The following is a 57,671-nucleotide window of genomic DNA, read 5'->3' as shown; positions in this document are numbered from 1 at the left end:
CATGATGGAGAACGGTAGCGACGTGGAGGTCGAGGCCAGAATGAGCACAAAATGCGTATTGAGCAGATGCAACGCCTGATACTGGGAATACAGCCCGATCACCAACGTGACGGTCGGAAACATTTGTGCGGACAGGAACAGCAGCGTCAGCAGGTTAGCCCCTTTGAATTTGAAGCGGGACAACGCATACCCGGCAAAAATCGAGACAAAGATACAGACAATCGTAGCGCCTGAAGCGACAATCAATGTATTTTTATAAAAGGTGAGAAACACCGATGATTTCAAAATCTCGAGGTAGCTTGCAAAATTCGGGTGCAGCGGGAACCATTTCGGCGGCAGCTGCAGCAGCTCCGCGTTCGTGTGAAGAGACGTGACGACGATCCAATATACCGGGAACATCAAGAAAAGGAGGATCGCCGCGAGAAATAAATAGCTGCCCAGCTCGCTGTTTCTGGATTTCTTCTTGCCAGCCGCGCGGGCGACCGGCACTGTTTTGGTTATAGCATTCAAGCTGCTTACCTCCTATCGATCGTCCCGATTGGTCAGGCGTGTGAAAATCATGGAAAAGGCGAACAAGAGCACGAGCCAGATGACGCCAATCGCCGAAGCTTTGCCCATCTCATATTTCGAGAACGCGGTAAAATACGTCATAATCGCGAGCGACGTAGTGCTGCCCGCAGGACCGCCGTTGGTCAGCGTGAAGAACAGCGTAAACATTTGAAAGTTATTAACGATCATGATCAACGTTACGCTGGAAATGACCGGTTTGAGCATCGGCAAGGTAATGTTCGTAAAAATGCGCCAGCTGCTCGCCCCGTCAATGCGCGCCGCTTCATACAAGCTGCCGGAAATGCCTTGCAGCCCCGCCAGCAGCATCACCGATACGAGCGGCGTTTGCCGGAATACGGCGACGACGATAATGCTCGGCAGCGCCACGCTCATCGTGCGAAGCCAATTGATATTGGCATCAATCATTCCCAGATGTACCAGCGTATAGTTGAGCACGCCGTAATCCCCTTGATAAATCCACATGAAAATGAGTGCGGTTACAATTGTCGGGATCGCCCACGGGATCATGATGATGCTGCGGAAGAAACCGCGGAACTTGATGTTCCGGTTTAACACGACCGCCAGCGCCATTCCTAGCATCAGATCGAGAATGACCGTGATGACGACGTAAACGAGCGTAACGCGCAAGGAATGATAAAACTCGGAAGAGCGCAGCAGCTCGGTGTAATTGGCAAAACCGTTCCAATGCTTATCCGGCGAGAGCAGCGAGTAATCGGTAAAGCTCATGAGCACAGACTTGATCAGCGGGCTGATAATCGTCAGCGCCAGCAGGGCGATTGACGGCAGCAGCAGCACCGTGGCGAAAATAATATTTTTATGATGCCGGGTTAACCTTACGTTCACTTTCTCTCCCTCCATCCTGTTCGGCTATGGCAAGCGAAAGGCGAAAGCGCAGTCACGCCTTCGCCTGATGCCGGTCTCTATTTTTTGTATAGTTCTTTAATTTTAGGAACAACGGTCGAGATCGCTTCGTCCGGGCTTTTTCCGCCTTCGGTTACGATGACGATCATATCTGTCGAATTTTTCATCGCATTATCGAACTTCGGATTCGTAGCCGGAAGCGGCGACGCCGATTTCATCTGTTCGTTAAACACTTTAGAATACGTATCCTCGTTCATTTCCGGCAGTGCCGCGATCGATTTGCGAGAAGACATGACGCCATTCAGCTTATGGTAAATGCCCATCGCTTCCTTGGAAACGAGGAACTTCACGAACTCCGCCGCTTCCGGCTTGTTCTTGCTGCCTGCCGACACGACGAGCTGATGTTCGGTGAAGAACGTTTCGCTTTTGCCGGTTTTGCCGACGGGAACCGTCGTGACTCCCCACTCTTTATCAAACTCTGCGCCCTTGCCGCTCATGTTGCGGAAATTCGTCCGGCCGAAGTCGCCATCCACAATCATGCCGAGTGCGCCAGTCGCAAACATCGGCCGAAGATCGGACATCATCGAGCCTTTCGGAGAAATTTTGCCGCCGATCATATCTTTCATATACGAAAGCGCGTCCTTCAGCGCCGTGCCTTGATCGTAAACAATGTTGCCTTGGTCATCGACGAACTTACCACCGTACGAATACGCAATCCGCAGCAGCATGTTGCCTGTGTACGAGTCGGAAGCGCCCGTCTCGCCGATACCGTAGATCGGCGTGCCTTTCTCGTCTTTGCCGAGGGCGGCAATTTTCTTTGCATCCTGAATCATCTCGTCCCACGTTGTCGGCGGTTTCTCCGGATCAAGCCCAGCTTTCTTGAACAGCGTCTTGTTCCAGAACAGCGCGCTCGGATGCGGCGCCCACGGCATTGCCATTACTTTGCCATCAAACGTGACCCCGGCTTTGCTGCCGTCCACGATGTCGCTCATCATCTCCCCGCCAAGCAGATCGTTTAGCGGGTCCGCAATTTTGGCGCCGACAAAAGCTGGCGTAAAATTCTGGTTAGACATCGTCACATCCGGCGGATTGCCGCCGGCCGAGCTAACGAGCACTTGATCCTTGAATTGGGCAAATGGAATGCCGATGGACTTCACTTTGATGTTGGGATGCGTCTTCTCAAACTCTGCGATTAGTTGGTTATACGCTTCTTTCGTCCCGTCTTCGACCGAGATCCAGTTTGCAAACGAGATTTCGACCTGCTTCCCCCCTTTCGCTCCTGCCGCACCGCCGCTTGGCGCAGCCGAGCCTGTCGTCTCCGTTGTTGAGCCCGTATCTGATCCGCAAGCTGTCAGCATCATCATGAAACTGAGCGTTGTCGCGCCTACTGCCATTTTCCCCCGTGCTTTCATGCGCTTCCCTGCCTTTTTGTTGTTTTATCGGCTTTCCTTGCTGCCGTACCCTAATTATAGGGGGGCTTTCCGCCGATTTTTGTTCTTTTCTTCGGCACCTTTTGTCATGATTTCGTACAAAAAGACCCTTCATTCTTGTTCGGAAGAAGAAGGATCTGAAACGGCTACCCCTTTTTTCGCTTAAATTCGAGGGGCGTCATGCCGGTCACTTTTTTAAAAACTTTCGATAAATAGCTGCCGTCCGGATAGCCGACCTTCTCGCAGAGCTGGCCGATCGGCGTCTTGCCTTCCACGATCAGCTCTTTCACTTTCTCGATGCGCACTTGGGTCAAAAAGTCATTGAAGGAAATGCCGGTTTCTTTCTTGAACAGCTCGCTCAAATAATTGCGATTGAGGTGCACGTAATCTGCCGCTTCCTGCAAGGAAACCCCGGCCGCATAGTTCGCCTTGACGTAGTCGCACACCTTGCGAATCGCTTCGCTGTACGGGTGCTGAAACGCATGCGCTTCCTCCATCGCTTGAACGGCGCGCGCCAACAGCCACTCGTTCACGTGCTCGAACGTCGGCAGGCTTGCGATCACTTCATGGGGGCGCTCAGCTTCCTGCTGCCGCACATCATCAAGCCCCGCCGCGGCCTTGAGTCGGCGCACCGTCCGCTGCAGCAAAAACACAGCTTCGATGCAGAACGCTTTCAGCTCTTTCTCTCTCCACGCCATAGTTTGGCCTACTTCCTCCATGACCAATCGGAGATAGGGAACGATGCGGTCAAACTCGTCGCGATCCAGCAGTTCGGACAGATGATCCAACTGGTGCTGTCGCCGCTCAGGGCCGCCACCCGCACCCTTGTCCTCATCCACGTACCAAGCGATGCTTCGCCGCGCGTAAAATTGTTTATGACTCAGCGCCAATCTCGCCTCTTCAAACTGCTCGGCCAGCGATGTCAATTTCATTGCAGGCAAGGAGATGCCGACGGAAACCGATAAACCGAGCAGTTCAAGCAGGTAGCCGGAAATCCGGTGCGCGTGGCGCAGTGTCGTCTCGCGGAGCGATTTCTCTCCCCAGTCTCCGTAATTGTACAGCGCCACATACGTATTCTCTTCCGCAACAAAACAGCATCCGCTATCCGTTTCAACCCGCAGCGTTTCATCAATGATGTTGATCACAGCGGATTCGAGCAGCTCGGGCTCGCTGATCTTGGCGCGCTCTTTTACTTCCCCGTGCTCGTCGCTTCGCAGCACCATCATCATGAGGTGCTTGCCGCGAAGCGGTATGCGGAACATCCGCATCTTCTCCTCAAATTCCGCGGCTTGGACAGCTGCCCCGCGCAGCAGGTCGCGGAAGAACAAAGAGCGCAGCGCATATTGATTGCCGTTGAGCTCGCTTTTTAAACTAAACACTTCGCGCTGGCGCATCCGCTCCTTGTCAATCGCTTCCTGTGCCTTGAGCAGCGCTTGGCGAAGATCGTCAGGCGTAATTTCCGCCTTTAGCAAATAATCGTAAGCCCCGGCCTTGATCGCCTCGGACGCATAATGAAACTCACTGTAGGAGCTTAGGATGAAGCTCACAATAGAGGGGCGCTCCGCCTTCAGGCTTCGGATCAGTGCGATGCCGTCCATGACCGGCATTTTAATATCCGTGATCACCACGTCGATTTCGCGGGTTCGGCACACCTCCAGCGCCTCTTTACCGTTGCTGCAATTCGCAATCAGTTGAACCCCCAGTCCCGTTTGATTCAGCAAAATTTCCAGCCAGCGACGAATTTGCGCTTCGTCATCCACCAGCACGATGTTCATTTCCGTTTCAACTCCTCTACCCGCATAAAGACCGGCCAATTTAACGCAATGCTGGTGCCCCGCTCATCCGCATGAAGCACCTGCAAGCCGAACTTCTCCCCAAAATGCGTGCGCATCCGGGTCTGCACATTGCGCAGCCCAACGCCTCCCGCCGAGGCTAGCACACGCTCTGTCAGGGAACCGCTTCCGATTTCCTCCGACATGGCAATGCCGACACCGTTATCCGTAATCCGCAGCCTGATTTCGCCCGCTTCCTCCCAGGCTTGAATCACGATTTCGCCTGGCCCTTCCTTCGGCTCGATCCCGTGGAAAATCGCATTTTCCACCAACGGCTGCAGAAGCAGCTTCAACGTCCGATACGAGCCGATATGCTCCTCAATCTCAAAATGCACCTGCAATTTGTCATACTGCCGCGCCATTTGAATATTGACATAGTTCTGGAGGTTGTCCAACTCTTCCCCAATCGTGATGTACTCGCTTTCGTCCGATAATGTCTTGCGAAGCAGCTTCACCAGCGAAACGATCACTTGATCCACCTTTTCTCTCGTTTCGGTCAGCAGTAAGGAACGAATCGACGCCAGCGTGTTATATAAAAAATGCGTATTAATTTGCGACTGCAAATTTTGCAGCTCGGATTTGCGCTTCAAATCCTGCTCGACAATGACCTGGTCGTGCAATTCCTCGATGCGTTCGACCATCTGATTGAATTTCCCGGCGAGCTCCCCAATCTCGTCATTGCTGTGAACCTTCGTCCGTTCGCTCAGATCGCCCATTTCAACCCGCTTCATACTGGCATACAGCCTGCGAATCGGCACCGAGAGGCGGCTCGCAATGACATAGGACAGGATGACCGAAAGCAGCATCAGACCGGCAAGTCCAATAAGCGTAATCCACTTGGATCGCGTCACATTCGCAAGCAGCGTGTTCAGCGGCGTATACGAGACGATCGTCCAATCCGTGGAGCTGACTTTATGGTATGTCACCAGCATCGGCTTGCGGTCGATGGTTACGTTAAACCGGCCTTCATCCCCGGTAAATTGTTTATAGTACGGGGCCTGTGTCATGCTTTCCGCAAGGCGGTGCTTGTCTGTAGCGGAAACGACGGTGCCCCCGCGATCGAAAATAAGAATCTGCTCGCCTTCGCTCGCCGCATCCCCATACTGCTTGTAGATAAAACTCTCGCCTACATTGATCATGAGCATGCCCACCGTCGTATTGCTCTCAAAATCTTTCAGCAAGCGAATCGCCGATACGTAGTAGTCGTCGTTAATGGTCGGCGTCAAGCTCGGCGACGGATTTGTGATCCAGACAATGCCCCCGTTCTCCTTCACCGCCTCTTGAAACCAGCTGTCGCCCCGAAATGTGTCAATCCCAATCTTCGGTCCGTTATAGAACGTATGCAGCTCCACATTATTAAACCCGAAAATCGAGGTGTAGTAATCGAGCCATGTGTAGGCATACCGGTACGAAACGATCAGCTTGGTCAAAAACTGCCGCTGCAGCCGCTCTTGGTACGCCTGGTCGCCCGCCGGGCTTTGCAGCAGGGAACGCAGCTCTTCGTTGGAAAAATAAATATTGGAAATCGCCGTCAAATCGGACGCCATGATGCCCAGCTTCTGCGAAATCAAGCCAAGCGACTTCAGCTTCGCTTCGCCGGCCTGCTTCTCGATCGTATTGCTGGAAATCGTCAGCGAGAAATAGCTGAAGATGCTTAACGGCACCACCACCAACGCGAGAAAAGCGAGCAGCATCCGATGCTGAACGCTGCTGCGCTTGATAAATATCCGCTTGAGCATGATGATAGCCCTCCTTCTCTTGCGATGATCATGGCCAGCTTAAAGGCCGGTCGCCTTGTCGTTCGTTTGCTCAGCTTTTCTTCGTTTCTCCACACCCCTGCCGAGCGTCAGGCAGCCAAACCCTGCAATGGCAGTGAAGAAGGGCATGATGTCCAGCCTGTAGCGCACTTGCACTTCAATCACGAGATGAAGCGCCGCATAGGCGAGCAGCAGAGCAAGAAGGAAGAGAACCGGTCCTTTCTCCGGGCTTTCTTGCGGCCTTCCGGCATTTCTTGCACGCTTAAACAACAACACATACAGCGCAGCAAATCCCATGACGGCCATCGCCATATACTGCGCCCGTTCCATAGCCAGAACATTTAACGGCAAATACGTGCGATCCGTGCCTTCCAGGCTCCACAGAATCGATTCGTCATTGCCGGCCCACATCACCGCCCATTTTGAAACGAATAAAGCAGGCATCGCTTTCACATCGTGCAGGCGCTCCATAAACCGCATCTTTTCCATATGATTCCGCTGCTCGCCGAGCGGGAATTGCGAAGCGTAGACCGCATCATCTTCGTTCCAGAAGCCGTAGGAGCTGCTGTTCATCCCCACCATAAACTTCCAATACGGCTCCTGGTTGGCGTATAGATTGACCTCCGTCACCCCTTGCGCAATCAGCGTGTAGGCTACGGCTTGCTGCATGATCAGGTACACGGCTGCGAATACTGCCGCTTTCTTCGCCAGTTCGCCGAGCTGGTAACGAAGCTTGCCTTCTCTCTGCCACGCCACCGCCAGCAGGAAGAGCAATAAGATCCCGGCGTAAAAAGCCCCCATCGGCCGAAACGTCGTCCCCGCCGCAAACAAAACTCCCACAGCCGCCATCCCCCACGGTGATTTCCGATGCCTAAGCGCAATCGCCGCCCAGCATCCTGCCGCGAAGAACAGCGTAGACAAGTGCTGATTGGACAGCACCGCGCTCATGAGCAGATTCGGCACATAAGTAGCATAGAGAAGGCCGGCCATTCTGCCGCTTGTCTCGCCAAACACGTTCGCAGCGATCCGATACACCAGCACCACAGTCAGCGTATCGAACAGTACGTTGAACAGTTTAAGCGGCAAGAGCCCTGGACCGAACCACGAGAGAATGAGCCCTTGATACAGCGTATACCCCAGCTGGTAGACCCAGCGTACATAATACTCCGAATGGCCAAATGAAAAATCCCCCGCAGCCGCCTTCTGCGCGTTCTCGTACAGCACCCGGAAGTCCGATCCGGGCTGCGTGTCCAAGTAGAATACGGCGGCAAGGCGCAAACTGACGGCGACAGCCAACAGGCCGAGAAGAAAGCTACCGCGGGAAGCCGGCCGCTTGTGCAGCCATAAGCCGACGCCTGTGTAGGCGGCCAGTACCGTTATAAGGAGCCCCAGTGTCACCGCCGGATGGCTCTCCAGCCCGATCCGCAGATCGGGGAAGCCGGCGAGGCCCAGCGTAATATCCCGATGGCCGGCTAAGCCGGTGCGAGCGACCAGACTGAACAAAAAGACGCAGGCAAAGAAAAGAAGGCCTGCCCATAAAATGACTTTTTCAAGTTTTCGAACGATCATGCGCCCCCGTAATTACCATGAAATCCTTGCTTCAATTATCTTCTAAGAGAGTACCACGCTTTGCGAGCGCAAAGCAAAAAAAACGTCCTGATGGCCGAGACCAAAAGAGACGCTTCATGCACATATTTCGTTAGCTACGTGTTACCCTTTTACCGCCGATCCGACAGTCAACGCTTTCTCCACCTGTTCGCTGAACAGCACATACACCAGCACGGTCGGCAAGGAAGCAATCGTCATCGCTGCCCCCATCGCGCCCCAATTCGTCGTGAACTGTCCTTGGAAGAAGAGTAGGCCGAGCGGCAATGTTTTGAGCGACTCCTTCGTAATGAGAATGAGCGCCATCGTGAATTCGTTCCACGCCGACAAGAAGACGAAAATCACCATCGTCGCAATCGCAGGCTTAATAATCGGCAAAATGATCGTGTAGAACGTCCGATAAATGCTCGCGCCGTCCATGCACGCCGACTCTTCCAGCTCGACCGGAATGCTCCGGAAGAAGCCGTAGAACACCATACTCGAAAAGGATAGGTTGAACGCGATGTACGGCACAATGAGTGCCCAGTACGTGTTCGCCAAATGGAAATCCCGAACGAGAATCGCCAGCGGGATCATGATGACCTGAACGGGAATGAACATCCCGATCACCACGTACACACGGGCTGCTTCCTTCAGCCGCCATTGCATACGCGCGACCGCATACGAGAACGTGACGGCTAGCACGATCGTACCGACGACCGTCGATGCCGCGACGAGCAAGGAATTGCAGAAATAGACCGGCACATTGAACCGCGACCAGGCGTCGAAATAATTTTCAAACCGCAAATGCAGCGGAATGCCGAACGGATTCGTCACGAAAATTTCGTTGTTATTTTTAAAAGAATAGAACACCATCCACACCAGCGGATAGACCGACAGCGCGGCATAGATCCAGAGGAAGGCGCCGAGCAATGGGTTCTTGGCCTTCAGTTTGCGCAAGGTCAGCATCATCGCCAGCCCTCCTTAATATGTGATCCGTTCTCGGGCAATGAGACGGTTGATCGCGAGTGTCACGATGAGACATTCGATGACGAGGAACGCCGCGGCTGCGGAGCCGTAGCCGAACTCCCCGACCCTGAACGCCGAGCGGTACATGAGATAGGTCAGCGTATACGTCGAGTTGCCCGGGCCGCCGCCCGTCATAATGAACATGTTGGCGAAGGCGTTAAGCCCTCCTGTGATGGCCAGCACGAGGCAAAATTTATACGTTTCCGCCAGCATTGGAATGGTAATTTTCCAGTGCGCTTTCCATTTGGACGCGCCGTCGATGCGAGCCGCCTCCAGGTACTGCTCCGGAACCGATTTGACAGCCGCGAGAATAAGCGCGAACTGGTAGCCCATATACTGCCACGCGTTGACGAAGGCGATGGCAAAAATCGCCGTTTTGCTGTTGCTGAGCCAATCTTGCCGGTAGGAGATGCCGAGTGCCTCAAATATTTTATTAAATAGTCCATATTCACTGTTATACATCGCCAACCACAGCTGACAGACGACCGTGATGGAAAGCACGACCGGAATGAAATAGGAAATGCGCAGAATTTTGCTGCCTTTAAACCCTTCCGCGACGGTAAAAGCCAGCACCGTCCCGATGCCGATCTGCACGACGGCCAGAATAGCGGCAAAGACGAGCCCATTGTACAGCGACGTGTAGAAAATACGGTCATGAAACAACTGCACATAGTTGTCTAGAAAAATAAATGTTCCTTGACTGAGACCGTCCCATTCAAACGTACTGCGATAAAACGTCTGCAAAATCGGATAAAACACGATGACCGAATACAGCAAAAGCGCCGGCAGCGTAAAAAGCGCAATGGCCGTTTTGTTGCCCATAAATTTGTTCATCCCATCACATCCTCCTGGTGTGAAAAACTCACACCGCCCGGCCTCGGCACAGTGTGAGTTTCTCCATCCCAACTGAATTATTTTGCTGCGGGCGCCGCTTTGCTGACATCCTTCACAAACTGATCGGCTGTATAGTTGCCGGTCATCAGGTTCTGAGCCGCATCTTCGAGCGCAGCTTTGAATTTGGCGTTGGAGAGACCCCAGGAGAACGCCGTCGTGCTGGTCGTTTTCGGAATATCCTTGGACAGCTGCTCCATCATCGGAGGGAAAGGCTTCACGACCGGTTTATCCACCTTCGTCGCCACAATCGGATTGCTTCTATTCGTATATTTATATTCGGCATATTTCAAGGAAAGGAACGCCGCGACTTTCGCCGCAGTGTCTTTATCCTTCGTATTCGCCGACACCGCATAGCCGCCAGGGCCGCCGCTGCCGCTGAATGCGGTTTTGCCCTTCTCGTACGCCGCAGCGTCCGATGCAGGGATGTACATATAACCGACTTTATCGCCAAGCTCCTTCGTCGCCGCTTCAATCTCCCATTGACCGTTGACGAACATCGCCGCTTTGCCTTCGTGGAACAGCGCTGCCGCTTGGTCATAGTTCAAGTTCGTCGCGCCTTTCGGCAGCATACCGGCCTTAACCAGATTCACAATTTGCTCCGCCGCATTCTTGTACGCTGGGTCCTCTACCTTCGCTTGGCCTTTGTCCAGCTTCAGAATGCCGCCTGGCTCTGCGCGTGTAACGAACATGTCGTAAAGCGCGACGCAAGGCCACTTCTCTTTCGCGAACAGCGACAGCGGCGTGATGCCTTTGCTGCTGAACGTTTTCACCGCCGTCATCAACTCATCGTATGTGGTCGGTACTTTGACGCCGTTCTGCTGGAACAACTCTTTGTTGTAGTACAGCAGCGCCATTTCATTGCCCGCGTAAGGGAACGCGTAGGTATGCCCGTCGTCCGTTACGAGCGTGTTCATTGCGCTTGGCTGCATTTTGTCTTTGAATCCGAGCTTCGTGACGTAGTCGTCGAGTACGAGAATGTTATTCGACTTTTTGAACGTGTCAATGATGTCGAGACCCGCTTGGAAAATATCCGGCAAATTGCCTGTTGCCGCGTACGTTTTCAGCTTTTGCCCATCGTCCTGCGCTTGTACGTCCAGTTCCAGCTCCACGTTCGGCATCTCTTTCTTGAGCTCCGCTACCGCGTAGTCGTAAGGTGTTTTCGTATCTTCATCCGCATACTGCGCATAGATGCGAAGCTTGATCGGCTTGGCATCCTCTTTCTTCGCTGCGGCCGCCGTCGGTGCTGCTGTCTGTGCCGCCGGGGAGGACGCTTCTTTTGCCGTATCCGTGGAACCGCATGCCGCAAGACTTGAGCTGACCAGTACGCTTGTCAGTAAAACTGCCATTTTTCTCATCGATTTGACCTCCCAATCTGTGTGGAGAAGGCTTACCGCGTAAGCGTTTCTCTTTCCTTTACAACGTAAGTATAGAAGGAATGGGGGAGCGTGATAATGGAAAAACCGAGGGCTTCTTGTAAAATCCGCACATTCGCCTTCGGTTTTTTTCACTTAGCTGAATCGGTTGTTTTCATACTCGCTGGGGGAATAACCGAAAAACTTTTTAAAGCTCTTGCTGAAGTAGCTCGGATCGCTGTACCCGATCTGCTCCGCGATGTCGGCCAGGCGAATATTGCCCTTTCCGAGCATCTCCTTGGCTTTGTGCATCCGTACATGGGTCACATAATCCGTCACCGTCATGCCGATTTCCTTTTTAAACACCGCCCGCAAGTAGCTTGCGTTAATAAATACGTGCTGCGCAATCTGGTCGAGCTGCAACTCCGGGTCGGCGTAGCTGATCTCGATGTACGTCTTGGCTGCCTGCGCGATCTTTGAAGAGCGGGTTTTCCGGTGCTTGCCGGTATAATGGTGGGCCCTTTCAAATAATCTTTGAATCCATTCCAGCGCAGCATCAATCGTTTCCAGCCGCTTAATTTCGGTATATGGGAAGAACGACTCCCCGAAGCAGTCCTCGATCGGATGCCCATTCTCCGCCACATAGGACAGGCACACGGACACAAGTCCCATAGAGATCACATAGGTATAGTCCAGCGACAGTCTTTTCTCGCGGATCGTTTGGTAAATTTCTTCCAGTATCGTGTGAACTTGATCCTCGTTCTGCATGCGCAGCTGCACAAGCAGTTCCTCATTCATTTCCGCAGGATAAAAAGCTTGCCCGCCCGTTTCAAGCGTATGCGTACCGTAAGCGATCACGCGATCGCTGCCCAGCACGAACTTGTGCTGGAGAGCTTCCAGCGCCTCGAGATACGAATCTCGGATGCCCGAATAGCCGCTGTGGCTGCGGCCGACGCCAATCGTAATCGTGAATTTGAGATATTTTTTGACCAGAAAAATCAACTTCTCATAGCCGGCAAGCGCCGGTATTTCGAGTGCCTTCCGGTTCTTGTGCTCGACCAGACAAATGATGCGTCCCTCTGGTCCATTGAAAATCGTGTGACTCCCGCTCTCCTCCAGCGCCTCGTTCAAAATGTTGGTAACCGCGTATTTCCACAGCAGCCGCTCGCTGACCTGCGTCCATTTCTGATCCATCTGATCGATCTCGATGCAGGCGACCACATAGCAGCCGGAAGTCAGCGACTCCCCGAACTGTTGGAGCCGCTGCAAGGTCTCCTCATCGGAGTGGTGATAGTCGGGCCCGATGAGATGATTCAGGAAGCTCTCTTTCATGAGTTGCCGATTTTCCCGGAGTGTCGACTTCTCTTCCTGTGCCTTCAGGTGCTCCTTCTGCAAATTCAGCAAAGTCAACACAAGCTCGTCCTTCGAAAAAGGCTTCAAAATATAGTCTTCGACCCCAAGCTTCAGCGCCTTGCGGGCGTAATCGAATTCATTGTGCCCTGTGATCAGCACCACGCTCGTATCCGGGTACAACTCCTTCATGTGCTCGGTGAGCTGCAAACCGTCCATAAAAGGCATTGTAATATCGACGAGTGCAATGTCCGGCCGATGCTCCGCGGCCATGTCCAATGCTTCCAGTCCGTTTCTCGCTTCCGCACAAATTTCAAATCCATACGCTTCCCAGTCCAACACCGAGCGCAGGTAATCGCGAAAAATCAGTTCATCATCTACGATCAGTATTTTCTGCATGTGGTTCCCCTTCCTCATTCCAATTCGGCAGCCATAGGATTACACGCGTCCCCGCTTCCCGCTCACTGCTGATTTCAAGGCCGTATTCCTCGCCAAAATAAAGCTTCACGCGATTGCACACATTGCGCAAACCGAAGCCAATCCCTTCCTGCTCCGCCTCTATGGTGCGCTGCAGCTGCTGGAGCCGCTCCGGCGGCATTCCGACGCCGTCGTCGTGGACGGTGATTTTGATTTTTCCCGCTTCCACCGTTCCGCTGACATGCAGATGCCCGAAGCAGCCCTTCGTTTTTAACCCATGGTAGATCGCGTTTTCAACGAGCGGCTGAATGGTCAGCTTCGGAATCAATCCGTCCAGCACGGCGTTCTCAATGTCGAGTTCATAATTGAACACGTCCGAGTAGCGAATGCGCTGAATCGATAAATAGTCCTTCACATTGCGGATTTCCTCGGCAATGGTAATCGTTTCCCGCCCTTTGCTGAGCGCCACGCGATAAAAGTCCGCGAGCGCCTTCGTCGTCCGCTGCACGTCGCGCGCGCGTCCCATTTCGGACAGCGTGTAGATAACGTCCAGCGTGTTATATAGGAAATGCGGCTTGATCTGCGCCTGAATGAGCGCCAGCTCGTACTCCCGCTTTTTCTTCTGTTCAAAATTAATGCGCGTCAGCAGCTCCTGGATACGCCGAATCATCGCGTTAAAACCAGAGGAAAGCATCCCGAGCTCGTCCTCGGAATTTACAGGGAATTCCAGTTCCAGATTTCCTTCCTTGACCTTTTTCATGTGCTTGGTAAGGCCCATGATCGGCTTCGCAATCAGTTTCGACAGGACAGTCGCGCCGAGAACGGCAAATAACAGACAAAGCCCGCCGATCAGGAGGATCAGCACGGTTATTTTACGCGTGTCGGCCGTCAGGGAGTGCAGCGGCGCGATCGACACAAGCTTCCAGCCGAAGCGCGGCAGCTCCGAGCTGACCACGACATTCGCTCCGTTCTCGAAGGTGGCCAAGTCGGACGTGTTGTCGCTCGCGGCGATCCACGCCCGCAGCTCGGGATCCTGCACTTCCTGCAGCAGCTCCTGCGGATGCTGGGAGGACATGACGAGACCGCGGCCGTCCGCGATGAGATAGCTGCCGTCCTGAATCGAACCGATCGTCCTGTAAATCGCGGAAATCGAGCTTTCCTTCAGATTCAGCACGAGCAGCCCCAGCTTTTGCCCCGTGTTGATATTCACAATACGCTTGCCCAACGTCAGCACCGCGTCGTCGGGGCTCGCTGTCAAGTAGTTCCGCTTCTGAATCGGGAACCAGAGATTCGTTCCGTTCGAGGCGTCGATTTGTGTCAGCAGATCGCTTGCCAGCATGTCCGCCGTATTTCGCTCCATAAGGAAATTCGAGCCGTATACTTTATGCGAGCTGTCGATAAACGCGGCGGATTGCACATCCGGAAAAACGAGCATCGCATAGCTGAGCTGATTCGTAATCTGCGTGTAAAGCTGCAAATTGTTCTCGGAGGCGCCGCTTGTCAGGACTTCGTCCACCAGCACCCTGTTCAAGTTGATCGTGAGCATATTCGCGCAGCCTTCCACGTTTGTCAACATCCCATTGATCCGGGTGATAATGAGCGAAGAATTGTCCGTGACGTTCTTGATCGTCTTTTTAATAATGGCATTCGTATACATTTGGTTGGACACAACCCCGAGCACAAGCAGCGGGATGAAAATCAGCGGGACGTAGATGAACATGATTTTATGGCGAATGAGCAGATTGCGGAACCAGCCGCTCGGGCTCAATTTGGACAAGGCTCGCATGGGACATCCTTCCCTTCGTGAAGTGAGCGGAACTCATCTTCCGCATTGACATGCTCGTCTTATTGTAGAGGATTTTCGCCATGATTTGAAAAGAGGCACGTTGGACTGCCGTGTGGACATCGCGGAAAGATAAGACTTGATGTTTTGCCGGGATCGCCTATAATAGAAATAGTAAGTTCGTTTATTAAACTAACTATGTAGATCCTAAATTCTTGTGAGGAGTGCGAGAGCCGCATGAAGCCATCCGTTAAGCCCAAAGAACCGTTAGTCACGCATATCTACACCGCTGACCCTTCCGCCCACGTCTTTGAAGGCAAAATTTATATTTATCCCTCCCACGATCTGGATCACGATGGGCCCAGCAACGACAATGGCGATCAATACGCCATGGAAGACTATCACGTTCTCTCACTGGACGATTTCGATTCTCCTTGCGTCGATCATGGCGAAGCGCTGCACCTCCGGGATATCCCTTGGGCGTCTCAGCAGCTCTGGGCCCCTGATGCGGCGTATAAGAACAATACTTACTATTTGTTCTTTCCGGCCAGAGATCACGACGGCATCTTCCGAATCGGCGTAGCGACAAGCTCCTCGCCGGCCGGACCTTTCCAGTCGCAGCCTAGCTATATCGCAGGCAGCTACAGCATTGATCCTGCGGTGCTAGTCGATGAAGATAACCGCGCCTACATGTTCTTCGGCGGACTCTGGGGCGGCCAGCTCGAGAAATGGCAGACCGGCGCTTTCCTGCCGGACGCAGCGGGGCCAGACCCTTCCGCTCCTGCATTGGGTCCACGCTTCGCAGAGCTCAGCGAGGATATGCTTTCTTTCGCCGCGCCTCCGCGTGAAATTTCCATCATCGATGAAGATGGAAAGCCGATCCTAGCCGGCGACGAAGACCGCCGCTACTTTGAGGGGCCGTGGGTACATAAGTTTAAAGGTTATTACTACTTGTCCTACTCAACCGGAACGACCCACAAACTTGTCTACGCCATAAGCCGCAATCCCGAGGGGCCGTATGTGTTCAAAGGCACCATACTGACACCTGTCATCGGATGGACAACGCATCACTCCATCTTGCAAGTTGGAGAGAAATGGTATTTGTTCTACCACGACTGCTCGCTGTCCGACGGCGTCAATCACAAGCGCTGCGTCAAATATGCCGAACTGCACTATAACAGCGACGGCACGATTCAAACGATCGATCCTTACGGCGAGTAGTCTCTATATGGAAACGGAGCCCGCTTCCCGCGCGGCTCCGTTTATGCTTTTCGATAATAGAGCGGCACGTGCCCCGTCACGGACTTGAACACCCTGCCGAAATTCGTCACACTGCCGAACCCGACCTTTTTCGCGATCAGACTGACTTTCATGCCCGAATGCTCCAGCAGTTTTTTTGCCTCCTTCACCCGCACGCTGTTCAAATATTCCACAAACGTGAAACCCGTCGCTTCTTTAAAAAAACGACTCAAATAATAAGGACTGACATAAAACGTGTCGGCCAGCACTTGCAGCGAGAGCTCCTGCGCATAGTTTTCGTTCATGTAGCGGACAATCTCCGAGATGCGTTCATGCATCGGGCTCGGCGATTCCACCGAATCCTGGCGGTTCATCTTGACGTGCCGGCAGCAAATAATGAGGAGCTGCAAGACGAGCGTCTGCGCATACATGTCAAAGCCGGATTTCCGCTCCTGCATCTCGCGGACAATCGCTTGGGCAAGCGCCTCAATCGCCAGCCGATCCTGCAAGGAGCAGCGCACAACGAGATACTCGTTGTCGAACAACGGCTGCAGCGTATCGCGATAGGTCCCATTTACGGCAGCCATATAGTTTTCGTGCATATTCACGATAAGCCGCTCATGCCTCGGCTGATCCGCGTTCGTCGTACGGTGGAGAATATTCGGCGCAATGATGATCACATCACCTTCTTGCATCACCATCGTCCTGTCTTTGATAAAAAACTCCCGTTTGCCGGACAACAAATAATAAATTTCAAACGTGCTGTGAAAATGGCTGGTCGGCATATGGTGGCTGAGCGCCTCCCGATAGGACACGAGGAACGTCCCGTCGCCGTTGTCGTAACGAAAACTCTCCATTGCGGGCTGCCTCCCCTTCGGTTTGCCTTTTATTATACACCCGTCCGCGTTTCCTGCAAGATATAAGTAATTTTCGTGGTATTCAGCAAAAAATGTACAGATTCCTCTGGTAAGATAGGGGTAATCAATTGAAGGAGGAATCCACCACATGCGTGCTTCAGAATCCAATTTGCAAACGAACGGCTTGAACCGGGCCGAATATACACCAATCGAGTGGGCGGAAAAAGCCTGCGAAGCGCTGATGGCCAAATTTGAGCCGGAAGTGCTGCCACCGGATCGCTTCCACTACCACCAAGGCGTATTCTTATCAGGCATGGAAAAATGCTGGAAAGAAACGAAAAAAGAGAAATACTACAGCTACCTGAAGCGCTGGGTGGACAGTCAGGTGCAGCCTGACGGCAGCATCAAAAAATTCAATCCGGATGAGCTGGATGACATTCAGCCCGGCGTACTGCTGTTCAATTTGCTCGAACAAACGGGCGATTCACGCTATGAAAAAGCTTTGCACACCCTCGTGCCTTTGCTAAAAGAATGGCCGACCAATCCGTCCGGCGGCTTCTGGCATAAAGGAAAATACCCGAATCAAATGTGGCTGGACGGGTTGTATATGGCAGGCCCGATTGCCGTCCAGTACGGTCAAACATTCGGCGACAGCAGCTATGTCGACATGATGACGTTCCAGGCGCTGCTGATGGCGAAGCATACGAAAGATCCTGCCACAGGTCTGCTGTATCACGGCTGGGATGAGACAAAAGCGGTTGCTTGGGCGGATCCGGAGACCGGTCTGGCGCCTGAATTCTGGGGTCGTGCGATTGGCTGGTACCCGGTTGCCCTGCTCGAGATGTTCGAGTACATGCCTGCGGATCATCCGGACAAAGCTGCGTTGGTCGAGATTCTTCAAGACTTGCTGGTCGCTTTGGTGAAGTACCAAGATCCTGCGACAGGCCTTTGGTATCAAGTCGTCGATAAAGGCGACCGCACCGACAATTGGCTGGAAAACTCCTGCACGGCACTGTACGTGCATGCGATTGCCAAAGCCGTTCGCTTCGGCTACCTGGACCCTGCCTACATGGAAGCGGCATGGAAAGGCTACCAAGGCGTGATCGACACGCTGACCTTTGACGAGAATGGCCGTCTCATCATCGGCAACATTTGCATCGGCACCGGCATCGGCGACTACGCGCACTACATCGCCCGCCCAACAAGCGAGAACGATCTGCATGGCGCCGGCGCTTTTATCCTCATGTGCGTGGAAATGAGCTTGGCAACGCAAAGATAAGAACGAAGAAAAAGCTGAGGCCCAGGGGCTTCAGCTTTTTAGCAGGCGTGACGACATTTTCTACGGGACGAATAGAGACGTGCAAATTCCCGTAAATTACGCTTGGGTCATCTCGATCACGAACGTTTTAATTTCATACGGCTTGATGTCAAAAGAGAGCGCCGCCCCTTCCAGCAATGGGCTGATCGGCTCTTCCAACAGGTTCGTCTCCTGCCAGGAGACGATGCGGAAATCGCTAGAAAGCGTCACACTGCCGCTGGCTCCCGTAAATTCATGCAGCCGGACGATAACCCGCTCGCTGTCTTCGGCTTTCTTCACCACGTCGATGATCACATGATCCGCATCCAGCCGAAGTAGCGACTTGCCCGTTACGGCAGCGGCTCCCGTGCCCAGCATCAACGGCTGATTCAGCGATGCGGCTTCCTGTGCGGTGCCTGCGGCAACCCAATCCCCCCGATGGGGCAGCAGCGAATATGTAAAAAGATGATGGCCTTGGTCCGCAGTCGGATCCGGATAGGTGGCGGATTTAATCAAGGTCAGACGGATCACGTTGTCCTTGATGTCGTGACCGTATTTGCAGTCATTCAGCAGGGAAACGCCATAGCCTCGCTCGGACAGGTCCACCCATTGGTGCGCAACCGATTCGAAGCGTGCGTAATCCCAGCTCGTATTCCAATGTGTCGGGCGTTTGACGTTGCCAAACTGAATGTCATACGTCGCTTCCGTCGCACGGATGCGCACAGGAAAAGCAACCTTTAACAGCTGCTGCTGCTCGTGCCAATCGACTTCTGTGGCAAAATCGATGCGCCGGCTGTCCGCATAAACGGTCACATGCTGAACAATGTGCGAGTCCATATACCGCCATGCGAAGCGCAGAACCGCGCTGTATGCGTCTTTTTCAATCAGACTCACGGATTCAAGCTGCTGGATTTCCCGCATCTTTTCCTGGTAGAACAGATCAATATCCCACGCCTCGAACATCTTCGGTTTGTCTTCGAACACTTGCAGCACGTTGCCCCGCGCGCCATCGGCGAGAACCTCGCGTTTCGCCTGCCGATCGTACAAACGTGTCAACTGCCCATATGCGTTCCACTCCAGCTCATAGAATGGCGTCAACAACCTGCTGTCCTCATAGGTGAACACGGATGAAACTTCCGGCGCAGTCGGTTGCGTCGACGCTTCAAAGCGAATGGTCAGTCCGCCCAATGGCGGTACGTCAACCACGCGAACCTTCCAGACGCCGTCCACATGCACAGCCCCAAGCGCCTTGCCGTCTGCGGTGAGCCAGTAGCCCGCTTCCATGCCAGGTTCAGCGGGAATTCGTACCAATTCCGTGCGAACGTTGGACGCTCCGTTCCATATCGTCCAGGACCCAGACGCTTCCGCCGTTAACGCTTGGGCCGCGCTCATCTGCGCTTCCAAGCCCCATGCCTCTGCTTCCGCATACTCCAAACGCGAATCCTCATACACTTCAGGGATGGAGGAGCCTGGAATAATATCGTGGAATTGATTGCGCAAAATCGTCTTCCAACCCTTGTAAAGCTTCGCCTGCGGGTACGTCTGCCAGCCGGCGCCGAGGATCCCGCTCAGTGTCTGCAGCCATTCGGCATCCCGATACTGAAGTTCCAGCTTGCGATTCATGCGCTTGTTATACGCTTGGCTCGTATAAGTGCCCCGGTGATACTCGAGATACAGTTCGCCGTCCCAGGTGTGCACATATTGATCCGTATTTGCTACCGTCTCCTGGAGCTTCTCAAAATAATCGCCCGCAAGTCCCGTCTTCACGTTCGGCAAGCCCGGCAGTTCGTCCAAACGGCGCCGCATCTCCAGCATATCGCGGTTCACGCCGCCGCCCCCATCGCCGTAGCCGTAGGAGAGCAGCAGTTCCTGGTTAATGCCTTTATCGCGGTATGTGTCCCAAATGCCTTTCACGGCATATGGCTCGATCAAGCCGTTATACGTGTACCACCAGACTGTCGAGCCAGGAACCTCCGGCGTCGTCACAAAATGCGTCAGCACCTCGGAACCGTCGATTCCCCGCCAGATGAACGTGTCGTGCGGCATCCGGTTGTACTGGTTCCAACTGATTTTGGTCGTCATGAACGTATCGATGCCGGCTTTTTTCAAAATTTGCGGCAAGGCCCAACTGTAGCCGAACACGTCCGGCAGCCATAAATACTTGCAGCTCACGCCGAACTCCTGTTTCAGGAAGCGGGTTCCGTACAGGAGCTGCCGAACAAGCGACTCCCCGCTCGTCAGATTGCAGTCCGCTTCCAGCCACATAGCGCCGCCCGCCTCCCAGCGGCCTTCCTTGATACGCTGTTTGATGTTCTCATAGATGTCCGGGTAATCTTCTTTGATATATTCATACAGCTGAGGCTGCGTCTGCAAAAACACATATTCCGGATACTTCTCCATCAGCCGCAATACCGTGGAAAAAGAGCGAGCCGCTTTCTCACGGGTATGCGTCAGCCGCCACAGCCACGCGACATCGATATGCGTATGGCCGATACATTGTACCGTAATCGGGCTGCGTTTCTCCCACGAGGCCACGGATTCTCGCAGCGCGCCCGCTGCCTCCCCGATCGAAGCGTAATAGGCCTCCGAGCCCGGCCTGGACCAATCAACGCGCTTAAAGGCGTTATCCAGCGCCTTCAGCATCTCATAACGCTCCGGCTGATCAGCTCCCAGCACCTTCACCGTATGCAGTACAGCACGGCCTGTATAGTATAAGTCATCGGCGGTCTCGTCCAGTAAGGCCAACTCCGCTCTCCGCAGCTGATGCTCCTGTTCCTGCGGCTTGCCGCCGCCCTCCAGGCCGGACCATAACCGGAAACAGAGATCGATCTCGCTTCCAATCCATTCCGGCTGCAAGAATACTTCCGTATGGTTGGAATCGACGCCTTGAAACGGCTCCCCGTCCACATACAGCAGCGACTCAAAGCCCGAGTTATGCCCAGCCCCCGTCTCCCCGAAGTCGAACCGTCCGACCACCGTGCGTCCCGACCATTCGGAAGGGATGGCGACGCGCTGCCGCAGCCACACATACGTGTCGCGGCCTTTCCAGCGTTCGCCGATGCGTATCATCGCAGCTTCCGTAGTCGTCGGCTCGTTCGGCGGTCTAACGCCGTTTAATTTCTTCTCATCCGGTATAAACGTCCACGAACCGATCGGACGCGAATCGCGATAGCGGTACCCTTCCAACTCTTTTAAGCGCTGCTCCAGTTTCTCCTCTGTCCAGAACATGTGACAAGCCTCCTTGTTATATAACACGTGTTATTACCTAAAATAAAAACTCTCTTTCCTCTATTGCTATAATAACACGTGTTATATATAAATCAATAGGTCTAGGGCATATAAATCCCCTTGCTCTGCAACATAACCGACCGTGTTTTCCTCCCCCTTCCTATTTGCACGATTAAACTCCTAAAGCACGCACCGTTCTATCGAACGAACATATACTAGAATAGAAAAGCTAGAAAGGGGGTTATAACTTTGAAACAATCCGATGCGTATTCGATTTGCAAGAAGCACATCCATCGTGAAGTCTTGATTAAGACGACGCAGGGCACATTCCGAGGCACGATCGTGAAAGTAAGCGGCACAAAGGTCTATTTAAAACAAGCGAGAAACCATTCCAAAGCACACGTTTCTTTCTTGCCTTTTATACTCCCCTTAGTCCTGTTTGATTTACTGGCCATTTTTCTGGTTGATGCCGGACGACCTTTTTGCCCGGTCCGCCCCTTCTAATTTATAAAACTAAAATCCCCCTCACGATTCTCGTAGATCGAAAGGGGGATTTTTTATGTATACGATAGGCTTACTTGTAGAACAAGCATCCGCCATGAGGTTGATTTTCGGCACTGCACATGGAAATGAGGAATCGTGAAAGCATTCGAGTGGCGCATCAAGCCTGCCAAAATGCAGGAATTTTCCTCTTCCCGCTCCTGATCCCATGAAATTCCTGCAATGAAGCAGGAATTTTCGTCGAGAACCTCCTCTTTGCGCGAATTTGGCCATTAAAACTGCTGAATCGCAGGCATTTTGTAAAATCCCCCACTTTTGTGCAGAAAACCTGCCTTTCCGCAGGCTTCCACCCTACCCCGAGAATGCCGGATCAACAAAACTCCATAATCATTGCCGCATTTTTCAAAATGGTGCTTCAACATAAACTACGTCGTTCGAGCTTATAATCCTATATACTCTCGCCAGGATGCAGCTTCGCTTGTAAAAACCGTGCTTCCCTTCCCTCCAAAGGCTCCCCCTTGTCGATCTGACTGAACAGTGCGGCGACGGCTTCAGCCCCCATGGCCGCATAAGGAATTTCCATCATGCTCAGGGAAGGAACCAGATGGCGGTTCACTCGCAGTGTATCGTCCGCTGCCATCAGCTTTACATGCTCGCCGACCCGAAGGTCCAGCTCCCAGGCTGCCCGATAGGTGCCTATCGCGCCCATCGCCCAATTGAACAGCAGCGGCGGAATGCCAGCCACCTCCGCCTGCAATCGCTGCAGCACGCGCCGCAGGCCCAACTCGTCATCTGCATGCAGTCTCTCAATACGCGGCTCAACGCGCCGATTCGCGCACCAGTCGGTATACGCCTGCTCTCGTCTCTTTTCCGCCCAATTGCTCGCCAAATTATCATTGTTGTGCAGGTGCACATAGATCGGCGGAGGCAGCGCGGTATCCCGCGACATATACGCCAGCGCATCCATCACACTTTTGTAGTAATCGGCCTGAACGGAAATGACGCTGTCATTCTCTGCATAGCCTTCAATGGAGACGTAAGGCACTTGCAGCCGGTTCACTTCGGCAGCCCACTGCTCGTCGCAGTACGATACCGGGTCCAGCGTAATAATCCCGTCAATGCGATTCTGAAGATAGAGCTCCAGCAGCCGCTCACGCGCCTCTCCGTCTTCCTGACCGCAGATCAGAATATGATATCGCCGGGCAAGGCAAGCTTGCTGAATGCCTTCCAGCACCTGGAGGAACAGCGGATTGCCTGTATCTCCGAACGCAGCCAGGCAGCTGCTTTGCCCGGTGCGCATCGCCCTTGCCTGCGAATCCACATGGTAATTCAATTCCTTGATCGCCGCCAGTACGGCTTCACGGGTTTCCGGGCTGACGCCGATCCCTTGCGTGCCATTCAGCACGGCGGACACGACACTGCGGGATACGCCCGCCCGTTTGGCTACATCAAAACTCGTCACTCGCTTGCGGGTCATCGTCTACACCTCTTTACGCTATCGTAACACGTGTTATAGATTTTGCAAAATCGGAATTATGGACACCTATTTCATATTTCCGGCTAAATACGAACCCCCGGGTTCAGCCCTATAATGGGCTTATACCACACTTTAAAAGAAGCGAGGAATCACGATGGGATTTAAAATCGGTGTCGTAGGTGCAGGACAATTTTCCAAATGCTTCATTCCCCTTTTGCAAGCCCATCCCTTCGTCGAGGAGGTCGCCTTGGCAGAAGTCGTAACGAGCCGCAGAGAGGCGTTCGTCCAAGCCTTTCGCATCGCCCGAAGCTACGCATCGCTCGAAGAGCTGCTTGCTTCAGATGTCGATGCCGTCGCCATTTTCACACAGCGCCATCTTCACGGTCCGCACACGCTTCAAGCGCTTCGCGCCGGCAAACATGTCTATTGCGCAGTCCCGATGGCCCAATCGCTGGAGGACATCGAGCAAATCACGAACGAAGTCGTTCGGACAGGGCTTATATACATGACTGGGGAGACAAGTTACTACTATCCCAGCACGATTTTGTGCCGCGATAAGTTTAAGGCAGGCTCCTTCGGCGATTTCGTATACGGCGAAGCCCAGTATATGCACGACATGTCCCATGGCTTTTACGACGCATTCAAATATTCCGGCGGAGACGATTGGAAAAAGGTGGCCGGCATTCCGCCGATGTATTATCCCACGCATTCCGTCAGCATGCTTCTCTCCGTCACAGGAGCCAAAGCGACGAAAGTGGCTTGTCTGGGCTACGTCGACAAACACGAAGACGGTATCTTTCGACAAGGCGCCAACTTGTGGGACAATGTTTTCAGCAATCAAACCGCGTTGGTCAGCACGTCCGATGGCGGCTCTTTGCGCCTGAATGAATTCCGGCGCGTAGGCTGGGGCGGACCGAACAGCGTATACATGAGCATGTACGGGACCGAAGGGAGCTTCGAAGAACATGCAGGCGGCGCAGCTTGGACATCGAAAACCTGGGGAGACGTCGTCGATCTTACCGGCGATTTAAGCTGTCAGGATGCCTACGTGGAGTTGATGGATCTCGAGCAGGATCTGCACCCAACTTTAAAAAACGACTTCCATTCCACCTTCGCCATCGTCCATCCGCAGCATCGGTTGCCTCTTTCCTTCCATGGGCTTCCGAACGGTCATTTTGGCTCGCATCAGTTTTTAGTGGACGATTTCGTCAAAGCGCTGCACACCGATCTGCTGCCGCCGAATCACGTGTGGAATGCGGCCAAATATCTCGCGCCTGGGCTCATCGCGCATGAGTCCTGTCTTCGAGGCGGAGAAATGCTGGCGATTCCTGACTTCGGAGATGCGCCAAGCCATTGGAGCCTGCTGGATCCCGACGCTTTCCGCGCAGGCGATTAAATCCTTTCCGCTTGATTGACGCATAAGATCAGCAAACCGTCTGGGAGCATGTGTCAGACGGTTTTCGTTTTTCCTGACCTATGTTACATTGTAATCAAGACAGAACGCACGCGAAAAGGACGACCGTCATGAACAAGAATCTCGTTCCTTTAAACCCGGAGGAAACGCTTCCTTATTTGAATCTGGTTTCCTTCCCACCTTATATCACGCTCGCCCATTTATTCCACGCACCTGAAGGCTGGCGAACGCCGACACGGAGCTTCCCTCAATACGCCCTGCAGTATGTGGTCAAAGGCACGGCCATCTATCAGATCGAAGACAAAACCTACACGACCAAGCAAGGCGACCTGCTTATGCACCAGCCGAACGAGCTTAATGCCATACATACGATCTCCGGCGAGCCCTATATTTGCATTTCTCTGGTCTTCCATTTTGGCGGGCAGGCGATGCCGTTTCAATCTTGGACGCGAGGACATCATGAGTTCGGCAACTATCTTAACCATCCGCTGGAGGCGATGCTCACCCAGCTGGTCAGCAACTACAAGCACCTCGAACCGGAGCGGCAGCTCAAATCCCAGGGACTGCTACTGCAAATTTTGGCTGAATTGACGATACCGCTGCGGTATCGCGCCCATGACAGTTCCCCTCATGCCAATATGAATAAAATGATTCTAGTTAAAAATTATATGATTGAACATTTTCAGAAACCGATGAACTATGAACGGCTTGAAGGCATTTCCGGTCTCAGCAAAAACTATTTAATTTCTCAGTTCAAAGCCTGCTTCGGTATGCCCCCGAGCCAGTACCAGTTGCGCGTACGGATCCAACGAGCAAAAGAGCTGGCCCTGCAATCCGGGTTGAGCGTATCGGAGATCGCGCAAGAAGTTGGCTACTCCGACGTTCACACCTTTGGGAAAATGTTCAAAAAAAAGACAGGCATCAGCCTGTCTGAATATGTGAGCACGTTGACGATTTGAACGACTTTCTGCTGAAGTCCGAAGACTGTTTACCACTCGGCTACCGTTCCATCCGCCTGACGCCAGACCGGGTTCTTCCAGTTGTGGCCGATCTTAGCCATTTCCCGCACCTTCGCTTCGTTGACTTCAATCCCAAGCCCCGGAGCCGTCAAATTGCGCACGAATCCGTCCTCGTACTGGAATACGGACGGATCCATCAGGTAATCCAGCAGATCGCTGCCTTGATTGTAGTGAATGCCCAAACTCTGCTCCTGAATAAAAGCGTTCGGGGAACATGTGTCTAGCTGCAAGCAGGATGCCAGCGCGATCGGCCCCAGCGGGCAGTGCGGAGCTACAGCGATATCGTAGGCTTCCGCCATTGCGGCGATTTTGCGCGTTTCCAGAATGCCGCCGGCGTGGGACAGATCCGGCTGAATGATGTCGACGATGCCTTGGGCGAGCAGCTCTTTGAAGCCCCAGCGCGTATACATCCGCTCGCCGGTCGCGATCGGGCAGGACGTGTAGCGCGCGATCTCGCGCAGCGCTTCGTTGTTTTCCGGCAGCACCGGCTCTTCGATGAACATCGGCCGGTACGGCTCCAGCTCCTTGGCGAGAATCTTCGCCATGGATTTATGCACGCGGCCGTGGAAGTCGATGCCGATGCCGACTTCCTTGCCGACCGCCTCGCGCACCGCCGCGATGCGGGCAATGGCCTCATCGACTTTGCCGATCGAGTCGATGTAGTGCATTTCCTCGGTGGCGTTCATCTTCACCGCGGTAAATCCGGCGGCCACCTGCGCTTTGGCCGCTTGCCCCACATCGCTCGGCCGGTCGCCGCCGATCCATGAGTACACGCGCGTCCGCTCGCGGCACGCGCCGCCTAACAAATCATACACGGGCGCATTGTAGAACTTGCCCTTGATATCCCAGAGCGCCTGCTCGATCCCCGAGATCGCGCTCGACAGAATCGGCCCCCCGCGGTAGAAGCCGCCGCGGTACAGCACTTGAAACAGATCCTCGATCCGCATCGGATCTGTGCCGATGATGTGCTCGCTCATCTCTGCGACAGCGGCAGCCACAGTGTCCGCCTTGCCTTCGACGACAGGCTCTCCCCAGCCTGTGAGGCCTTCATCTGTTTCGATTTTCAGAAACAGCCATCTTGGCGGCACCTTGAACAATTCCATTTTTGTAATTTTCATCCTGCGTTTCCCCTCTCGTCTTGGTCGTGCTTATTGCTCAAGCATACTGATCCCGATATTCCTGCGGCGTCATGCCGTAATGCTTTTTAAACGCATGATTGAACGAATGGGGACGCTGATAGCCCAGCTGTGTCGCAATTTCATAAATTTTATCCTGGCCATGCTTGAGCAGATGCGCCGCTTTATCCATTCTAACCTGATTGACATAGTCGCTTAAGTTATCCCCGGTTTCCAATTTGTAAATCTTGGATACATACACGGGATGCAGATAGACATGATCGGCGATCGACTGCAACGAAACGTCATTAGCCAAATTGTGCTCAATAAAAGAACGAATCTCATTGATCAACGACACGCGGCTGTCTTTCCGCTCCTGATCCATGTCCTCCTTCATGCACCGCAGCGCCCGCATCGACCAGTCCCGGAGCTGGTTCACCGTCCGAAACGGAATTCCTTCCGTCATCCGGTCATAGTCCCGCCCGATCAGCTGATGCAATTGCCGACCATTCTTATGGGCGATATAGGCATAGGCAGAAGCAATGGAAAAGTACACTTCCAGCAGATGCTCCTGCGACTCCGCGTATCTTGTTTCCATCTCATCGAAAATCACGCCAAGCTTCTCCCCCACATCGTCCCAACGTGCGGCTTCTAGCAAATGATTCAGTGTAGGCGGCTCATACAGCCGCTGCAGGGCCGTCAGCTCCGTAGGGACAGGCTCATCGCCGAGCCGCATGAACAATTCGTGTTCATTGCCGATCTTTTTGCGAAATGCGCTTAACGAACGGTTATAGAGCCCGTTCAAGTCCTGAGGGAAGGCGCCCCACGTGCTGACCAGAATGGAAATCTTGCCTTTCAGGTAGTTGTTGACCGCCGACTGCAGCACGGAGGCCGTCCTTTCCAGCCACGTCGTCTCTTCCTTATCGGGCGTTTCCGGCTCGCCCTTCTTTTTCATCACAAAAACGAGATAATCATGCGCATCCTTCGCATGCCAGCTGTCGAACCGCTCTCCGAACAGTTCCTCCACCATGTTGCCGATCGCATATTCCATCAAAGACAGACGGGAAATGTCGTACTCTAGAAACTGGGATTCGAGCCGGATCATCATAATGGCAAAAGCCTGCTCATGGTAATCCGACAGCTCCAGCATGTTCATTTTGTCGCGAAGCGAAGAGGGCGACATGCTGCGGCCTTGAAGCAGATCGTTCAGCAAATTGCCGCGCAGCAGCGGAAGATTTTCTTTTAACGTGTAGCTTAATCGCTGCCTGGAAACGACTTCTTCCCACTCGCGCTGCAGCTTCTCTTTCACCCGGCTTACCGTCGCCAGCAGATCCGATTCCGTCACAGGCTTGAGTAAATAGTCTTCCGTGCCTTGCAGGATCGCTTCTTTGGCATAGTTAAAATCCGAGTAACCGGATAAAAGAATGCATTTCGTCTTCGGCCATCTGCGGTTAATCGCCTCTATCAGCTGCAGGCCCGTAATGCCGGGCATCTGAATATCGGTCAGTACGATGTCGATGGACGTCTGCCCCAGCAGTTCCAACGCTTCCTCGCCGGAGTACGCTTTGTACACCTGCTCCACGCCGATAGACACCCAGTCTATCGTTGCATAGAGACGATCCACCACATGCACTTCATCATCGACGATCAAAAGCTCTGTCATGCCTCCGGCACCTCCATCTTCGGCCCTTGTTGCAGCTGTGCATCGCGTCTCCACGTCAGCACCGACCTGACGCCGCCGCTGGCTCCCCGCTCCAAATGTAGGCCTGACCCTTGGCCGAATTGGTACACTAAGCGATGATGCACATTCCAGGTGCCGCAGCCGATCTCGTCCGTCATAGCCGTTTGAAGCTGCTTGTGCAGCTGCTCGAGCGCGTCATCGGTGAGTCCCGCGCCGTTGTCTTCCACGATCAGCCTGTTGAATTCCGCATCCTGTTCGCCTGTGACCGTGATGCGATCGCCCCCGAGGCTGCGCTCAATGCCGTGAACGATGGCGTTCTCCACGAGCGGCTGCAGGATCAGCCTCGGAATACGCTCCTCCAGCATAGGGTCTGGAACGGTAATCTCATACGTTAGCCTGTGAATGCGCAGGGTCTGGATGCTCAAATAGTGGCGGGCCATATCGAGCTCATCTCGCAGCCTGACCACCTGGTTCTCAACCCGCGTTGTGTAACGGTAATACTCAGCCAAATTTTGCGCCATCGCCACGACGGACTCCTTATCTTCCATTTCCGCCGAATTAATAATGAAGAATAGCGAGTTATATAAAAAATGGGGATGAATTTGCGACTGCAGCTGCTTGAGCGTCGCTTCGCGTGAGCGTATTTTCTCGGCGTACACATCCTCGACCAGCACTTGAATTTGCTCCGCCATTTCATTAAACCGTTGAATGAGAAAATCAAATTCGTTCTTCGCTCGATACGTGATCCGAACCGATAAATCGCCTCGCTTCACCTTTTGCACGCTTTGAATCATCTTCACGAGCGGAATCTGCACATTCCGGTAGAGCAGGAAAGAAGCCAATACACTCATGCCGAGCAAAAGCCCGATCGAAATATAAAATAAGTTACGGGACATCGTGATCGGCGACAATATTTTCTGAACCGGTACATAGTCGATCAAATACCAACCCAACTGATCGGATTTGACATAACTAATCAAATACTGCTGATCGACCAATTTCATCTGTATTTGACCTGATGCGGCCAAGTTGATGCCTCGGAGCCCCTCCCTGATCGCTGCCGGGATTTGCGTCTCCGCCGTGCTGTTCACGATAAAAGCCGTCGCCCCGTCAAATAGGAAAGGATCGCTCCGCTTATCCGACTTGTACACGTCAAGAAGCTGAATCAGGTTTTGCGCGCTAAAGCGGACCTGGTACAGCACCCTTGCCTGATTCAACACCTCTGCGCGAACCGGCTCGCTGATCTCGCGATAGAAGGAGCCGCCGCTTTTCGCATCCGCCGGTGCTTGAAAAGACCAGGTACGATGAACGGGATCCTGCCAAGGCCAACGGTCAGTACCGTTCACAAAGATGCTGGAAGACAGCACTTTCTTCTCCTTCGGGATGACAATCGTCAGTTCATTGACCCAGCCGCTCGCGACGCTTTGCAGGCTCAACTTTTCAATAATGCGCGACTGCTCCCTGAGCATGTCATACGCCGGATCATCGCTGCGGTCTATGAACTCCCTAATGTATGGATCGCTGCCTAGGATCACCGGCGACATCGCCAACCGCTCGACATTGGAATCCAATTGATGCATGAAAAAAGAGAGCTGATTCAAGTTCGACGACTGGATCTGATCCTGAACGACCTTGTTCGTCGTGCGATTCGTGAAACTGTACAGCACCACGATGGGCGTTAACAGCAGCACGAGCAGTATGAGAATTTTACTGAAAATATTCAATTTATAAGGCATGCACCGATCACCTTCCATGCTTCCGCTGAGCTTGCTCTTCATAGAATTCTAACTATACGAGAGAAGCCTTCCAAAAGAAAGGCTTTACATCTTATCCCCGTATAGTTTTTCCTATTTGTTAGCCTTTTACAGCACCGGCAGCAAGGCCGCTGACCACATAGCGCTGGGAGACGAGCGCGATGATCAATACCGGCAAGGTAATGATGCAAGCCGCCGCCATGAGCGCACCCCAGTTGATTTCGGAGTAGGACATGAAGTTAAATACGGCGATCGGTAATGTTTTCGTTTTGTCTCCCGCCAAAATAATCGAGAACATAAAGTTGTTCCACGAGAAGATGAACGATAGGAGCGAAGACGTAATCACACCGGGACCCGAGAGCGGCATGATGATCCGAAGGAACACTTGATGGTGCGTGCAGCCATCGATCAGCGCCGACTCCTCGATTTCCGTCGGGAGAGCCTCGAAGAACGAAATCATAATCCAGATAATGAAAGGAAGGCCTACGAGCATATGACTCAAAATCAGTGCTGTATACGTGTCCACCAAATGGATTTTGGAGAACAGGATAAACCAAGGAATCAGGAAGGTGATCCCCGGGATAATTCTCGCGACCAGGATGAGCAGCCCTAATTTGTGAAGGTGATGCCTTGCAATGGCATACGCGGCCGGCAGGCCGAGAATCAAGGATAGCAAGGTCGAACCGAAAGCGACAAGAAAACTGTTCCCGATAAATTTGAGGAAGTCATACTCCTTGAAGACCGCTACATAGTTGTGAAACGTCGGCTTGAACACAAACATTTGCCCTGTCGATAAAATCTGCGCCTGCGTCTTGAAGGAAGCGAGCAGCATCCACACAAAAGGGAAAGCGAAAACGACCAGCACCACATACGTGAGCAGCGTTTGCAGGAAGCGTTTGCCCTGACCTTTTTTCTTTTTCATGACGCTCCCTCCAATCGTTTGCGCATCCAGATCATGAACAGCGTTAATCCCATCACCAGCATAAAGAACACAACGAGCAACGAAGAAGCCGAGCCCAGTTTAAAATATTGGAAGCCTTGCACATAGCCGTACAAGTTCAGCGTTTCGGACGCAAAGTTAGGTCCGCCCTGCGTTGTTGCATAAATAATATCAAATGTCTTGAGTACATCAATGAGACGAAGCATCGCGGCGACAATAATCGTTGGTCTGAGCAATGGCAGCGTAATCGAGACGAACTTCGTCCACGCGCTTGCGCCATCCACGTCGGCCGCCTCATACGGATCGGAAGGCAGCGTTGCCAAGCCGGCCATGATGATCAGCGCAATCATCGGCGTCCACTCCCACACGTCCACAATGACGAGCGATGGAATAACTTGATTTGGCGAAGCCAGCCACAAGAGCGGCTGCAGCCCCATCCCTTTGAGCATCATGTTCGCCACACCGATCGTCGGCTCGTAAATCAGCATCCACACGAGACCCATCGCGACCGGCGTTGCTACCATCGGCAGCAGGAACACCGTTTTTACCAGATTTTTACCTTTAAACTCTCTGGACAGCAGCAGGGCAATCGCCACACCGAGGATCACTTCCAGCGCCAGCGCCGCGATCGTAAAATAAAACGTCGACCCGACCGCATGCCAGAAGCGCTCATCTTTGAATAGCGCGATATAATTGCCGAGTCCCACCCAAGCCGGCGGCGTTGTCGCCGACATACTCCACTCATAGAAGCTGATCCGAACCGTATAGATGATGGGGAACAGCATCATGATAAGGACGAAGAACACAGCCGGAAGCGTATAAATCCATTTCAAGTTGCGGTTAAACCAACTGTATTGCACACTGCATTCCCCCTTTCTGATGAATCGCAAGCTGTCCGGGTACGAAAGGGCCGGCTATCGGCCCTTTGACCCGTCAAATCGTAGGAAGGTTACCTTACTTTGTTTTATCTTTATCCATGATCGTTTGCAGCGCTTGGTTCGCTTTGTCCGCTACCGGTTGAATATTCGTTTCGCCGGTCATCAGCTTCTGCACGATCTCGCCTACCGCGTCACGCGCTTCGCCCACGCTGATCACCGTCGGACGGTCGTGGTCAACACCGGTTTTGGCGCTTTCTTTAATGATCGGAACGAGCGCAGCCGGGAATCCTGTTGTGCCTTCCGGTTTATCCCATACCGAAGCGCGTGCGCCAGGGTTGCCTTTTTGCTGCGTTTTCAGCACGACATCTTTGCTTGTCGCCCATTGAATGAACGCCCACGTCGCATCTTTGTTGCCGGATTTGGCGTTCATCGCCAGGCCCCAGGATGTGATGCTGTACGGCTTGGAGCCTGCTTTTCCGCCAGGGAAGACGGCAAATCCGACTTTATCGGCCACCTGCGACTTCGCAGGATCGATCGCGTTGTTGTAAAGTGAGTTCGCATCCGTCAGGAACGCCACTTTACCTTGTGCGAAAATGCCGAACGCTTGCGGCCAGGACATATTCAGCACGCCTGGAGGTGCATAGTCTTTCAGTAGTGTGCCGTAAGTCGTAAACGCTTTGACTGCCTCCGGCGTGTTGATCGTCGCTTTGTCACCATTCGTGAAGTCTGCGCCTTCCGAGTACAGGAACGAAGATACTTGCGTGACGAGCGGCGAACGTTGGCCTCTCGCGACGAAACCGTACATTTCGTTTTTCGGATCGTGCAGCTTTTTCACCGCGGCTTGCAGCTCATCCAGCGTTTTCGGAACTGCGATGCCCGCCTTCTCCAGCAAATCCTTGCGGTAGTACAAAATTTCCTGCTCGGTAATAATCGGAATGCCCGCCAGCTTCGCATCTACCGTTGTGGAACCGATCGCGGAAGGAGAGAAATCCTTGAAATCGTAATTCGGATCCTTTTTCGCATAATCATCCAACGGTTGAACCCAGCCATTTTTGAAGAACAGCTTGCCTTCTTGCAGCGGGCGATACATGAACACATCCGGCGTCGCCGAGCCCGACGTGAACTGCACCGTCAGCTTTTGCGTCAGCTGATCTTCGAAGAAGCTCTCCACGTTCACTTTAATGCCCGTTTCTTTCTCAAAATCCGGCAGCAGCGGCTTAATCGCATCCGCCCAAGGGTGATTCGCCGTTACGAGCGAGATCGTTTTGCCTGCAAAAGGCTTCGCCGCTGCTGTTGCGGCCGCACCGCCCGCTTTGCTTGTTTCCTGCGTTGTATTCGTAGCGCTGCCGCAGCCGGCAAGCAAAGTTGCCGCCATCACGAATGTTGTCCCCGCGCCAATCCATGGTGTGAATGATTTTTTCATCTGATTGTTGACCTCCCATGTCCTTGAAAAATGAATGTGCTTACATGACTAAGAATAGTTGATTTCTAGGGTCTCTTTAAATAACTAAGATTAAACATGGATAACGAGGGATGAAGGGAAGTTGCCGTATGCCATAAAAAACGGAGCCCGCAATTCCGCGGCGCTCCGTTTTTTATTTACAACATCTCCGTATTGAGTGTAAATCCTTCAATCACGACATCTTCGTCGACCTCGATCATAATGCAGCGTTTTCCTTGGTAATTCACCTGTCTCACGTATTTTAAGTCTTGGGGACTAACCGAAATCGTGGCTACCTTCGTTTCAATTTTAATCGATTTGGAAGTGAACTTCGGAATGACACTGCTCGCTTTAAGCTCATAGTTTCTGTCATCGACAACGTTTTGGAACGCGCGTTCCACCTTTTCCTTCGTCACATCTTCCACACCGCTCACCTTCAGCATGCGTTCGACATCTGTAAAATCCAGCTTCGGCGGCTCTTCTTCTTCATGGGACTCGATGACCCGATGAACTTCCTCGTACACCTGCGCGATCGTCGTGGCATCCAGTTGTTCGCCCGCCACTTCCTTCACAATCTCTTCAAAAATAGCTCTCTCTTCGAGCGCCGTCACCGTCTTCTCGGCATTTAAAACTTGCTCTATGAATTGTGGATTCGGTTCATTCACTTTCCCAGCGCAATACACAATGCGATTGACATCGGAATAGTTGTCCGTCACGCTAGGATAGAAAAAACCTTGCTCCGGTGTGTTCAATTTGATGATCGGATCTACGAAAACATTATACTTAAATTCCCGCTCGACATAATCAAACATGAGCGTTTTCCGCTGTTGTTCCGTGGAATTCACGCTGCACAAAATGAACAAGTTTGCGAACATCTCGTCCTTTTCACTCACCTCGGCCTCATCGTTCCTCGCCTTCGTCGGCTTGGAATATTGCCCCTTAACGAAAGTAATGACCGTATCCTGTTCGTATTTGGTGTCTGCCAGCATTTTCTCCACTAACAAAAGCATCAGATCTTGCCACTCATCCGGACTGCCCGTCACCAAGGCTTGATGGAGAAGAACCTGCGTCGGTTGGTCCGCTTCCTCCTGAAACTTTAACTCGAACAGCTTCTGATCCAACTCACCGGTCAGTAGTTTTTTGAAATTGGCCATGTAGAGTTCCTGTTTCTCCCTGTCCAATAAGCCGAACGGCTGACGCTCGTAATGGTAGATCTCGTTACTTTCCTTCATAATATACACGTTAAAAATGTCGAAAAGACGGAGCATCTCATGATCCAATTTAAATTGCTTGCGAATATGTGCCATTTCTTTCTTCATCATGATTCCGTTAGACAACTCCTATGAAATGTAATATTTACTTTCCATTTTCGTAATTTTCCTCATAGAATTCTAACTATACGAGAGATGCCTTCAAAAAGAAAGGCTTTCCTTCTGCTTCCCGGATGGAAAGTAACGAAAAGAACCCTCAACCCCCTATTAAGTGGGATTGAAGGTTCTCATCAAGACCAGGCTTAATTGATTTTAACCAACTGCTTTTGCAAAACCGTATTCCCTTCTTGACTAGCGTAAGGCGGGAGGCTTCTGCCGAAGCAGTTCGCAATCACTTTCTCCTCATCGGGAAGCGTAATACGAACTTCGTAGAGATCGACGGTTTCGTCTAAGTCTGCATACATGACAGCGAGATTTTGAGCGGCTAGGCGGTACGGGAAAATGACAGGCACATTGTCGCCAATGAGCACTGGTAACTTAGTAGGCGTCGAGTAAGATGACCAATCCCATACCTCAACGATGACCCGATGGCTGTCTCTCCTTTCAAGATTCACAAGATTGACAACGGCTGTTATCGTGCCGGGTTCTCGCGTCAACACGCCAGTGGACAATACAACTTTATCGGACATGAACGTTCACCTCCCTCGCAATCTATTAAAATACATAGTATTCTATGAGAGAAATGGATAGAGGGAAACGGTCAGTTGCCGTTTTTTGGAAAAACCAAGTACTGGCTGGCACGAAGAAAAACCGCCAGGGAAGTTTACCTTGACGGTTCATTGTATCGATCCTATTTCATAGAGGCAGAGGCATTATTCTTTGGAAAAGTCTTAAGATTTCTTTATACTGAAGAAACCATACTGTTCAATTTCATCAAGAGCCTTCCGTCCAAAAGACTCGATCAATTCATCAACCCGGATTTTCGTTCCTCCCAGTGTCAGTCCATCCCAGCGTACAATCCTGCCATCTTTCACCAAAAAATAATCTTCCATACGACAACCTCCCAATTTTTGGAATCCTTGCGCGCATATGCGCAAAGTATGAATCTGCCCATATCTATCTTAGCATATTTTGCGCGGAGAGCAAAAATTGGCTGGGAATGAAGTTCTTAGTGATGAAATAATCTTATCCCGGAAAAAGCCATAGACATTCCGTATTCATTGCAAGCACGGATCACATCATCATCGCGTACGGATCCTCCCGGTTGTACGAGATAGGTAACGCCTGTTCGTTCCGCCCGGTCGATATTATCTCTAAATGGAAAATAGGCGTCGGAAGACAAACTTACCTCAGTCAAGCGGGACAACCAGTCCTTCTTTTCATCGGAGCTTATTTTTTCAGGCTTCTCCATCAAGCTTGCAAGTAAATATCTCTCTTCATTTGGCGATAAGCTATTATTCAGATACTGATCAATTACATTATCCTTCTCTGATCTTGAAAGCCCATCTTTGAACCTCAGATGGAATACTTTGGGATGTTGTCTTAAATACCATATGTCCGCTTTATTCGCTGCCAATCTTGTGCAATGGATTCGAGATTGCTGCCCCGCCCCGATGCCAATCGCTTGCCCCTCTTTCGCAAGAACGACGGAATTGGATTGAGTATACTTCGTTACAGCTAGGGCAAGGAGTAGATCCTTCCTAGCGTCATCGGGAATATTTTTATTCTCAGTAACCAGATTGGCCAACAAGCTTCCATTTATGTTATACATATTTCTTTTTTGCTCAAATGTGATACCAAATACATCTTTGCACTCTAGTTCGTCTGGGACATAGTGAGCATCGATTTGAATAATCGTATATTGTCCCTTCCTCTTCTTGCACAACAGCTCCAGCGCTTCCGGTTCAAACTCGGGGGCGATAACCCCATCAGATACTTCGCTTGCGATTAACTTTGCCGTTACAATATCCACTTTATCACTTAAAGCAATCCAATCACCGAAGGATGACATGCGATCTGCGCCTCTCGCTCTGGCATATGCTGCCGCTAAAGGTGTCAATTCCAAGTTTTCTACAAAATAAGCTTGCTGTAATTCCTTGCTTAATGGAATGCCTATGGCAGCTCCGGCAGGACTTACATGCTTGAATGAAGCCGCTGATGGAATCTGAAAAAGCTCTCTAAGCTCCTTCACGAGCTGCCAAGCATTCAACGCATCCAACAAATTGATGTATCCAGGATTTCCGTTCAGAATATGAATGGGCAACTCTTGCTGTTTTGAATAAATTCGGGAAGGTGCCTGATGCGGATTACAACCATATCGCAGATGAAAATGCTTCATAGACGTTCTTCCTTTCTTTGGGCTGTCCCCATGGAAAAATAAACTTTTATCGCCGCTGCCATCTTTCATCCTCCTCTGAAAATAAAAAAAGCATTTAATCCCATAGGATCAAACGCTTTGCCCAGGCGTACGGCATATGAAATATGTGCTTCCTCGTGGTTCTCTCCACGGCTACGCCAGTCACACATATCAACTTCTTATGTTCTAATTAATATCAGATTTTCGAGGCAAGCGCAACCATGCTGCATTACACAACTTAGATCTAAAAGGGATTTACTTTACTGGGTTGGGGGGCCAGCGGTTGTAGATGGGCTAATAGAGCGGAATGCTGCTCCGTATTACTTGCCAGCACATCTTTATCTGTTAAACAATAGGCTTTACCTGACATATTGGATACCTTGCCTCCTGCCTCTTGGACCAGCAAAACCCCGGCAGCTATATCCCAAACACTTAGACCGTATTGCCAGTGGGCTGCGATTTTCCCCGATGCGACGTAAGCCAAGTGAAGGGCTGCAGATCCAAACGAACGAATCGTGCGGCACTGTTCCCCCAACACTTGAATACTCGCTAATACAGCTCTTCGTGCCCGGAGATCACTGGAAAAACCTGTACTTAATATGCATTCGGCAATATTTGCATTACTCGACACAGATATTGGTTTCTCACCGCACCAAGCTCCTTTTCCATCTTCCGCCCAATACAAGATATCCCTCAGGGGATCATAAATGACACCCACAGTCAATACCCCATAGCACGCTAACGCAATGGATACACAAAAACCCGGAAGCCCATGTACAAAATTACTTGTGCCGTCAATGGGATCAACAATCCATAAATAAGGCTGTTTTGAGGCACTCTCTAATGTCGAGTGAAGTGCCGATTCGTCTCCATAACTTTCTTCTTCACCAAGAAAAGAATGATCCGGATAACTAGCCATTATATAATCCTTGATCAGTTTTTCTGAGGCTCTGTCCACGTCCGTCACGATGTCAAAGCTTGAGCTCTTCTCCTCCGTAGTAATATCAGCTTCAAAGCGGGAACGGATGAGCTTTCCCGCTTCTCTCGCTGCATGCTTTGCGGTCTCCAAAAACACAGAAAGTCCTCCTAAATTCAACGTTTAAGTTTTTTCGGCAAGTAGGACAGGCCTAGACTAAGGATCTGACACCATCAATCGTTATCTCTGAACCGGTCATATAATCCGACAAATCCGACGCCAGAAATACGGCCAATTTTGCCACTTGTTTGGGTGTACCTTTGCCAAAGGGATATTTGCCTTCAGGATATTCAACCGGTACGCCTACTTTCGATAATGCCTCGGATCGGATCAGATTACCATTTAGGTGACTATCGATCGCCCCAGGGTAAATAAGGTTCACTCTAATCTTATTGGGGGCAAGCTCTGCTGCAGCCATCTTGGCTAATGCATTCATCCCGCTCTTCGAAGCGGCATAAGCCGTCATCCCGTAACTGTTAAATACCCGGCTGCCATGTATGGAGCTGTTCATAATTACGCTTCCGCCTTTGGCCTTCATCCATGCGATCGAATGCTTCAACGTCAGGAACGTTCCCGTCAGGTTAATGTCAAGGATTCGCCGCCATTCTTCTTCCGGCATTTGCTCAATAGGAGTCAGCAACCCTACAACCCCTGCATTGGAGAACACAATGTCCAACCCGTTCTTCCATTCTCCCGCTTTATCGATAGCCTGCTTTAAGTGGAAGCTGTCTTGTACATCGGCCTCTAAAGCTAATACTTCAGCGCCAATCCCAAGCAACTCTTCTTTCACTTCCAACAAACGATCCAGATCCCGGTCAATAAGGCATATCTTCGCCCCTTCTTCGGAAAAAGCCATTGCTGTTGCTCTTCCGATTCCTGAACCAGCTCCGGTTATCAGCGCGATTTTACCTTGAAGAAGCCCGTTTGCATTTGTCATAGCGGCCTCCATCTCCCTATTCTCTTATAGAAGCCCATTTGCTTTCCAAATGGCTCCTGACAATACCCTCGCATAAAATCTGTTCTCGCAACCCATCACTAAAACCCGGATAAACCATAGTACCGATTTTCTGTTCTTTAGAAGCCATTGCTAAATAAAATTTCCTTAAACAATTGCTTGAAGGTATCGGGGTATCCTTCATTGTGGCCTCCAGGATAATCAAATTGCGATTGCTCCATAGAAGTTACCTCTCCTTATCTCATTTTCTTACCTGGTTTCTACTAAATATCAGCATTCCGCCAATCACAACTACAGTGCCTATCCATTGTGCTCCGTTCATGCTTTCTCCTAAAAATAGATAAGCTAAGATAGCTGTAAAAATCGGATTTAAGTTTAGAAAAATGCCAGCTCGCGTACCCCCGACACGATGAACGCCAATATTCCATAGCACCATGGCTAAAGCTGTTGCGCCTATACCGATATAAAGAATGGCACCCCAAAAAGCAGGCGACACTTCAATGAATGTAATGTACTTCCCTGTAAACGGAAGCAATAGTAAAAAGCCAAATATACCCGACCACAACGCACTAGCGATTGGTGTCATATACTTCATCGCAATTTTAGCAATGACCGTATATAATCCCCAAACCGCCACCGCAGCAAGCATCAATAAATCACCTTTATTAAATTGTAGTCCTAGAAATCTATCCCATTCTCCGTGTGTAATAACCAACAACACGCCGCCTAAGGAGACAACCATACCTACAGCTTGTCGCATGGACATTTTTTCTCCAAGCAACATATAAGATACACAAGCAATAGCAATGGGATTAAGTGTCGATAATAAACCAATATTGGTAGCTGAGGTGTGCTCCAACGCCCAAAACATGAATACAGTAAAAAGTGCGACACCTGTTACCCCCATGCCGATTAAGGCAGGTACAGCTTGACGAACGGGCAATAATCGTCGTTCCATTATCCAAATGTAAGGGATCATAACTAAAACAGCGATTCCGTATCGTAACTCAGCCAGTACTATGACTGGTGCATGACCAGCAGTAAATTTCCCTGCAACAAAATTACCCGCCCATAACAAACTTGTCATAACTAATATCCATTCTGACATTATGCTATATACCTAAACGAATTTTCGCCTGTAATTCCAATGGATCCATATAATTAGAAAGTTCTCTCATAGCAAAAACCTTAAAATCATTTTTAAACAAATATTCCATATATGCTTCAAATGCTTCCCGCTCCATGGAAACCCATGGATGAGCAAGATCAGGGATTCCATGAAAATAAAGAACTATGATTTTTCCTTCTTTGGCTTGATTCACCATTTTTGCAAACTCATTAATATCCTTTTTTAACGGCGCTTCAAAAGATGGAATAAGGAGGGGATGATGGACTTCAGGATCATACACAGATTCTCCTCCTCTCCTAGCCCATTGAAATCTTATCTCATTTAACACGCTTGGACTTTCCTCACTTGTAACATTAGCCGGATAGCAGAAGGATATAGGTACTGGTATATCATTTTCCATACAACGTAGATTAAGATCCTGTATTTCTTTAAGTAATTCTTCCCGTGGAATTGTAACGAAACGATGATGCATCGTATGATTTCCAATTTCAAAGCCTGCCTCATTCAATTCAGCAATCTGCTCCCAGCTCATATAGAATTCCTTATTTTCAAAACCAGGACAAGGAACACCACCATCTAGGCTAAGAGGAGGAAACTCACATACAAAGAATGTTGCATTAAACCCGTATTTCTTCAATATTGGAGCTACATACGTTGCATGGTTACTCAACGCATCATCGAAAGTAAGTACGACTAATTTATCAGGAATCTCTTTCATTTGGCTGCTCTCCTTTTTTGAACCCCCTAGCGACCGGTAGAAATTCATTTAGCTGCGTTGGCCCAAGCTCCACGACTTCTTCCAACTTGCAAGGAAGCGGCAACACGCCTACTTCCGTTGAATGCCTGCTTTTTGCGCGCCATTCTCAACATAGGAAACAATTCTCATACCTTTCCTCCATGGGCGCTATATCTGCGTACACGTAAATCCGCCTGCTCTTTATGACCCCAGAAATTTTCAATTTCGCATAATCGCGAGACGTATGAGCCGATCAGATGACTTGCCTCTTCCGTACAGCGCTGATAGGTGCAGGTTTTCAAAAATTTTCCTACCCATAGGCCGCCGGTGTACCTGGAAGCGCCTTTGGTGGGTAATGTATGATTCGTACCGATTGCTTTATCGCCGTAAGCGACGTTCGTTTCAGGTCCGAGAAACAAAGCCCCATAATTTTTCATATTCGCCAGGAAAAAATCCGGGTCTTCCATCAGCACCTCCACGTGCTCATACGCAAGTCGGTCCGCTTCCCGAACAGCTTCCTCCCGACTTTCCACGACGATCACCGTTCCGTAGTCTCGCCAAGCCACGCCGGCAACGTCAGCGGTCGACAGCTTGAGCAGCTGCTTCTCGATTTCAGTCAACGTCTCCCGAGCGAGAGCCTCAGAGGTCGTGATAAGCGCGGCTGGCGATGTCGGCCCGTGCTCGGCCTGCCCGAGTAGATCGGTAGCCACCATCTCCGCGTCGGCCGTGTGATCGGCGATGACGAGCACTTCGGTCGGACCGGCGAACAGGTCGATGCCGACCTTGCCGAATAGCTGACGCTTTGCCTCAGCAACATAGGCATTGCCGGGGCCGACCAGCATGTCGACGGGCTCGATCGACTCCGTCCCGAGCGCCATCGCTGCCATTGCTTGAATGCCCCCAAGCACGTAGATCTCGTCTGCGCCTGCGTACGCCATCGCGCAGACCGTTGCCGCCGGAATTTCCCCTTTGATCGGCGGGGTACAGGCGATAACACGCTGGACGCCAGCCACCTTCGCCGTCAAAATGCTCATGTGCGCGGAGGCTACCATCGGATAGCGACCGCCCGGGATATAGCAGCCAACGCTGCTAACGGGAATGTGCTTATGGCCCAGAATGACGCCGGGCAGCGTCTCAACCTGCAGATCGCGCAGCGTTCCCAGCTGTTGCTGTGCAAAATGGCGCACCTGCTGCTGCGCAAAGCGAATATCTTCTTTGACCCTGTCTGGAACACGGGCGATAATCGTTTGAATTTGCGCCTCGCTAAGGCGAAAACATTCTGGCGACCACTGGTCAAATTGCGCAGACAATTTGCGAACGGCCGCATCTTGATTGACCGCTACATCCTGAATGACGTCTCTAACCGTCTTGTAGACGGCATCCTCCATCATTGTAAATCCAGTCTGAACTTGGCCCTGCTTTACATATTTCGCCATATCGTTCTCCCATTTCTTCTAAGTTTGGTGAATCATTATCGTTTATTTACCCTTCCAACGGGAAGGCGTGATCACAAATTCAGACACATCCGCAAATGCTTTCGCCATCTCATGCAGCGTCTGCTCCCGGATAGCCGGCGTGCGCAGCAGCGCTATGTTGTCCTGCACACGTTCCGGCGACTCCACGCCGAAGACAATACTAGCGATCCCCGGCATGTGATCAATATACGAAAAAGCCAGCTCTGGCACAGACATGCCCTCTTGATCGTCAATATTCTGCAAGAGAGTCAGCCAAGGCGCCATAAATCCCAAGCAAGTTACCATAAACGCTCGCAGTATCCAGACAGGTGATCCCGCCATTCAAGGCGGGATTCAAATACGCGCTGCCATCGCTTCATCCGGCTGACCCAGCTGATTAGCAATGCCGTAGGGCATGCCAAGCTGAACTGTACCAAGCGTCAGCGGTGAAATCGTTAAGCGCCCCTGCCCCCCCCATTCGTGTTATTGTGTAACAGTAAAATTATCAAACCTAGAATCACCAAATCGACTTTCGATTCCCACTGCGCCTGTAGGCAACATGCTATCTGTTCTAGTTAACTCAAGGTTGCCGTTTACATATAGCTTAAGTGTGCTGCCTTGAACGACTGCCTTGAACGTATACCACTGTCCAGTTTGGAGTGTAAATGGTTTACTTGTGCCGCCATTACCCGTTCCGGCAACTGTACGGTTAATAACCAAATTACCATTTTTATAGCCAAGTAAATAATAGTTCTTATTATCCGTAAACCTTACACGAATACCTACATCAGGTGAATTTGTAGACGACCAACTGTTTACTTTCACCCGCGTTTCTACGGTGTAATCGGACCAGGATCCCTCTCCAATCTTAGAAGAGTTATCAAACGTGGTACTAGATTTGTAGACGCGACTACCGTCATACACTGTACTCCAAGTACCTGAAACAACAGTCCAATCGGCGGCGCCATTCTCAAAATCGGTGAAATACAAAAAGTTTGGCGTTGTAACTGCAGATGCAGTACTGGAAGCAGATTCATTTCCACTATCATCGACTGCTTTAACTGTATAAGAATAGCTCATTAGAGAAGCAATTGATGAATCTGTATACGAAAGGTTGTTCGTGGTGCCTATTTGAACCCCGTTTCGATATACCTTATAACCGCTCATCAAACGATCGTCTGTTGAAGCCGACCATGTCAGCACGACTGATTTCCCCTCCATTTTTGCTGCCAGGCTTGTAGGAGTGGAAGGTGGTGTTAGGTCCGGTGTAAGTGTAGTCACGCATGCGCCACCGCCGCCGGACTCGTTATTCGCTGCATCGTAGGCAAGTACATAATAAAAGTAATCTGTCGATGCCGTTAATCCAACGTCCGTATAACTCGTTCCTACCGTGGTTCCAACGGATGCACAGTCGCGAAAAATGGTGTAATGATCAACGCCAATATCATCTGTTGCCGCATTCCAACCAAGTGAAACTGTACTTTCGGAAACTGGTTCCGCCGTTAAACCAGAAGGCGCAGTCGGTGGTGTGGTATCTGAAACCGCACCTACATGAGAAGTAAGCAACAACAGGGACATTGCCACCGAAATCACATTCAGTAGACGAAAGCGCAGCATCGAATTCCTTCGTTTCCTTGCTATCATTTTTGCAACACTTCCTTTTCGCCTCTTATTGAGTTACTGTAAAATCGTCGAACCTCGAGTCACCGAAGCGGCTATCAATTCCCACTCTACCCGATGTCAGAACGCTATTTGTTGCCGTCAATTCCAAATTTCCATTTACATACAGCTTCAGTGTTGTCCCCTGCACCACAGCTTTGAACGTATACCAAACGCCATTTTCAAAAGTAAATGGCTTGCTTGCCATTCCGCCATAGTTGTGACCTCCAACTCTTCGGAAAATGGTCAAGTCTCCGTTCTTATAACCGAAGAAATAATAGTTGTCTACATCCGTAAACCGTGCCCGGATACCAACATTCGGCGAATTTGTGGATGACCAGTTGTTCACCTTTACTTTCGTTTCCACGGTATAATCCGTCCAAGATGTACTTCCAATTGCAGCAGAGTTGTCGAAAGTGGTATTAGACTTATACACGTTGCTACCATCATTAACAACATTCCAAGTTCCAGAAGTTACAGTCCAATCAGAAGCGCCATTCTCAAAGTTGGCGTAGACTAGGAAGTTTGGGGTTGTTAATTCAAATGGCAAACTTGAACCAGATAAGCTATTCCTTGTATCAAATGCTTTCACTGTATACGAATACGACGTTGTTGAGTTGATATTAAAATCTTTGTAGGTCGTATCCGTTACCGTTGCGATCTCCGTTTCATTACGGAATACTTTATATCCTGTTACCCCGTGGTCATCGCTTGATGAATGCCAGGATAGCGCAACAGATTTACCTGATATTCCACCGGTTAAATTACCAGGTATACTTGGAGGTAGGTCCGGAATCTGCGTATTTAAACAGCGTCCGAGTCCTCCAGATGCGTTACCATTGTAATCATAAGCCACAACCGAATAGAAATAGCGGGATGATGCAGTCAAGCCTGTGTCAGTGAACGATGTACCGAAAGAAGTACCGATCGATGCACAGTTTCTGTACACCTCATAATGGCTGACTCCAATATTATCAGTCGAAGCGTCCCAGTTGAGATTTACAGAATAACTTGCTGTCGAAACAGCACTTAATCCATGTGGTGCCGTCGGAGCGTTTGTATCGGGTAACATCGTTCCGCTTACCACTACAGATAAATCCTTCTGAGTCAGATCTAAGTTAACCGATATTTTACCTACACCATCCGAAGTTATTGGTTGAGATGTGCCGTTACTCCATTGCAAGGTGTAGATTGTATTTGGACCTAATCCTGTAACCTCCATTTGGCTGGATGGAAGGGTAGTCATTTGTGAATTTTCTGCCCACAGCTTAAACCCGCCCGTCATGTTTTCATACCGTACATTTAGCGGCTGACTGAAAAGGAAACTTTGATTAGGAAGCGTCAATGCAGTCCCTTGAATCATCATCGCATTTTCGATAGAGGTACCGTTCTTTGTGAATACCAGGGATTTTGCATCGGCCTTAGCATCCGTCGTTGTAAGCGTTCCTGTACTGCCCCCTCGAAAGCCAATCCAATCCGTTTTCCCGCCATCACGCGTTACAACCATCTTAGTACCTTCTGTATCTTTGGTAATTTGAGGTTTCACAACGAGTGAACGGCCATTTATATTCGGATAGAATAGCCCCAGAAAGTTTGCTTTTTCTGACGGTACTGTATTGCTAACATTCAGATTCGTACCCATTTCCACCTTAGAGGCAGGAGATAACACGGCTTGAAGGTTATCAGGCTGAAGCATGAACAATTGCATGCTGTCGGAACCTTGTGTGATGGTGTAGCCGCTGTTTGCATCGCCTGTCCAAGTACCCTTGTTATTAAAGAGAAACTGGTAGTTTCTTGCACCATTCGCTGAAAGCAAATCGTCGTATACAATGACATACTCGCCGTCGACGAGCATCACATTTCGATCCATACGACTCATGTCAACATATGATTTATGCAAGTCGCCCGTCGTGAAGCCATATCCCGGTGTTCCAAAAAATTCGCTGATTTTGGCGACATCTCTCATATCGGAGTACGGCTGAAAGAATGCGATATTCCCTTCCCCTCTCTGACCGGTTCCGTCGACCAACAGCGTATTAATATCTTTCGTCCATCTGTCAATCTTGTCATATGGTGGATACTCTCCCCAATGCTTATCACCAAAATCAATACTGAAATGACCGGCATCCGGGCGATCGTGTCCTACGTTAATATAAGTTCCATTAGGGCTGATGTGATCACGCCATTCATTTAATTTGTGACCTCCTGGTGGCCCGCTCTTCAAAGTAACACTCAGATCGTCCGTTCCCCAACCACTCCGGAAATTCGCCATTTCCAGATCAGGGAAATAGGCCCAATGATTCTGCGGCGTTGTATCAGGAACGAGCGTGTCATCGTAATACAGGAAGTCCCATACATGCCAGGAGTAAGAATTCGGATCGACAGCATAGGCAGCCAGAGCCATTGCCTGCAGCTTGGCATCTTGATATTTGGAAGCGAGCTTGAATAGGAAGTTATTAAAATATCCTCGGGCATTATAGTCATCTGCATAGCGAGCAAGTGTCGTATATCCTGGGCCGTATAAGTATGTCTTAAACAGGCCCATATTGTGTACAGATGCGGTCCACAGAGAGGAGTTATTTGTAACGGACGCATAGGACGCAATCGCACGAACGACATGTTCATCCCCATAAGACATATAATGCGGACTTTCGTGCTGGGAACCATCAGGCGCAATCTGAGCAACAAGTGTTTGCAGCTCCTGCTCTGCAAAACTATACATGGTTGCAACTTCCGAATCTCCGATATCTCCCAAGATAGCGCTTGTGCCAACCAAAAGACCTTCGATACGGAAATGGCGATGATTGTTTTGATAATCACTTTTCCAGTAGGCCAGCGTGCCTGATAAATGATTGAAAAACTCGTCGTACAGCTTCTTCGACTGCTGCTTCAGCTTCGCCGCAATCTGCGAGCGTTCAGCTTCACTGAAGGCATCGTAAGCCCAGTCATAGGCATACCCTATGCCAATTAAGCCGGTAGCATTAGCTGCTGAACCACCATAATCGGTGTTTTCATCGCCCCACTGCGGCCGGTTAATCAAATCGAGCACATAGGTGCGGAGCTTGGTTTTATAGGCTTCGTTTTGAGTTACTTTATAAGCCATCGCTAACGTCGGTAACCGAAAAGACACATTCTCCCAGTTGTTATCGTTGCCAACAGCCGATGAAAACCAATTTATCGTATCAGGCGCGTTGTTCGCTTGGGTCAGCATAGCGCTATAGAACCCTTGATATCCAGAAGCCGTTGTTCTACGCTGAAGCTCAGCGGACATGCCCGGATTTACAATCAACCTTGGGTGAACGCCAATCAAGTCTGAGCGGAATGAGGTATTATTCGTGAAAGGTGCTGTCGTAATTGTCCCAGCACTGCTAGGGACTGAATAGTTGCCAGACGCATCAAAAGCTTTTACCGTATAGCTATAGAAGTTGCCTGGTACTACTTGATTATCTATGAAAGTAAGCGACGAATTGACCGCAATCACAGTGCCGTTGCGCAGAAGTTCATATCCCGCAACGACGTCGTTGTCCGTTGAACTGTTCCAAGACACCGTTACCTGTCCTGCAACTGTCTCTGTTGCCGTAACGCCTGTTGGCACACTCGGTGCAGTCGTATCCGTCGACAATGCAGCTGCTTGGATCGTTACATCATCGAAGCTTACAGCTCCATACGCGGTAATGAGTCCCATTGGCCCAACAGTAAACGTCGTATCGATAGCCGACAACTGTTCATTTCCGTTGACCAGCAGACCTAATCGAGAATGATCCGTTACTGCTTGGAGTGTATACCAAGTGCCGCTAGTGAGTGTAAATGGCATACTGGCTAATACGGTTATGGTGCCTCCAACTTTCTTTTTAATGTTCAAAACACCCAAATCGTATGTGAAGAGATAGTAGTTGTTCGTGTCCTTGTATCGAGTCATCAAGCCAACCGTCTGAAAACTTGTTGAGCCCCAGTTATCGACTTTAAACTTCGTTTCTGCCGTATAGTTATCCCATGTACCGGATCCATGTAGTGAACGGGCAATCGAATCGCTCTCTGACGTTCGCAATGCTTTCGTTCCGTCGTTGATTACGCTCCAGTTGCCGTTAACAACCGTCCAATAATGAGAATCACCTTGCTCAAAATTGTCGGTAAAAGGTAAGCCTACGGTATTCGCTGATGCGGTTGTCACCGTTGTGACCGATGCAGCCGCGCTAAAGGCGGAGTAGTTATTCGAAGCGTCAATCGTCCTCACGGTATATTGATAAGTCGTACCTTGAGCCACTTGTGTGTCTGCAAAATAACGATTGGATGTATTCCCCAGCAGGATGCCATCACGATATACACCGTAGCCAGCCACTGCATCATTGTCAGTTGCGGCATTCCAGTCTATATCGACACGGCCAAATGCTGTCTCCCGGGCTGCCACACCTGTCGAAACACTGGGAACTGTCACATCCGCGGAAGCTGGTGTCGCCTCTATAGAGATATTATCAAAGCTGACATTCCCGAATGCAGTGATTAGCGCAGCAGGCCCTGCGGAGAAGGTCAAATCCACTGTGGACAGCACTTCGACTCCATCCATGATCAATTTAAGGCGAGAATGATCACTCACAGCCTCAATGGTATGCCATGAGCCAATAGGAAGGGGAAAAGGTGTGCTTGCCAGTACGCTGATGACACCACCCACCTTTTTCTTGATATTCAGAACGCCTAGGTCATACGTAAACAAATAGTAATTATTTGTATCGATATACCTGGTCAATAAACCGACCGTTTGAAATTGGGTCGAGCCCCAACTGTTAATCTTGAAGTCAGCTGAAGCTGAATAATTATCCCATGTGGGAGCCCCGTATACACTTCTTGCAATGGAATCAGTCGCTACAGTCTGATAAACCTTAGAGCCATCATTCGTGATTGCCCATGTGCCATCCACAACAGACCAATCTGCGACAATTCCGCTTTCAAAGTTTTCACTGTAGGGCAGTGCAGCTTCCGCGTGAACTTTCTCAGACGTTAGGCCTGGAAAAACAGGAACTAATGTGAACAGTAATAACGCAATCAGAATTCGGGAAACGCTTGTTTTGCTAGATCTCCATTTTCCTATCAAATGCAACACTTCCTTTCACTCTTAAAAAGTTTGAACCATGCCATTCTATTACTTTACCAATAGAAATAATGGGTTTTCTTGATGATCACCCCCTTATAGAGTACTGCCAATTGACGGTACTTAAGTGTAATTTTTCGTATTCAATTTTTCGTATTCACTACCCTTTCACTGAACCTATCAGCATGCCTTTGACGAAATACTTTTGCAAATAGGGATAGACGAGCAGAATTGGCACCATACTGACGACAACGGCCGCCATCTTGATGCTTTCCGGCGACGATGCCATATCACTTAATCCAGGCTGATTCGCAAGTGATTCCTCTTTAAGCATCCCATTTAGCACGACCTGCAAGACTCGTTTTTGCTGATCATGAATGTAGATGATGCCTGGCAGATATTCGTTCCACCTTGCTACCGCGTAAATCAAGCCAATCGTAGCGTTAACGGCGCCCGACAAAGGCAATATGATGCGCAATAGAATGAACAAATCATTAGCGCCGTCCATTTTTGCCGATTCGATCAATTCAGTTGGAATTCCCTTATAGAACTTAATCATAATTAGCATGTTGTAAACACTAACGGCTGACGGCAACATTAACGCCCACAGTGTGTCAACCAAATGCAATTGCTTGATGACGAGGTAGGTAGGAATCAAGCCGCCATTAAACAACATTGTAAAAAAAATAATTGAAAAGATAGGACTGCGCCAACGCAAACTGCTTTTAGCTAGCGGGTATGCACATCCGATTGTAAGCACCATACTTATGAGTGTTCCGAAAATCGTGACGATCAGCGTATTTCTAAAGCCAACATACAGGAACTTCTGGGAAAGCACGTATTTGTATGTCGATAATGAAAAATGCTCGGGATACAGATTCAATTTGTTGACAGAGGCATGTGTCGGATCACTTAAAGAAAACATCAACACATACCAGAAAGGATAAAACATAATCAGGCCAAGAAGTACAAACCCGGTATTGAGGACAAGCGGGTAAAGACGAAGATTACGATGCCTTTTCATCTAGCTCAACCCCTCTTCCCCGAATAACTTGCTCACCCATTGCGCTGCAAGTACGAGAATTAGCGCGATAACAGAATTAAACACGCCGACTGCAGTAGCAAAGCTGTAGTTCCCTTGCTGCAGACCGTATTTAAAAACAAATGTGTCCAAAACTTCGCTGACTTCTGCTACAGCAGAGTTCTGCATGACTAATATTTGCTCAAATCCGGCTCCCATCAAGAACCCGATACGCAAAATAAGAAGCAAAATAATGACATTTCGTATAGATGGAAGCGTAATGTGCCACGTTTGCTTCCATTTACCCGCTCCATCCATGATAGCCGCCTCATAAAGCGAGGGATCCACCTGTGTCAACGCCGCCAAATAGATAATCGTGCCCCAGCCAAGATCCTTCCAAATATCAGAGGCAACAAGTATGCTTCGAAACAGATTCTGGTCAATAAGCAAATTGCGCGGTTCTTGGCCAAACCATTCATAAACGAGTGCAACAACGCCATTGTTCGGAGATAAAATGGCCAAAATAAATCCTGAAATGACAACCCACGAAATAAAATGAGGCAAATATAAAATCGTTTGGATCGCCCGCTTAAAGAAACGGTTGCCTAGCTCATTCAGCAATAGTGCAACGATGATCGGTGCTGGGAAACCGAATATAATTTTATATACACTGATTAGAATTGTATTACGGAAGATCTTCCAAAAATCCGAGTACTGAAAGACATCTTGGAAATTTTTCCATCCAACCCAATCGCTTTGCCATATCCCTTGAAAAATATCATAATCTTTAAAGGCAATTACGATGCCATAAAGAGGAGCATATTTAAAAATAAGGAAATACAATAACCCTGGCAACAGCATCAGATACAAATATTTATCGTTTCGCAAATCGTGAAAAACTGTTTTATTCTTCCATATGATTTTTTTTCTCTCAGTTGTTTGCGTTGTTTCCATGATGCACCCCTCTCCGCTGTCCGGTCTGGCGAAGAGCGGAATTCACACAATCATCCGCTCTTTCCAGTATTCCGTAACAACTCGTCTATTTTTTTGTTTTTGCCAGGTAAGCGTCATTCATAGCTTTGGTGTAGTCGGTGCCACCACGTTTGTAAAACTCCGTTACAAAGTCTTTGAATAAGTCGTCGATGGGACCCTCATTCAATATCATTTTAGTAAACTGTTGGGAAGTAAATTGGCCTAGCTCTGTTGCTTTCGAGTTGTCATCGATCACCAAGCCATCGGCTGGGTTTCGGTACCCGATCGTATGAGCGAATTTATATAACTCTTGGAAACGCTGTGAGGTGTGATTATACATGAAATTGAATGCAAGTTTTAACTGTCCAATGCCAGCTGCTTTGATTTCCTCGTCCTTGATCAGCTGTTTCACAATATTGTTATCCAATGTGTAATCTTTCCCTTTTTCCCCATAATTCTCATACATATTTCCTTCATCTGATGCCAAGAAATCAAGTACTCGAATTGCTGCATCAATGTTTTTAGAATCCTTGGTAATCGCCGTTTTGAGCCAACCACGTTGAGTAAGCATACGGTAGCCAATGCCATTTTGTTTTGGCCCTTTGAGAATTCCGCCTTCAACGAATTCAGCATTGGGATTGTTTTGTTTAAGCGGTGTATAGTAATTGTTAATATTTGAAGTATCCATTAAAAAATATCGATAGACTGGCGCGCCGACAGTACCTTTTATCACTTTGTCCTTAAACCTGGCGGCATTGTCAGTGATGAATTCAGGATCAATCATTTTTTCCTTATACATTTTATTTAGAAATTTGAGTGCATCCAGTGCTCCAGGTGCTACAGCACCAGGCACAAGCTTCCCGTCTTGAAGAATCCAGTTCCCTGGCAATGTTCCAAAAGCACTAAAGACCATATCCATGGACGATAAATCAACATTGCCGCCGGCCGTATATGCGCTAAGTGCATACGTATCCTTTTTACCATTTCCATCCGGATCTTTGTTCGTGAACGCATCGGCTACAGCGTAATACTCATCCAATGTTGTTGGCACCTTCAGTCCAACTTTATCCAGCCAGTCCTTGCGGTAGATCGGAATATTGTCAATCGCGCTGCCGCGAATCGGAATCGTATACACATTGTTATCGTTATGCTTCATAATGTCCCATAGGCCGCCATCGCCAAATTTTTTAAGATTGGGCGCTTTATCGAAATAGGTATTAAGGGGAAGCAACACATTTGATTTTGTCAGCTTCATCTCTAGCGTATCCGTACTCAACTGGATGATATCCGGTTTGTCGCCAGAAGCCAGCATAACTTGCAGCTTATTCTCAAGATCCCCGCTAGGAATTACGGTGATGTCCAATTTTGTGTTGGTCTTCTCTTCAATATAATGAGTCGTTTTGTTGTCTAAAGTGACACCCGGATAAGTCTCGAGAACTGCCAATTTTAGTGTTGCAGTCGGCTGCTTTGTTGCCGCAGCTGTTGAAGTGGATGCAGCTGATGGTGAAGAAGAAGTGTCGTTATTGGATGAGCAGCCCGTGATCATAGCCAAGGTTAGAACCGATGCAACTGTCATGCTCTGTGCTTTCTTTTTGGACATTTAAATAACCTCCCATTTTTTATTAAACTATTGAATGTGCTGGCGCATGTACGACATATACGCAGGTAGTGCAATATCAGGTTCCTCAATGTCAGGATGCCACTTTTTTTCCCATTCAAACGAAAGCCATCCCATGTATTCGCTTTCAGAAAGGAGTTTTATAATATCTGGTAGAGGCAAATCTCCTTTACCGACAAGAACTGGTGTGATGTCTTTACCTTCCCCCCGTGCATCCTTCAGATGGATATGCCGGATATAAGGCCGTAGTTGACGCCACGTTTCAGACGGTGGTTCTTGGACACCATACTTTATCGTGTGATGAACGTCCCAAATGATCCCTATCGCCGGCGACGATGTTTGCCGAAGGACATCAAGGATCCGCTGGGATGACGAGAAATCCCCGTGTGTCTCTAGAAGCACACTGATCCCTTTGTTTTCGGCGTAAAGCCCTAGCATCTGTAAGCCTCGGGCAACTTGGCGAACGATATCGGATTCTTTTTGGTCGCTCGGAATTAAGTCGCCAAAAACGCGGATATAAGGAGCGCCCATTTTAACAGCCAAGTCAATCGTCTCCACACCCTCTTCAATGGCCGCAGCGAACTTGCTATCATCATGGAATACACACGAAGTATCAAGACAAATGATCTTGATTCCTTGCGCTGCAGCATAGGCGATGGAAGCCTCCAAACGGTCACTGTGCAATGCATCACATCGACTTAATCGCAGTTCCCCTGAAATACCTCGAAGTTCGACTCCGTCATAACCGTAACGAACCGCTTCGTCGATGATTTGCTCCCAGGACCATGCTGGACATCCAAGCGTTGTGAACGATAGCTTCATTATATACGTCTCCCAGATCTTGTTTATTGTTTCCTGCTGTTCATACAAGATTCGGCTTAATTATGTGCTTCGCAGATATCGATCCCGATCGAACTTAAACAGCAGCGGCTTGCCTTCTCGAAAGCGTTGTAAATTATCCAAGCATATCCGTTCGTATCTTTGTAACTTTGGCATATTCCAAGTTGCATAGAAGAGATCATGTGCCGTAAATAGTACATTTGGCCACATACGTGCCGGATGGTCCTCTGCGAGCCTATCATTATCTGCGATGACATCGAGCCCAGCGCGTAATCTCCCTGCTTGCAGTTCAGCGAATAGTGCATCTTGATCAATGATATCTCCGCGAGCCGTATTAATGACAATACTATAGTCCGCCAAATGCGACAATACTTCTGCGTTAACCGAATTCCGGGTTTCTTCCGTCAAACCAGCATGAATGACAAGCACGTCGCAATCAGCCGCAAGTTCCACTAGACTGTCGTAACGCTTACAGCCCTCTAGTGTTGTAGTTGAAGACAAATAGGGATCATAATAATGGATGTGGCATTCGAATGGGCGCAGAAAATCAACAAACTTTCTTCCAATTACCCCCATACCATAAATTCCGATTCTTAAGCCATACATCATGCCTACTCGACGGTCATTTCGATGCCAACCGCCTGATCGTACCGCTAACTGTTGTGGAAGCAATTCTTTTAATGAAGCCAGTAGGAGTGTAAATGCAGCTTCCGCTACATCCGCTGCAATGGCATCTCCCCAATTGGTTACGGGTATGCCTGCTTCAATAATTGAAAGTGGTATCCAACCTTTGATTCCTCCCGAAATGTTGCAGATGTAAGATAGCCGACCAGGATTCTGTGCGATCTGTTCGGGCACAGGACTTGACCCCCAAATCGTAAGAAGGACATCATGCTCCCGAATGTGCGATGCCATTTCTTCATCCGTCATCGTGCCATCGTTACGAATGACCGTTAGCTCCCCAAATTCCCGCAGCGCATCTAAGAACGGTCCCTCTGTTGGAAATCGGGAATCGGCTTCAGCGATGTGCAGCAGTTTCATTTCTTTATCCCCCCTGTATATTTTCTTCATAGCACAACCTTAAATTGAAAGGGCTTTCAGATGGCTACAACCCAAGTATATAGACCTTTTCAGGGCATCGTAAATGAACGAATCTAACGATCAATATGAAATACAAAGAATTTTCATGGTATTTTCCCCATATTTTTATCGAATTGCCCGATATCCCATTTCCTTTTCCCAAAATCACCTTCCAAAGAAATTTTCACAATTGAAAAGCTGCTCATGTTAACCAAAATAAATACTCCCTCCACCGAAATTCTTCAAGTAGAGGGAGCATTATCATCATCAATCACGTCAGAATGATCTTCCTGCGATACTCAAGAGGTGTCATTTTATATGCTTTCTTGAATAGACGGATAAAACTTTGCGTATTATTGTAACCTACCGCGAGGGCGACATCCTGGATCTTCGCATCTGAGCTCATAATCAACTTAACAGCCTCTTCCATACGAACTTGCGTTATATAATCCAAAATTGTCATCCCAGTTTCCGTTTTGAAAATTGAACTTAAATAGCCGGGACTTAAATATACATTCGTCGAAACATCCTTTAAAGATAAATCCAAGTGATAGTGCCTCTGGATAAATTCCATTGTTTTTCCTACGAGTTCCGTATGTTGTTTTTGCTTTAAATCTGCTGTCACATTCATACTTTGGCATATAAAGCGTATGAGTAGTTGCTCAAGTTCTGCAAGCGTATCTGCTGACTGCACACTATTCCAAATGCTCGGACCATCAATTCCTGCTTCTTCTAAGCGGCCCCCTACTTCTGCCAACGCGCCAATGATATTCGTACAAACTTGGAATATCGCGTATTTCACATATGCGATTGAGTAGGGCTGACTGGCAAGCATGCGAATTAAGTCACTTACCACTTCCATTGACTTTTCAAGGTTCTGAGACCGGATACTATCTAATAAAGTTTCTTCAAGATTCTTATCGTAAAATCTACCGTTCGACTCCATGACATCCACGGTTTCTTTAACAATCATTTCATTTTTACCAATAAAGAATTTACGGTTAAGAAGCTGCAGCGCTTCTTGATAGGCAAGAAATAGCTTATCCAGACTTTCAAAAACCGGGCTAATGGCCAAAGTAATTTCTACATCAGCTTCATTCAGCGTTTCCTTCAGTTCCCCAAATAACTCGTAGATATCATCTTTTTGTAGTTCTGTATTCAGAATGATAACAAGTCGACGTTCGCTCATCGATGAATGTAGGGTTGCCTGAAATCGCTCATCAAAGAATAGTTCGACTTTTTCAATTAAACTATCGGTCAATTCCCTATTTTCGAAATCGAAGACTCCGACTACAAATCGCGACATATCAAACGACTTACCAAGTAATTGTACAATCGCATGGAATTTTTCATCATCCCAAATTTTACCGCTCAACAATTCAAACACAGAGTGCTGCTTCATGAAAGGAAAAGCGAGTCCGAATTGAGACTGCAACGTATGATTTTCTTGAAATAAGGTATTCACCGCGCCATCGATAAGCGTGTATTCATCTCTTCCCTTGCCTACATTCATCCTTTTACGAATATCAGAAACAAGCCGTGCGAGCGGTCTGTACAAAAAGTAAGAAAATAAATATGCCATTACGAATGATAATAGTAACACGATCACTAACGAATAAATAAGAACATTCCTCAATAGCTTGGTTGAATCGACAACTTGCTCAAAGGGTTGTTCGTAAACAACGGACCATCCTAGAAAGTCTGAATGTGTTTTACTCAAAAAATATGTGGATTCATTTATTGTATGTTGTAGTGAGGAACCTTCCGCATTCCGGATCATTGTTAATTGTTTCTGTAACAGTTCCTGTTCGATCCCCGTATTGTTAACGATGATTTGGTTGTTATCGTTGAAGATTAGCAGGTCCATTTGTTTTGAATTCTCACTCGTTTGAAGACTGCTCAAAAAATCACGGTAGTCCATATTAATGACAATTTGCATCGCGGCATTACTGGATACATCCTTAAAAGTTCGAACAGTGCTAAGCAGATTCCTTTGGATCCCATTAAGCATAATCACTTTACGCGGCTGCAAAACCGTGAAAATCCCTCTTGAATCAATCCGTAATATATCTTGGTCATAGAAGTCATTCAAACTATATTTGGAATCGGTAATTACATAATCTTCTTCTTTATTTATTAGATAAATGGAAGTAATCATTTTGTTCGTACCTACGAGTTTGTTAAAATACTTGATTACTTCTACCATGGTTTGAGATCGGGTTGCATACGTCACATTTGGCTCGAACATTTTCCACACTTCATCACTTGCCATGATTTGGTTCATCACATTTTCAATTTCGGACATCTGCTGCTCGATAAACAATTTCTTTTCAAGCAAGAGAAAATTACTAGATTTATCTACCTGTCTAATAATATGTGTCGTACTGTTACGAATACCCAAATAGCCAATTGTGATAGCTGGAATACTAATGGCTACAATAAACATTACTAATATCTTGTAAAACCCTTTTTGTGTTTTAAACGGATTCATGTCGGCATCCCCTCCTATAAAAAATAAAGCGCATACATAAATTTGCGAACGATCATTGTTCGTGTGTAGGGCTATACTTTTAATACCCGATTCGCTAAAAGGGGGAGCACCATTTTTCCTATCCTATATTAATATACTTTATATATATAACGACGGTTCAACAATTGCAATGGTACATTTCAACGATCATATTGAAATACGATGGCACGAAACAATCAGACTAACCAATTTTGAAACGATTCTAAAGAATGATGGAATTTGACTGACAAACACAAAAAAAAAAAGAAGAAGGGTGTGAGGTTTCATAATAAATTATAAAACGGAGCCCACAAAGCCGCGGCGCTCCGTTTATTTTGTTTCATATAAAGTAGTAGGTATGGTTTTTAT

43 protein-coding genes and 1 riboswitch (1 of these 44 running past the window's edge) are annotated in these 57,671 nt (G+C 49.5%); of the genes, 5 read left to right on the top strand and 38 right to left on the bottom strand.

What is annotated here, in order from left to right; all coding sequences use genetic code 11:
* From EJQ19_RS26955 to EJQ19_RS26905, 11 genes are all read right to left on the bottom strand, one after another.
* Positions 1–510 carry the 5' portion of a carbohydrate ABC transporter permease gene (locus EJQ19_RS26955; protein WP_206438497.1) on the bottom strand. The gene continues 369 nt to the left of window position 1, outside the view, so the window shows 510 of its 879 coding nt (coding positions 1–510); its start codon is at positions 508–510; its stop codon lies off the left edge, out of view.
* A 12-nt stretch (positions 511–522) separates the two neighbouring features.
* On the bottom strand, positions 523–1,413 hold the full coding sequence (locus EJQ19_RS26950) for a carbohydrate ABC transporter permease (protein WP_164716736.1): 891 nt from the start codon (positions 1,411–1,413) through the stop codon (positions 523–525).
* A gap of 77 nt (positions 1,414–1,490) precedes the next feature.
* Positions 1,491–2,843, bottom strand: a complete 1,353-nt coding sequence (locus EJQ19_RS26945) for an ABC transporter substrate-binding protein (protein ID WP_126144324.1) — start codon at positions 2,841–2,843, stop codon at positions 1,491–1,493.
* A 164-nt stretch (positions 2,844–3,007) separates the two neighbouring features.
* Positions 3,008–4,636 carry a response regulator gene (locus tag EJQ19_RS26940; protein ID WP_126144323.1) on the bottom strand — a complete coding sequence of 543 codons (1,629 nt, stop codon included), beginning with the start codon at positions 4,634–4,636 and terminating at the stop codon, positions 3,008–3,010.
* Positions 4,633–6,432, bottom strand: a complete 1,800-nt coding sequence (locus EJQ19_RS26935) for a cache domain-containing sensor histidine kinase (protein ID WP_126144322.1) — start codon at positions 6,430–6,432, stop codon at positions 4,633–4,635. Before EJQ19_RS26935 ends, EJQ19_RS26940 begins: the two co-directional genes overlap by 4 nt.
* A 39-nt stretch (positions 6,433–6,471) precedes the next feature.
* Complete coding sequence (locus tag EJQ19_RS26930; protein ID WP_126144321.1) at positions 6,472–8,019, bottom strand: ArnT family glycosyltransferase; 1,548 nt, start codon at positions 8,017–8,019, stop codon at positions 6,472–6,474.
* Positions 8,020–8,160: 141 nt separating this feature from the next.
* Positions 8,161–9,006, bottom strand: a complete 846-nt coding sequence (locus EJQ19_RS26925; RefSeq protein WP_126144320.1) for a carbohydrate ABC transporter permease — start codon at positions 9,004–9,006, stop codon at positions 8,161–8,163.
* A gap of 12 nt (positions 9,007–9,018) precedes the next feature.
* Positions 9,019–9,897 carry a carbohydrate ABC transporter permease gene (locus tag EJQ19_RS26920; RefSeq protein WP_126144319.1) on the bottom strand — a complete coding sequence of 293 codons (879 nt, stop codon included), beginning with the start codon at positions 9,895–9,897 and terminating at the stop codon, positions 9,019–9,021.
* Positions 9,898–9,974: 77 nt separating this feature from the next.
* Positions 9,975–11,312, bottom strand: coding sequence for an ABC transporter substrate-binding protein (locus tag EJQ19_RS26915; RefSeq protein WP_126144318.1), 1,338 nt, complete (start codon positions 11,310–11,312; stop codon positions 9,975–9,977).
* A 153-nt stretch (positions 11,313–11,465) separates the two neighbouring features.
* Positions 11,466–13,058: a response regulator gene (locus tag EJQ19_RS26910; RefSeq protein WP_164716735.1), complete on the bottom strand. Its 1,593-nt coding sequence runs from the start codon at positions 13,056–13,058 to the stop codon at positions 11,466–11,468.
* Positions 13,033–14,862, bottom strand: coding sequence for a sensor histidine kinase (locus tag EJQ19_RS26905; protein WP_126144316.1), 1,830 nt, complete (start codon positions 14,860–14,862; stop codon positions 13,033–13,035). The genes EJQ19_RS26910 and EJQ19_RS26905 overlap by 26 nt, the downstream gene beginning before the upstream one ends.
* Before the next feature lie 234 nt (positions 14,863–15,096).
* On the opposite strand from EJQ19_RS26905, the gene EJQ19_RS26900 reads away from it, so the two are divergent.
* Positions 15,097–16,080 (top strand): glycoside hydrolase family 43 protein, encoded by a 984-nt coding sequence (locus EJQ19_RS26900; RefSeq protein WP_126144315.1) that lies wholly within the window; start codon positions 15,097–15,099, stop codon positions 16,078–16,080.
* A gap of 41 nt (positions 16,081–16,121) precedes the next feature.
* Here the strand turns inward: EJQ19_RS26900 and EJQ19_RS26895 are convergent, their stop codons facing one another.
* Complete coding sequence (locus EJQ19_RS26895) at positions 16,122–16,955, bottom strand: helix-turn-helix domain-containing protein (RefSeq protein WP_126144314.1); 834 nt, start codon at positions 16,953–16,955, stop codon at positions 16,122–16,124.
* Between the two features lie 148 nt (positions 16,956–17,103).
* Here EJQ19_RS26895 and EJQ19_RS26890 point away from each other — a divergent pair, with 148 nt between their 5' ends.
* Positions 17,104–18,234 carry a glycoside hydrolase family 88/105 protein gene (locus EJQ19_RS26890; protein ID WP_126144313.1) on the top strand — a complete coding sequence of 377 codons (1,131 nt, stop codon included), beginning with the start codon at positions 17,104–17,106 and terminating at the stop codon, positions 18,232–18,234.
* Between the two features lie 96 nt (positions 18,235–18,330).
* On the opposite strand, the gene EJQ19_RS26885 is transcribed toward EJQ19_RS26890, so the two are convergent.
* Positions 18,331–21,480, bottom strand: a complete 3,150-nt coding sequence (locus EJQ19_RS26885; protein WP_126144312.1) for an alpha-mannosidase — start codon at positions 21,478–21,480, stop codon at positions 18,331–18,333.
* A 249-nt stretch (positions 21,481–21,729) separates the two neighbouring features.
* Here EJQ19_RS26885 and EJQ19_RS26880 point away from each other — a divergent pair, with 249 nt between their 5' ends.
* Positions 21,730–21,984, top strand: coding sequence for a hypothetical protein (locus tag EJQ19_RS26880; RefSeq protein ID WP_126144311.1), 255 nt, complete (start codon positions 21,730–21,732; stop codon positions 21,982–21,984).
* Between the two features lie 445 nt (positions 21,985–22,429).
* Here the strand turns inward: EJQ19_RS26880 and EJQ19_RS26875 are convergent, their stop codons facing one another.
* Positions 22,430–23,458: a LacI family DNA-binding transcriptional regulator gene (locus EJQ19_RS26875; protein ID WP_126144310.1), complete on the bottom strand. Its 1,029-nt coding sequence runs from the start codon at positions 23,456–23,458 to the stop codon at positions 22,430–22,432.
* 154 nt (positions 23,459–23,612) lie between these two features.
* On the opposite strand from EJQ19_RS26875, the gene EJQ19_RS26870 reads away from it, so the two are divergent.
* Together EJQ19_RS26870 and EJQ19_RS26865 are read left to right on the top strand one after the other, a co-directional pair.
* Positions 23,613–24,854, top strand: coding sequence for a Gfo/Idh/MocA family protein (locus tag EJQ19_RS26870; protein ID WP_126144309.1), 1,242 nt, complete (start codon positions 23,613–23,615; stop codon positions 24,852–24,854).
* Between the two features lie 128 nt (positions 24,855–24,982).
* Positions 24,983–25,831: a helix-turn-helix domain-containing protein gene (locus EJQ19_RS26865; RefSeq protein WP_164716734.1), complete on the top strand. Its 849-nt coding sequence runs from the start codon at positions 24,983–24,985 to the stop codon at positions 25,829–25,831.
* 29 nt (positions 25,832–25,860) lie between these two features.
* Here EJQ19_RS26865 and dgoD read toward each other — a convergent pair whose 3' ends face one another.
* The 24 genes from dgoD to EJQ19_RS26750 all read right to left on the bottom strand — a co-directional run bounded on the left by dgoD (position 25,861) and on the right by EJQ19_RS26750 (position 57,284).
* Positions 25,861–27,009 (bottom strand): galactonate dehydratase, encoded by a 1,149-nt coding sequence (gene dgoD / locus EJQ19_RS26860; RefSeq protein WP_126144307.1) that lies wholly within the window; start codon positions 27,007–27,009, stop codon positions 25,861–25,863.
* A gap of 37 nt (positions 27,010–27,046) precedes the next feature.
* Entirely contained in the window at positions 27,047–28,669 is a 1,623-nt protein-coding gene (locus EJQ19_RS26855) for a response regulator (protein WP_126144306.1), read from the bottom strand.
* The gene (locus EJQ19_RS26850) at positions 28,666–30,423 is read right to left on the bottom strand and encodes a sensor histidine kinase (protein WP_126144305.1); all 1,758 of its coding nucleotides are present in this window, start codon (positions 30,421–30,423) and stop codon (positions 28,666–28,668) included. The genes EJQ19_RS26855 and EJQ19_RS26850 overlap by 4 nt, the downstream gene beginning before the upstream one ends.
* Before the next feature lie 118 nt (positions 30,424–30,541).
* Positions 30,542–31,363, bottom strand: a complete 822-nt coding sequence (locus tag EJQ19_RS26845; protein ID WP_126144304.1) for a carbohydrate ABC transporter permease — start codon at positions 31,361–31,363, stop codon at positions 30,542–30,544.
* Complete coding sequence (locus EJQ19_RS26840; RefSeq protein WP_126144303.1) at positions 31,360–32,241, bottom strand: carbohydrate ABC transporter permease; 882 nt, start codon at positions 32,239–32,241, stop codon at positions 31,360–31,362. The genes EJQ19_RS26845 and EJQ19_RS26840 overlap by 4 nt, the downstream gene beginning before the upstream one ends.
* A gap of 94 nt (positions 32,242–32,335) precedes the next feature.
* Positions 32,336–33,682 (bottom strand): ABC transporter substrate-binding protein, encoded by a 1,347-nt coding sequence (locus EJQ19_RS26835; RefSeq protein WP_241243101.1) that lies wholly within the window; start codon positions 33,680–33,682, stop codon positions 32,336–32,338.
* Positions 33,683–33,858: 176 nt separating this feature from the next.
* Complete coding sequence (locus EJQ19_RS26830; RefSeq protein ID WP_126144302.1) at positions 33,859–35,022, bottom strand: DUF4317 domain-containing protein; 1,164 nt, start codon at positions 35,020–35,022, stop codon at positions 33,859–33,861.
* Positions 35,023–35,213: 191 nt separating this feature from the next.
* Complete coding sequence (locus tag EJQ19_RS26825; RefSeq protein ID WP_126144301.1) at positions 35,214–35,600, bottom strand: hypothetical protein; 387 nt, start codon at positions 35,598–35,600, stop codon at positions 35,214–35,216.
* 201 nt (positions 35,601–35,801) lie between these two features.
* Positions 35,802–35,963 carry a hypothetical protein gene (locus EJQ19_RS32025; protein ID WP_164716733.1) on the bottom strand — a complete coding sequence of 54 codons (162 nt, stop codon included), beginning with the start codon at positions 35,961–35,963 and terminating at the stop codon, positions 35,802–35,804.
* 116 nt (positions 35,964–36,079) lie between these two features.
* Positions 36,080–37,318 (bottom strand): phosphoribosylaminoimidazolecarboxamide formyltransferase, encoded by a 1,239-nt coding sequence (locus EJQ19_RS26820; RefSeq protein ID WP_241243100.1) that lies wholly within the window; start codon positions 37,316–37,318, stop codon positions 36,080–36,082.
* A gap of 43 nt (positions 37,319–37,361) precedes the next feature.
* A riboswitch (ZMP/ZTP riboswitch) is annotated at positions 37,362–37,443 on the bottom strand.
* Between the two features lie 68 nt (positions 37,444–37,511).
* Positions 37,512–38,342: an inositol monophosphatase family protein gene (locus EJQ19_RS26815; RefSeq protein ID WP_126144300.1), complete on the bottom strand. Its 831-nt coding sequence runs from the start codon at positions 38,340–38,342 to the stop codon at positions 37,512–37,514.
* 52 nt (positions 38,343–38,394) lie between these two features.
* Positions 38,395–39,180: an SDR family NAD(P)-dependent oxidoreductase gene (locus EJQ19_RS26810; protein ID WP_126144299.1), complete on the bottom strand. Its 786-nt coding sequence runs from the start codon at positions 39,178–39,180 to the stop codon at positions 38,395–38,397.
* Between the two features lie 259 nt (positions 39,181–39,439).
* On the bottom strand, positions 39,440–40,306 hold the full coding sequence (locus tag EJQ19_RS26805; protein ID WP_126144298.1) for a DMT family transporter: 867 nt from the start codon (positions 40,304–40,306) through the stop codon (positions 39,440–39,442).
* Positions 40,307–40,310: 4 nt separating this feature from the next.
* Positions 40,311–41,045, bottom strand: coding sequence for a polysaccharide deacetylase family protein (locus EJQ19_RS26800; RefSeq protein WP_164716732.1), 735 nt, complete (start codon positions 41,043–41,045; stop codon positions 40,311–40,313).
* A 164-nt stretch (positions 41,046–41,209) separates the two neighbouring features.
* A complete protein-coding gene (hisD, locus tag EJQ19_RS26795; RefSeq protein WP_420901704.1) occupies positions 41,210–42,451 on the bottom strand; it encodes a histidinol dehydrogenase in 1,242 nt (413 codons plus the stop codon).
* Positions 42,452–42,541: 90 nt separating this feature from the next.
* Entirely contained in the window at positions 42,542–42,748 is a 207-nt protein-coding gene (locus EJQ19_RS26790) for a hypothetical protein (RefSeq protein WP_164716731.1), read from the bottom strand.
* A gap of 252 nt (positions 42,749–43,000) precedes the next feature.
* Complete coding sequence (locus EJQ19_RS26785) at positions 43,001–44,161, bottom strand: LamG-like jellyroll fold domain-containing protein (protein WP_126144294.1); 1,161 nt, start codon at positions 44,159–44,161, stop codon at positions 43,001–43,003.
* Positions 44,162–44,186: 25 nt separating this feature from the next.
* On the bottom strand, positions 44,187–49,265 hold the full coding sequence (locus EJQ19_RS26780; RefSeq protein ID WP_126144293.1) for a LamG-like jellyroll fold domain-containing protein: 5,079 nt from the start codon (positions 49,263–49,265) through the stop codon (positions 44,187–44,189).
* A 157-nt stretch (positions 49,266–49,422) separates the two neighbouring features.
* Positions 49,423–50,286 carry a carbohydrate ABC transporter permease gene (locus tag EJQ19_RS26775; protein WP_126144292.1) on the bottom strand — a complete coding sequence of 288 codons (864 nt, stop codon included), beginning with the start codon at positions 50,284–50,286 and terminating at the stop codon, positions 49,423–49,425.
* The gene (locus EJQ19_RS26770) at positions 50,287–51,237 is read right to left on the bottom strand and encodes an ABC transporter permease (protein ID WP_126144291.1); all 951 of its coding nucleotides are present in this window, start codon (positions 51,235–51,237) and stop codon (positions 50,287–50,289) included.
* Positions 51,238–51,322: 85 nt separating this feature from the next.
* Positions 51,323–52,855: an extracellular solute-binding protein gene (locus EJQ19_RS26765; RefSeq protein WP_126144290.1), complete on the bottom strand. Its 1,533-nt coding sequence runs from the start codon at positions 52,853–52,855 to the stop codon at positions 51,323–51,325.
* 27 nt (positions 52,856–52,882) lie between these two features.
* Entirely contained in the window at positions 52,883–53,695 is an 813-nt protein-coding gene (locus tag EJQ19_RS26760) for a sugar phosphate isomerase/epimerase family protein (protein WP_126144289.1), read from the bottom strand.
* Positions 53,696–53,755: 60 nt separating this feature from the next.
* Positions 53,756–54,754, bottom strand: a complete 999-nt coding sequence (locus EJQ19_RS26755; RefSeq protein WP_164716730.1) for an NAD(P)-dependent oxidoreductase — start codon at positions 54,752–54,754, stop codon at positions 53,756–53,758.
* Between the two features lie 310 nt (positions 54,755–55,064).
* Positions 55,065–57,284 (bottom strand): helix-turn-helix domain-containing protein, encoded by a 2,220-nt coding sequence (locus EJQ19_RS26750; RefSeq protein WP_126144287.1) that lies wholly within the window; start codon positions 57,282–57,284, stop codon positions 55,065–55,067.
* Positions 57,285–57,671 lie beyond the last annotated feature (387 nt).

The organism is Paenibacillus whitsoniae (genome assembly GCF_003955665.1).
Taxonomy (GTDB): Bacteria; Bacillota; Bacilli; order Paenibacillales; family NBRC-103111; genus Paenibacillus_E; species Paenibacillus_E whitsoniae.
This window is presented reverse-complemented; position numbering and strand designations above follow the sequence as displayed.

Bases quoted from the DNA above. Each gene is read 5' to 3' on its own strand.
- EJQ19_RS26945 (WP_126144324.1), bottom strand. From the start codon at position 2,843: ATGAAAGCACGGGGGAAAATGGCAGTAGGCGCGACAACGCTCAGTTTC.
- EJQ19_RS26940 (WP_126144323.1), bottom strand. From the start codon at position 4,636: ATGAACATCGTGCTGGTGGATGACGAAGCGCAAATTCGTCGCTGGCTG.
- EJQ19_RS26935 (WP_126144322.1), bottom strand. From the start codon at position 6,432: ATGCTCAAGCGGATATTTATCAAGCGCAGCAGCGTTCAGCATCGGATG.
- EJQ19_RS26930 (WP_126144321.1), bottom strand. From the start codon at position 8,019: ATGATCGTTCGAAAACTTGAAAAAGTCATTTTATGGGCAGGCCTTCTT.
- EJQ19_RS26925 (WP_126144320.1), bottom strand. From the start codon at position 9,006: ATGATGCTGACCTTGCGCAAACTGAAGGCCAAGAACCCATTGCTCGGC.
- EJQ19_RS26920 (WP_126144319.1), bottom strand. From the start codon at position 9,897: ATGAACAAATTTATGGGCAACAAAACGGCCATTGCGCTTTTTACGCTG.
- EJQ19_RS26915 (WP_126144318.1), bottom strand. From the start codon at position 11,312: ATGAGAAAAATGGCAGTTTTACTGACAAGCGTACTGGTCAGCTCAAGT.
- EJQ19_RS26910 (WP_164716735.1), bottom strand. From the start codon at position 13,058: ATGCAGAAAATACTGATCGTAGATGATGAACTGATTTTTCGCGATTAC.
- EJQ19_RS26905 (WP_126144316.1), bottom strand. From the start codon at position 14,862: ATGCGAGCCTTGTCCAAATTGAGCCCGAGCGGCTGGTTCCGCAATCTG.
- EJQ19_RS26900 (WP_126144315.1), top strand. From the start codon at position 15,097: ATGAAGCCATCCGTTAAGCCCAAAGAACCGTTAGTCACGCATATCTAC.
- EJQ19_RS26895 (WP_126144314.1), bottom strand. From the start codon at position 16,955: ATGGAGAGTTTTCGTTACGACAACGGCGACGGGACGTTCCTCGTGTCC.
- EJQ19_RS26890 (WP_126144313.1), top strand. From the start codon at position 17,104: ATGCGTGCTTCAGAATCCAATTTGCAAACGAACGGCTTGAACCGGGCC.
- EJQ19_RS26885 (WP_126144312.1), bottom strand. From the start codon at position 21,480: ATGTTCTGGACAGAGGAGAAACTGGAGCAGCGCTTAAAAGAGTTGGAA.
- EJQ19_RS26875 (WP_126144310.1), bottom strand. From the start codon at position 23,458: ATGACCCGCAAGCGAGTGACGAGTTTTGATGTAGCCAAACGGGCGGGC.
- EJQ19_RS26870 (WP_126144309.1), top strand. From the start codon at position 23,613: ATGGGATTTAAAATCGGTGTCGTAGGTGCAGGACAATTTTCCAAATGC.
- EJQ19_RS26865 (WP_164716734.1), top strand. From the start codon at position 24,983: ATGAACAAGAATCTCGTTCCTTTAAACCCGGAGGAAACGCTTCCTTAT.
- dgoD (WP_126144307.1), bottom strand. From the start codon at position 27,009: ATGAAAATTACAAAAATGGAATTGTTCAAGGTGCCGCCAAGATGGCTG.
- EJQ19_RS26855 (WP_126144306.1), bottom strand. From the start codon at position 28,669: ATGACAGAGCTTTTGATCGTCGATGATGAAGTGCATGTGGTGGATCGT.
- EJQ19_RS26850 (WP_126144305.1), bottom strand. From the start codon at position 30,423: ATGCCTTATAAATTGAATATTTTCAGTAAAATTCTCATACTGCTCGTG.
- EJQ19_RS26845 (WP_126144304.1), bottom strand. From the start codon at position 31,363: ATGAAAAAGAAAAAAGGTCAGGGCAAACGCTTCCTGCAAACGCTGCTC.
- EJQ19_RS26835 (WP_241243101.1), bottom strand. From the start codon at position 33,682: ATGAAAAAATCATTCACACCATGGATTGGCGCGGGGACAACATTCGTG.
- EJQ19_RS26830 (WP_126144302.1), bottom strand. From the start codon at position 35,022: ATGATGAAGAAAGAAATGGCACATATTCGCAAGCAATTTAAATTGGAT.
- EJQ19_RS26825 (WP_126144301.1), bottom strand. From the start codon at position 35,600: ATGTCCGATAAAGTTGTATTGTCCACTGGCGTGTTGACGCGAGAACCC.
- EJQ19_RS32025 (WP_164716733.1), bottom strand. From the start codon at position 35,963: ATGGAAGATTATTTTTTGGTGAAAGATGGCAGGATTGTACGCTGGGAT.
- EJQ19_RS26820 (WP_241243100.1), bottom strand. From the start codon at position 37,318: ATGAAAGATGGCAGCGGCGATAAAAGTTTATTTTTCCATGGGGACAGC.
- EJQ19_RS26810 (WP_126144299.1), bottom strand. From the start codon at position 39,180: ATGACAAATGCAAACGGGCTTCTTCAAGGTAAAATCGCGCTGATAACC.
- EJQ19_RS26805 (WP_126144298.1), bottom strand. From the start codon at position 40,306: ATGTCAGAATGGATATTAGTTATGACAAGTTTGTTATGGGCGGGTAAT.
- EJQ19_RS26800 (WP_164716732.1), bottom strand. From the start codon at position 41,045: ATGAAAGAGATTCCTGATAAATTAGTCGTACTTACTTTCGATGATGCG.
- hisD (WP_420901704.1), bottom strand. From the start codon at position 42,451: ATGGAGGATGCCGTCTACAAGACGGTTAGAGACGTCATTCAGGATGTA.
- EJQ19_RS26785 (WP_126144294.1), bottom strand. From the start codon at position 44,161: ATGATAGCAAGGAAACGAAGGAATTCGATGCTGCGCTTTCGTCTACTG.
- EJQ19_RS26775 (WP_126144292.1), bottom strand. From the start codon at position 50,286: ATGAAAAGGCATCGTAATCTTCGTCTTTACCCGCTTGTCCTCAATACC.
- EJQ19_RS26770 (WP_126144291.1), bottom strand. From the start codon at position 51,237: ATGGAAACAACGCAAACAACTGAGAGAAAAAAAATCATATGGAAGAAT.
- EJQ19_RS26765 (WP_126144290.1), bottom strand. From the start codon at position 52,855: ATGTCCAAAAAGAAAGCACAGAGCATGACAGTTGCATCGGTTCTAACC.
- EJQ19_RS26760 (WP_126144289.1), bottom strand. From the start codon at position 53,695: ATGAAGCTATCGTTCACAACGCTTGGATGTCCAGCATGGTCCTGGGAG.
- EJQ19_RS26755 (WP_164716730.1), bottom strand. From the start codon at position 54,754: ATGAAACTGCTGCACATCGCTGAAGCCGATTCCCGATTTCCAACAGAG.
- EJQ19_RS26750 (WP_126144287.1), bottom strand. From the start codon at position 57,284: ATGAATCCGTTTAAAACACAAAAAGGGTTTTACAAGATATTAGTAATG.